Origin of the sequence: Mycobacterium triplex, from assembly GCF_000689255.1 — a bacterium.
In the GTDB taxonomy this organism is placed as follows: domain Bacteria; phylum Actinomycetota; class Actinomycetes; order Mycobacteriales; family Mycobacteriaceae; genus Mycobacterium; species Mycobacterium triplex.
This window is the reverse complement of sequence record NZ_HG964446.1, coordinates 5,208,688-5,259,738: the sequence shown is the minus strand read 5'-3', so window position 1 is coordinate 5,259,738 and position 51,051 is coordinate 5,208,688. Positions and strand designations below refer to the sequence as shown.

Annotated in this window: 45 protein-coding genes, 2 tRNA genes and 2 pseudogenes (1 of these 49 only partly in view); 23 read left to right on the top strand and 26 right to left on the bottom strand. The window is 67.1% G+C overall.

Translation table 11 applies throughout. The features are described from left to right. The 4 genes from arsC to BN973_RS24265 form a co-directional block, all read right to left on the bottom strand. Positions 1–269: arsenate reductase (glutaredoxin) (gene arsC / locus BN973_RS30760; protein ID WP_084163656.1), on the bottom strand; the 269-nt coding region annotated here is incomplete at its 3' end. Beyond that, complete coding sequence (locus BN973_RS24275) at positions 270–1,250, bottom strand: ribose-phosphate diphosphokinase (protein WP_036471249.1); 981 nt, start codon at positions 1,248–1,250, stop codon at positions 270–272. It abuts the gene before it with no gap. A gap of 103 nt (positions 1,251–1,353) precedes the next feature. Continuing rightward, entirely contained in the window at positions 1,354–2,829 is a 1,476-nt protein-coding gene (gene glmU / locus BN973_RS24270; protein ID WP_036471248.1) for a bifunctional UDP-N-acetylglucosamine diphosphorylase/glucosamine-1-phosphate N-acetyltransferase GlmU, read from the bottom strand. 99 nt (positions 2,830–2,928) lie between these two features. Next, positions 2,929–3,000, bottom strand: a tRNA-Gln gene (locus BN973_RS24265). Between the two features lie 171 nt (positions 3,001–3,171). Here BN973_RS24265 and BN973_RS24260 point away from each other — a divergent pair. Further along, positions 3,172–3,765, top strand: coding sequence for a TetR/AcrR family transcriptional regulator (locus tag BN973_RS24260; RefSeq protein WP_036472997.1), 594 nt, complete (start codon positions 3,172–3,174; stop codon positions 3,763–3,765). A 102-nt stretch (positions 3,766–3,867) separates the two neighbouring features. On the opposite strand, the gene lysA is transcribed toward BN973_RS24260, so the two are convergent. Next, on the bottom strand, positions 3,868–5,217 hold the full coding sequence (gene lysA / locus BN973_RS24255) for a diaminopimelate decarboxylase (protein WP_036471247.1): 1,350 nt from the start codon (positions 5,215–5,217) through the stop codon (positions 3,868–3,870). Positions 5,218–5,324: 107 nt separating this feature from the next. Between lysA and mfd the strand changes: the two are divergent. From mfd to BN973_RS24220, 7 genes and pseudogenes are all read left to right on the top strand, one after another. After that, a pseudogene (gene mfd / locus BN973_RS24250) lies at positions 5,325–9,009 on the top strand (transcription-repair coupling factor). Beyond that, positions 9,006–10,124, top strand: a complete 1,119-nt coding sequence (locus BN973_RS24245) for a nucleoside triphosphate pyrophosphohydrolase (RefSeq protein ID WP_084163531.1) — start codon at positions 9,006–9,008, stop codon at positions 10,122–10,124. The pseudogene mfd and the gene BN973_RS24245 overlap by 4 nt, the downstream one beginning before the upstream one ends. 269 nt (positions 10,125–10,393) lie before the next feature. Then, entirely contained in the window at positions 10,394–11,125 is a 732-nt protein-coding gene (locus BN973_RS24240; RefSeq protein WP_139830293.1) for a lytic transglycosylase domain-containing protein, read from the top strand. Between the two features lie 89 nt (positions 11,126–11,214). After that, positions 11,215–12,504: a phosphopyruvate hydratase gene (gene eno, locus BN973_RS24235; RefSeq protein ID WP_036471244.1), complete on the top strand. Its 1,290-nt coding sequence runs from the start codon at positions 11,215–11,217 to the stop codon at positions 12,502–12,504. 35 nt (positions 12,505–12,539) lie between these two features. Next, positions 12,540–13,235: an FtsB family cell division protein gene (locus BN973_RS24230; RefSeq protein WP_036471243.1), complete on the top strand. Its 696-nt coding sequence runs from the start codon at positions 12,540–12,542 to the stop codon at positions 13,233–13,235. After that, positions 13,228–13,719 carry a DUF501 domain-containing protein gene (locus BN973_RS24225; protein ID WP_036471242.1) on the top strand — a complete coding sequence of 164 codons (492 nt, stop codon included), beginning with the start codon at positions 13,228–13,230 and terminating at the stop codon, positions 13,717–13,719. Before BN973_RS24230 ends, BN973_RS24225 begins: the two co-directional genes overlap by 8 nt. Beyond that, positions 13,710–14,654, top strand: a complete 945-nt coding sequence (locus BN973_RS24220; protein ID WP_036471241.1) for a Ppx/GppA phosphatase family protein — start codon at positions 13,710–13,712, stop codon at positions 14,652–14,654. Before BN973_RS24225 ends, BN973_RS24220 begins: the two co-directional genes overlap by 10 nt. A gap of 150 nt (positions 14,655–14,804) precedes the next feature. On the opposite strand, the gene BN973_RS24215 is transcribed toward BN973_RS24220, so the two are convergent. The 12 genes from BN973_RS24215 to BN973_RS24160 form a co-directional block, all read right to left on the bottom strand. Next, positions 14,805–15,485: a response regulator gene (locus BN973_RS24215; RefSeq protein ID WP_036471240.1), complete on the bottom strand. Its 681-nt coding sequence runs from the start codon at positions 15,483–15,485 to the stop codon at positions 14,805–14,807. After that, positions 15,482–18,061, bottom strand: a complete 2,580-nt coding sequence (locus tag BN973_RS24210) for a sensor histidine kinase (protein WP_036471239.1) — start codon at positions 18,059–18,061, stop codon at positions 15,482–15,484. Before BN973_RS24210 ends, BN973_RS24215 begins: the two co-directional genes overlap by 4 nt. Positions 18,062–18,073: 12 nt before the next feature. Beyond that, a complete protein-coding gene (locus BN973_RS24205; protein ID WP_036471238.1) occupies positions 18,074–18,997 on the bottom strand; it encodes a potassium-transporting ATPase subunit C in 924 nt (307 codons plus the stop codon). A gap of 1 nt (position 18,998) precedes the next feature. Next, positions 18,999–21,149, bottom strand: a complete 2,151-nt coding sequence (gene kdpB, locus BN973_RS24200) for a potassium-transporting ATPase subunit KdpB (protein WP_036471237.1) — start codon at positions 21,147–21,149, stop codon at positions 18,999–19,001. After that, the gene (kdpA, locus tag BN973_RS24195) at positions 21,149–22,819 is read right to left on the bottom strand and encodes a potassium-transporting ATPase subunit KdpA (RefSeq protein WP_036471235.1); all 1,671 of its coding nucleotides are present in this window, start codon (positions 22,817–22,819) and stop codon (positions 21,149–21,151) included. The genes kdpB and kdpA overlap by 1 nt, the downstream gene beginning before the upstream one ends. Next, positions 22,819–22,908 carry a potassium-transporting ATPase subunit F gene (locus tag BN973_RS32125; RefSeq protein ID WP_084163530.1) on the bottom strand — a complete coding sequence of 30 codons (90 nt, stop codon included), beginning with the start codon at positions 22,906–22,908 and terminating at the stop codon, positions 22,819–22,821. Before BN973_RS32125 ends, kdpA begins: the two co-directional genes overlap by 1 nt. Positions 22,909–23,313: 405 nt before the next feature. Then, positions 23,314–24,822 carry a sensor histidine kinase gene (locus tag BN973_RS24185; protein ID WP_036471234.1) on the bottom strand — a complete coding sequence of 503 codons (1,509 nt, stop codon included), beginning with the start codon at positions 24,820–24,822 and terminating at the stop codon, positions 23,314–23,316. Beyond that, positions 24,819–25,583, bottom strand: coding sequence for a response regulator transcription factor (locus BN973_RS24180; RefSeq protein WP_036472994.1), 765 nt, complete (start codon positions 25,581–25,583; stop codon positions 24,819–24,821). The genes BN973_RS24185 and BN973_RS24180 overlap by 4 nt, the downstream gene beginning before the upstream one ends. Positions 25,584–25,802: 219 nt before the next feature. After that, entirely contained in the window at positions 25,803–26,087 is a 285-nt protein-coding gene (locus tag BN973_RS24175) for a WXG100 family type VII secretion target (protein ID WP_036469090.1), read from the bottom strand. Between the two features lie 52 nt (positions 26,088–26,139). Beyond that, positions 26,140–26,436, bottom strand: a complete 297-nt coding sequence (locus BN973_RS24170) for a WXG100 family type VII secretion target (protein ID WP_025735564.1) — start codon at positions 26,434–26,436, stop codon at positions 26,140–26,142. A 140-nt stretch (positions 26,437–26,576) separates the two neighbouring features. Next, positions 26,577–27,761: a PPE family protein, SVP subgroup gene (locus tag BN973_RS24165; RefSeq protein ID WP_036471233.1), complete on the bottom strand. Its 1,185-nt coding sequence runs from the start codon at positions 27,759–27,761 to the stop codon at positions 26,577–26,579. 51 nt (positions 27,762–27,812) lie between these two features. After that, the gene (locus BN973_RS24160) at positions 27,813–28,742 is read right to left on the bottom strand and encodes a PPE family protein, SVP subgroup (protein WP_036471232.1); all 930 of its coding nucleotides are present in this window, start codon (positions 28,740–28,742) and stop codon (positions 27,813–27,815) included. A 359-nt stretch (positions 28,743–29,101) separates the two neighbouring features. Between BN973_RS24160 and BN973_RS24155 the strand changes: the two genes are divergently transcribed. Continuing rightward, a tRNA-Leu gene (locus BN973_RS24155) sits at positions 29,102–29,175 on the top strand. 24 nt (positions 29,176–29,199) lie between these two features. Here the strand turns inward: BN973_RS24155 and BN973_RS24150 are convergent. The 4 genes from BN973_RS24150 to BN973_RS24135 form a co-directional block, all read right to left on the bottom strand. Further along, positions 29,200–29,763, bottom strand: a complete 564-nt coding sequence (locus tag BN973_RS24150) for a hypothetical protein (RefSeq protein ID WP_139830287.1) — start codon at positions 29,761–29,763, stop codon at positions 29,200–29,202. 119 nt (positions 29,764–29,882) lie between these two features. Further along, positions 29,883–30,866: a methyltransferase domain-containing protein gene (locus BN973_RS24145; RefSeq protein ID WP_051641468.1), complete on the bottom strand. Its 984-nt coding sequence runs from the start codon at positions 30,864–30,866 to the stop codon at positions 29,883–29,885. A gap of 65 nt (positions 30,867–30,931) precedes the next feature. Continuing rightward, positions 30,932–31,261 carry a DUF732 domain-containing protein gene (locus tag BN973_RS24140; RefSeq protein WP_051641467.1) on the bottom strand — a complete coding sequence of 110 codons (330 nt, stop codon included), beginning with the start codon at positions 31,259–31,261 and terminating at the stop codon, positions 30,932–30,934. Between the two features lie 142 nt (positions 31,262–31,403). After that, a complete protein-coding gene (locus BN973_RS24135) occupies positions 31,404–32,624 on the bottom strand; it encodes a class I SAM-dependent methyltransferase (protein WP_036471229.1) in 1,221 nt (406 codons plus the stop codon). A 106-nt stretch (positions 32,625–32,730) separates the two neighbouring features. Here BN973_RS24135 and BN973_RS24130 point away from each other — a divergent pair, with 106 nt between their 5' ends. The 11 genes from BN973_RS24130 to BN973_RS24080 all read left to right on the top strand — a co-directional run bounded on the left by BN973_RS24130 (position 32,731) and on the right by BN973_RS24080 (position 43,967). Beyond that, positions 32,731–33,525 carry a hypothetical protein gene (locus BN973_RS24130; protein ID WP_036471228.1) on the top strand — a complete coding sequence of 265 codons (795 nt, stop codon included), beginning with the start codon at positions 32,731–32,733 and terminating at the stop codon, positions 33,523–33,525. 63 nt (positions 33,526–33,588) lie between these two features. Further along, entirely contained in the window at positions 33,589–35,172 is a 1,584-nt protein-coding gene (locus BN973_RS24125) for an esterase-like activity of phytase family protein (RefSeq protein ID WP_036471226.1), read from the top strand. A gap of 102 nt (positions 35,173–35,274) precedes the next feature. After that, on the top strand, positions 35,275–36,030 hold the full coding sequence (locus BN973_RS24120; protein ID WP_036471225.1) for a dienelactone hydrolase family protein: 756 nt from the start codon (positions 35,275–35,277) through the stop codon (positions 36,028–36,030). 12 nt (positions 36,031–36,042) lie between these two features. Then, the gene (locus BN973_RS24115; protein WP_036471224.1) at positions 36,043–36,315 is read left to right on the top strand and encodes a DUF6295 family protein; all 273 of its coding nucleotides are present in this window, start codon (positions 36,043–36,045) and stop codon (positions 36,313–36,315) included. A 13-nt stretch (positions 36,316–36,328) separates the two neighbouring features. Beyond that, positions 36,329–37,087, top strand: coding sequence for a DUF427 domain-containing protein (locus tag BN973_RS24110; protein WP_139830296.1), 759 nt, complete (start codon positions 36,329–36,331; stop codon positions 37,085–37,087). Between the two features lie 387 nt (positions 37,088–37,474). Further along, on the top strand, positions 37,475–38,620 hold the full coding sequence (locus BN973_RS24105) for a YncE family protein (protein WP_139830288.1): 1,146 nt from the start codon (positions 37,475–37,477) through the stop codon (positions 38,618–38,620). Between the two features lie 134 nt (positions 38,621–38,754). Next, positions 38,755–40,386 (top strand): long-chain fatty acid--CoA ligase, encoded by a 1,632-nt coding sequence (locus BN973_RS24100; protein WP_036471222.1) that lies wholly within the window; start codon positions 38,755–38,757, stop codon positions 40,384–40,386. A gap of 24 nt (positions 40,387–40,410) precedes the next feature. After that, positions 40,411–40,884, top strand: a complete 474-nt coding sequence (locus BN973_RS24095; RefSeq protein ID WP_036471221.1) for an SRPBCC family protein — start codon at positions 40,411–40,413, stop codon at positions 40,882–40,884. 236 nt (positions 40,885–41,120) lie between these two features. Next, entirely contained in the window at positions 41,121–42,191 is a 1,071-nt protein-coding gene (locus BN973_RS24090) for an IS110 family RNA-guided transposase (protein ID WP_198048926.1), read from the top strand. Between the two features lie 14 nt (positions 42,192–42,205). Then, positions 42,206–43,096: a class II glutamine amidotransferase gene (locus BN973_RS24085; RefSeq protein ID WP_036471220.1), complete on the top strand. Its 891-nt coding sequence runs from the start codon at positions 42,206–42,208 to the stop codon at positions 43,094–43,096. Position 43,097: 1 nt separating this feature from the next. After that, the gene (locus BN973_RS24080; RefSeq protein WP_036471219.1) at positions 43,098–43,967 is read left to right on the top strand and encodes a patatin-like phospholipase family protein; all 870 of its coding nucleotides are present in this window, start codon (positions 43,098–43,100) and stop codon (positions 43,965–43,967) included. Here BN973_RS24080 and BN973_RS24075 read toward each other — a convergent pair whose 3' ends face one another. Both BN973_RS24075 and BN973_RS24070 read right to left on the bottom strand, forming a co-directional pair. Then, a complete protein-coding gene (locus BN973_RS24075; RefSeq protein WP_051641466.1) occupies positions 43,968–44,999 on the bottom strand; it encodes a patatin-like phospholipase family protein in 1,032 nt (343 codons plus the stop codon). A gap of 92 nt (positions 45,000–45,091) precedes the next feature. After that, the gene (locus BN973_RS24070; protein ID WP_232232140.1) at positions 45,092–45,535 is read right to left on the bottom strand and encodes a lipoprotein LpqV; all 444 of its coding nucleotides are present in this window, start codon (positions 45,533–45,535) and stop codon (positions 45,092–45,094) included. A gap of 112 nt (positions 45,536–45,647) precedes the next feature. Here BN973_RS24070 and BN973_RS24065 point away from each other — a divergent pair, with 112 nt between their 5' ends. Next, the gene (locus BN973_RS24065; protein WP_036471216.1) at positions 45,648–46,247 is read left to right on the top strand and encodes a cysteine dioxygenase; all 600 of its coding nucleotides are present in this window, start codon (positions 45,648–45,650) and stop codon (positions 46,245–46,247) included. Continuing rightward, the gene (locus tag BN973_RS24060) at positions 46,244–46,675 is read left to right on the top strand and encodes a rhodanese-like domain-containing protein (RefSeq protein WP_036471215.1); all 432 of its coding nucleotides are present in this window, start codon (positions 46,244–46,246) and stop codon (positions 46,673–46,675) included. Before BN973_RS24065 ends, BN973_RS24060 begins: the two co-directional genes overlap by 4 nt. Here BN973_RS24060 and BN973_RS24055 read toward each other — a convergent pair. The 3 genes and pseudogenes from BN973_RS24055 to BN973_RS24045 all read right to left on the bottom strand — a co-directional run bounded on the left by BN973_RS24055 (position 46,676) and on the right by BN973_RS24045 (position 50,312). Then, a pseudogene (locus tag BN973_RS24055) lies at positions 46,676–48,455 on the bottom strand (alpha/beta hydrolase). It lies immediately after the preceding gene. Positions 48,456–48,464: 9 nt separating this feature from the next. Further along, positions 48,465–49,250: an enoyl-CoA hydratase gene (locus BN973_RS24050; protein ID WP_036471214.1), complete on the bottom strand. Its 786-nt coding sequence runs from the start codon at positions 49,248–49,250 to the stop codon at positions 48,465–48,467. Between the two features lie 12 nt (positions 49,251–49,262). Continuing rightward, positions 49,263–50,312 carry an enoyl-CoA hydratase/isomerase family protein gene (locus BN973_RS24045; protein WP_232232139.1) on the bottom strand — a complete coding sequence of 350 codons (1,050 nt, stop codon included), beginning with the start codon at positions 50,310–50,312 and terminating at the stop codon, positions 49,263–49,265. 258 nt (positions 50,313–50,570) lie between these two features. Between BN973_RS24045 and BN973_RS24040 the strand changes: the two genes are divergently transcribed. Beyond that, positions 50,571–51,051, top strand: the 5' portion of a protein-coding gene (locus BN973_RS24040; RefSeq protein WP_036471213.1) for a Bax inhibitor-1/YccA family protein. 365 nt of this gene lie beyond the right edge of the window; only the first 481 of its 846 coding nucleotides appear in the window; it begins with the start codon at positions 50,571–50,573; its stop codon lies off the right edge, out of view.

The window sequence follows — 51,051 nt, the reverse complement described above, 5'->3', positions numbered from 1 at the left end:
ATCAGGATGGGATGTTCGGCCATCGCGTCGAGCAGCTGATCGTCCGTCGCGTCGGCCAGTCCCAGTTCGGTATACAAGGATTCGCGTTTACGCACCGCGGTGCGCACGTCGATGCCCGCGTCGCGAATCATCTTCACCAGCTCGGCGCGCGACGGTGGAGTCTTCAGGTACTCGACGATCTCTGGTTCAAAGCCGTTGTCCCGCAACAGGTCCAGCGTCTTGCGGGAGGTGCTGCACTTGGGGTTGTGGTAGATGACAGCGTCACCCATCTAGGCGTCTCCGTCGAATAGTCCTGTGACAGAACCATTTTCGAACACGGCGCGAATCGTGCTGGCCAGCAGCGGCGCGATCGACAACACGGTGAGCTGCGGGAAACGCTTCTCCTCGCCGATCGGCAGCGTGTTCGTGACGATGACCTCGCGGGCGCCACACGCGGCCAGCCGCTCGGCGGCCGGCTCCGAGAGCACGCCGTGGGTCGCCGCGACGATCACGTCGCTGGCGCCGTCCGCACGCAGCAGGTTCACGGCGCCGGCAATCGTGCCGCCGGTGTCGATCATGTCGTCGATCAGCACGCAGGTGCGGCCCTCGACCTCACCGACGACGCGGTTGGAGACGACCTGGTTGGGCACCTTCGGGTCGCGGGTCTTGTGGATGAACGCCAGCGGCACCCCACCCAGCGAGTCGGCCCACTTCTCGGCGATGCGCACCCTGCCGGAATCGGGGGAGACCACGACCATGTTGCCGTCGGGGTAGTTGTCCTTGATGTAGGTGGTCAGCAGGGTTTGGCCGCGCATGTGGTCGACCGGCCCGTCGAAGAATCCCTGGATCTGGTCGGTGTGCAGGTCCACGGTCACGATCCGGTCGGCCCCCGCGGTCTTGAGCAGGTCGGCGACCAGCCGGGCCGAGATCGGCTCGCGGCCGCGATGCTTCTTGTCCTGGCGGGCGTAGGGATAGAACGGCATGACGGCGGTGATCCGCTTGGCGCTGCCGCGCTTGAGCGCGTCGATCATGATCAGCTGTTCCATCAGCCAGTTGTTCACCGGCGCCGGATTGGATTGCAGGACGAAGGCGTCGCACCCGCGCACCGATTCGTGGAACCGCACGAAGATCTCGCCGTTGGCGAACTCGCGTGCCGTCTGCGCGGTGACGTGGACGTCGAGTTCCTTGGCGACCTGCTCGGCCAGCTCGGGGTGCGCCCGGCCGGAGAACAGCATCAGATTCTTGCGGTTATCGGTCCAATCGTGGCTCACCGTGCTGCCCCCGCCGTTCGGGATGGAAATTTGGAAAAGCCCATCGTACGTAGCGAATGGTACGGAAGGTTGGCCGGGTTGCCGGACACCAAATTCATGGTGTCTATTCGGATTCCGACGGCCCGCGGGCCGTCGTAGATTGCTGGGCGGCCTTGTCCGCGGCTTCCGCGGCGGCGCTGCCTGGACGTTTCCGTTGCACCCAGTTCTCGATGTTTCGTTGCGGGCCCGCGGAAACCGCCAGCGCGCCCGGCGGCACGTCGTCACGCAACACGGTGCCCGCCCCGGTGTAGGCGCCGTCCCCGACGGTGACCGGCGCCACGAACATGGTGTCCGAGCCGGTGCGCACGTGCGAGCCGACCGTGGTGCGCCGCTTGGTCGTGCCGTCGTAGTTGACGAAGACGCTGGAGGCGCCGATGTTGCTGTGCTCGCCGATGTCGGCGTCGCCGACGTAGGTCAGGTGTGGCACCTTGGTGCCGGTCCCGATGTTGGAGTTCTTCACCTCGACGAATGCGCCCAGCTTGCCGTCGGCGCCCAGCATCGTGCCCGGCCGCAGATAGGTGTACGGGCCGACCGTCGCGCCGCTGCCGATCGTCGCGGAGGCGCCGTGCGTCCGGATCACCGAGGCGCCGTCGGCGACGGTGACGTCCGTCAGCGTGGTGTCTGGGCCGACGACGCAGCCGCCACCGATCTGGGTGCGCCCCAGCAGCTGGGTCGCCGGGTGGATGACGGTGTCGCGGCCGATCGTCACGTCGACGTCGATCCAGGTGGTGGCCGGATCGATCACCGTCACCCCGGCCATCTGGTGGGCGGCGACGATGCGGCGGTTCAGCTCCGCGCCCAGCGCGGCGAGCTGGACGCGGTTGTTCACGCCGGCCACCAGCGCGCTGTCGTCGACGTGTCGGGCGCGCACGGGCCGACCGTCGCCGCGCAGGATGGCGATGACGTCGGTCAGGTAGAGCTCTTGCTGGGCGTTGTCGGAGCTCAGCCGGCCCAGCGCCGACCGCAACGCCGCCGCGTCGAAGGCGTAGACGCCGGCGTTCACCTCGCCGATCTTGCGCTGGGAGTCGGTCGCGTCGGCTTCCTCGACGATCGCCATCACCTCGTCGTCCTGGGTGCGCAGGATGCGGCCGTAGCCGAACGGATCGCGCAGCGTCGTGGTCAGCACCGTCGCCGCGGCCGACACCGCGTGGTGCGTCGCGATCAGGTCGGCAAGGGTGTCGGCGTCCAGCAGCGGGGTGTCGCCCGAGGTGATCACGACGACGCCGGCGTAATCCTCGGGCAGCGCGGACAGGCCGCAGAGCGCGGCGTGGCCGGTGCCCCGCGGACGGTCCTGCAGGGCGATGTCGATGGGACGGCCGAGGGTGGCGGCGAGGTCGGCGACGATCGGCGCGATGCGCTGGTGTTCATGGCCCAGCACCACGACCAGCCGCTGCGGTGCCACCTTGGCGATCGCGTGCAGCGAATGCGACAACATGCTGCGGCCGCCGAGGGTGTGCAGCACCTTCGGGGTGTCCGAGCGCATCCGGGTGCCGGGCCCGGCCGCCAACACCACGACCGCAGTGTCACCGCGAAACGACATCGACTCTCCTCGTGCTGTCTCCCACGTCGGGCGAACCGCCGAAGCGCCGCCACGCCGTCAAGACTGTCATTTCACCTGCACTGATGGCAAAACCCGAAGCTCCGTCGCCAGGACTCGAACCTGAACTATCTGAACCAAAATCAGAGGTGCTGCCGATTACACCACGACGGACTGCCGATCCCGGCCGGCGGCGGTCAGCCGCCAACCGCGCCACCAAGACTTTAGACGGTGTGGGGGCCGTTGGCGGTCCGCAGGGAAAGCCGGGCGATTTCACCAGGCCAAACCGATACCCTGAGGGACGTGGCAGCCCCGGATAAAGAAGTGCGCGCGCCACGCGCCCGGATGACCGGCAGCGAGCGCCGACACCAGCTGATCGGCATCGCGCGCTCGCTTTTCGCCGAACGCGGCTACGACGGCACCTCGATCGAGGAGATCGCGCAGCGCGCCAACGTGTCCAAACCGGTCGTCTACGAGCACTTCGGGGGCAAGGAGGGCCTGTACGCCGTCGTCGTCGACCGAGAGATGTCGGCGCTGCTGGACGGGATCACCTCGTCGCTGACCAACAACCGGTCCCGGGTGCGTGTCGAGCGGGTCGCGCTGGCGTTGCTCACCTACGTCGAGGAACGCACCGATGGCTTCCGGATCCTGATCCGCGACTCGCCCGCCGCGATCAGCACCGGCACCTACTCCAGCCTGCTCAACGACGCGGTCGGCCAGGTGTCCTCGATCCTGGCCGGCGACTTCGCCCGCCGCGGCCTGGACCCGGATCTGGCGCCGCTGTATGCCCAGGCGTTGGTGGGCTCGGTGTCGATGACCGCGCAGTGGTGGCTCGACACCCGCGAGCCCAAGAAGGAAGTCGTGGCCGCGCACCTGGTCAATCTGATGTGGAACGGCCTGACTCATCTGGAATCCGACCCCCGGCTGCAAGACGAGTAGGTCTGAGCTTCGCGAGCGTAACGGCACGCTGGTTTTCGGCCCGATTTTGCCGCGTGGCGTTACGCTCGGCGATCCAAATGGCCCCGCGCCGCGGGGCCAAATTCAACCGCAGTCGCGTGACATCAGGTCGGCGATCGTCTCGCGGCGAACCAGCTGGCGGACCCGTCCGTCCTTGACGGCTACCAGCGGCGGCCGGCACACCATGTTGTAGTTCGACGCCATGCTGTGGTGATACGAGCCGGTGCAGGCCACGGCCAGCAGGTCGCCCGGGTGCAGGTCCTCCGGCAGCTCGACATCGCGGGCGATCTCATCGCCGGCCTCGCAGTGCCGGCCGGCGACCGTAACCTTTTGCTTGAGCGCCACCGAATGGCGGTTGGCCAGCGCGACCGTGTACTGGGCGCCGTACAGCGACACCCGCGGGTTGTCGCTCATGCCGCCGTCGACCGCGACGAAGGTACGCCCACCCGGCTGCGTCTTGACCGAGCACACGCGATACAGCGTGACGCCGGCCCGGCCGCTGATCGCCCGACCCGGTTCCACCACGAGCGTCGGCCGCGGGAAGTGCTCGGCGGCGCAGGCCTCGTCCACCGCGTCTTCGATGACGACGGCCAGGTCGTCGATGTCGAGCTCGCGATCGCCCGGAATGTAGGGGATCGCATGGCCGCCGCCGAGGTTCAACTCGGTCAGGATGACGCCGTGCCGGGCGCGGATGTCGGCCATCGCGGCGATCATCCGTTGGATGGCCTCGCCGTACAGCGCGGGGTCGGTGACCTGCGAGCCGATGTGGCAGTGCAGCCCGACCAGGTCCAGGATCGGGTGCGCCAGCACCCGCATCACCGCGTCGGCGGCGTGGTCCTGCGCGAGGGTGAAGCCGAATTTCTGGTCGCTGATGCCGGTGGTGACCGCGCGGTGCCCGTGGATGTCGATGTCCGGGGTCACCCGGATGAGCACGGGCTGGCTCTTGCGAGCACAGCCCGCCAGGTACGCGATCTCGATGTTGGAATCCAGCACGACGCGCCCGACCCCGGCGTGTGCCGCCCGGTGCAACTCGTCGGGTGATTTCGCGTTGCCGTGCATGATGATCCGGGCCGGGTCCACCCCGCCGGCCAACGCGACGGCCAGCTCACCGGCCGAGCAGACGTCGACGCCCAGTCCTTCTTCGCGGGCCCACCGCGCCACCGCCGTAGTCAGCAGAGACTTTCCGGCGTAGACGATCTCAGAAACTCCGGGGCCGCGCAGCACCTTGCGGTAGCGGCGGGCGCGGAAGCGGAAGTCTGTTTCGTCGATCACATAGGTGGGGGTGTGGAACTCGTCGGCGATATCCGACAGCGCGACGCCGCCGACGCAGAGCCGGCCTTCCTCGTCGGAATGTGTAGTGACAGGCCAGATCGCGGGATCCAGCCGTCGGGGCGCCGCCCGACCAATGGAGGGCAGCATGTCAAGCAATGTCATGACTTCAAAGTGCGCCCGGCCAGGGGTCGATGGCGTGATCCTTACGATCCCTTGACGGCCCCAGGGGCAAAATTGACGAACTTCGGCGCACCTAGAATGGGTGCATCATGACCGCACCGGGGCCTGCTCGCCCAGAAACCCCGATCGCGGGGCTCATTGAATTAGCGCTGACGGCGCCCACTTTTCAGCAGCTGGCCGCGGATGCGGCCGCCGCGCCGGCCGAACTGCACCTGGTCGGTCCGGCCAGCGCGCGCCTGTTCGTGGCCAGTGCGCTGGCCCGGCGGGGCCCGCTGCTGGTGGTCACCGCCACCGGGCGCGAAGCCGACGACCTGAGTGCCGAACTGCGCGGCGTATTCGGCGACGCGGTAGCGGTTTTCCCGTCCTGGGAAACGCTGCCGCACGAACGTCTTTCGCCGGGCGTCGACACGGTCGGCACCCGGTTGATGGTGCTGCGCCGGCTGGCGCATCCTGACGACACCCGGTTGGGTCCGCCGCTGCGGGTGGTGGTGACCGCCGCGCGTTCGCTGCTGCAGCCGATGACGCCGCAGCTGGGCCTGGTGGAGCCGCTCACGTTGAGCGTCGGCGCGGAAGTCGAATTCGAGGCCGTGATCACCCGGCTGGTCGAACTGGCCTACACCCGCGTCGACATGGTCGGCCGGCGCGGCGAATTCGCCGTCCGCGGTGGCATTCTCGACATCTTCGCGCCCACCGCCGAACATCCGGTACGCATCGAGTTCTGGGGCGACGAGGTCAGCGAGATGCGGATGTTCGCCGTCGCCGATCAGCGGTCCATCCCGGACCTCGAGGTCGACACCCTCGTCGCGGTCGCCTGCCGTGAACTGCTGCTGACCGACGACGTGCGGGCGCGGGCCGCCGAACTGCTCGCCCGCCATCCCGTCCCCGAGGGCGCGATCACCGGCAGCGTCTCCGACATGCTGGCCAAGCTGGCCGAGGGCATCCCGGTCGACGGGATGGAGGCGCTGCAATCCGTGCTGCATCCCGCGGAAAACGGGGCCCACGCGCTGCTGACCGATCAGCTGGCCGCCGGCACCCCGGTGTTGCTGTGCGACCCGGAGAAGGTGCGCAGCCGCGCCGCCGACCTGATCAAAACCGGCCGTGAATTCCTCGAGGCGTCCTGGTCGGTCGCGGCGATGGGCACCTCAGCAGATCAGGCGCCGGTCGACGTCGAGGAGCTGGGCGGGTCGGGCTTCGCCGAGTTGGACGACGTGGCGGCCGCGGCGGCCGAAGCCGGTCACCCGTGGTGGACGCTGAGCCAGCTGTCCGACGAGGCGGCTGTCGAGCTGGACGTGCGGGCGGCGCCGTCGGCGCGCGGCCATCAACACGACATCGAGAGCATCTTCGCGATGCTGCGGGCACACGTTTCCACCGGCGGTTACGCCGTGATCGTGGCTCCCGGAACCGGTACCGCCCATCGCGTGGTCGAGCGGCTCGCCGAGTCCGACACCCCCGCCGCGATGCTGGACTCCGGCGCAGCGCCCCAAGGCCGGTGTCGTCGGGGTGCTCAAGGGGCCGCTGCACGACGGCATCGTGATCCCCGGCGCCAACCTGGTGGTGATCACCGAGACCGACCTGACCGGCAACCGCGCGACGTCGCCGGAAGGCAAGCGGCTGGCGGCCAAGCGTCGCAACACCGTCGACCCGCTGGCGCTGACCGCCGGCGACCTGGTGGTGCACGACCAGCACGGCATCGGGCGGTTCGTGGAGATGGTCGAGCGCACCGTCGGCGGCGCCCGGCGCGAATACCTGGTGCTGGAATACGCCTCGAGCAAGCGGGGGCAGGCGGCCGACAAGCTGTATGTCCCGATGGACTCGCTGGACCAGCTCTCCAGATATGTCGGCGGGCAGGCGCCGGCGCTGAGCAAGCTGGGCGGCAGCGACTGGTCGAATACCAAGACCAAGGCCCGCCGCGCGGTGCGCGAGATCGCCGGCGAGCTGGTGTCGCTGTACGCCAAGCGGCAGGCCAGCCCCGGACACGCGTTCGCGCCGGATACCCCCTGGCAGGCCGAGATGGAGGACGCGTTCGGTTTCACCGAGACCGTCGACCAGCTGACCGCGATCACCGAGGTCAAGTCCGACATGGAAAAGCCGATCCCGATGGACCGGGTGATCTGCGGCGACGTCGGCTACGGCAAGACCGAGATCGCGGTGCGGGCGGCGTTCAAGGCGGTGCAGGACGGCAAACAGGTCGCGGTGCTGGTGCCCACCACGCTGCTGGCCGACCAGCACCTGCAGACCTTCGGCGACCGGATGGCCGGGTTCCCGGTCACCGTCAAGGGGCTGTCCCGCTTCACCGACGCGGCCGAGTCCCGCGCCGTGATCGACGGCCTGGCCGACGGGTCGGTCGACGTCGTGATCGGCACGCACCGGCTGCTGCAGACCGGGGTCCGGTGGAAGGACCTGGGACTGGTCGTGGTCGACGAGGAGCAGCGCTTCGGCGTCGAGCACAAGGAGCACATCAAGAGCCTGCGCACCCACGTCGACGTGCTGACGATGAGCGCCACCCCGATCCCGCGCACCCTGGAGATGAGCCTGGCCGGGATCCGCGAGATGTCGACGATCCTGACCCCGCCCGAGGAGCGCTACCCGGTGCTCACCTACGTCGGCCCGCACGACGACAAGCAGGTGGCGGCCGCATTGAGGCGTGAGCTGCTGCGCGACGGGCAGGCCTTCTACGTGCACAACCGGGTCAGCTCCATCGACTCGGCCGCGGCGCGGTTGCGCGAGCTGGTGCCCGAGGCGCGCGTCGTCGTCGCGCACGGCCAGATGCCCGAGGAGCTGCTGGAACGCACCGTGCAGGGGTTCTGGAACCGCGAATACGACATCTTGGTGTGCACCACGATCATCGAGACGGGCCTGGACATCTCCAACGCGAACACGCTGATCGTGGAGCGCTCCGACACGTTCGGGCTGTCGCAGCTGCACCAACTGCGGGGCCGGGTGGGCCGCAGCCGCGAGCGCGGCTACGCCTACTTCCTCTATCCACCCCAGGTGCCGCTGACCGAGACGGCCTATGACCGGCTGGCGACCATCGCCCAGAACAACGAGCTGGGCGCCGGCATGGCGGTCGCGCTGAAGGACCTCGAGATCCGCGGCGCCGGCAACGTGCTGGGTGTCGAGCAGTCCGGGCACGTCGCCGGGGTCGGTTTCGACCTCTATGTGCGGTTGGTGGGTGAGGCCGTCGAGGCGTACCGGGCCGCCTTACAAGCAGCAGAAGACGGCCAAACCGTCACCACGCCCGAGCCCAAGGACGTGCGCATCGACCTGCCGGTCGACGCCCATCTGCCGCCGGACTACATCGCCAGCGACCGGCTCCGGCTGGAGGCCTATCGGCGCCTGGCCGCCGCGGCCGACGACGCGGCCGTCGACGCTGTCGTGGAGGAGCTCACCGACCGCTACGGGGCGCTGCCCGAACCGGCCGAGCGGCTGGTGGCCGTGGCGCGGTTGCGGTTGTTGTGCCGCGCGTCGGGCATCACCGAAGTGTCGGCCCCATCTGCGGCAACGGTGCGGCTGTCGCCGATAACGCTGCTAGATTCGGCCCAGGTGCGGCTCAAGCGGATGTATCCGGCCGCCGGCTACCGCGCCACGACGTCCACGGTGCAGGTTCCGATTCCACGCGCCGGCGGTGTGGGCGCGCCGCGGCTTCGCGATGTCGAGTTGGTGCAGATGGTGGCCAACTTGGTGACGGCCCTGCAGGGCAAACCGCAGCAGGAAATTGGTATAACGAGTGCGTCACCTGCACCGATGACAAGGGAGGAGCGACAAGCGCGATGATCGTCGTCTTGTTCGACCCCCGCCGTCCATCGCTGGTGCCACTCCAGGCGATCGAGCACCTGACCGGCGAGATCCAATACACCGAGGAGATGCCCGTCGCGGTGCCCTGGTCGCTGCCGTCCGCGCGGCCGGTCGACACCGGGGACCCCGAGTCCCCAGCAGCGCCCGTGTTGCTGTCGTCGGATCCCGACCACCCCGCGGTGACCGCGCGGTTGGCCGCCGGAGCCCGGTTGATCTCGGCGCCGGACACGCCGCGCGGCGAACGCCTCGTCGACGCCGTCGCGATGATGGACAAACTGCGCACCGCCGGGCCGTGGGAAAGCGAGCAAACGCACGACTCGCTGCGCCGGTTCTTGCTCGAGGAGACCTACGAGCTGCTGGACGCCGTCCGCAGTGGCAATGCCGAGGCGCTGTGCGAAGAACTCGGCGACGTCCTGCTGCAGGTGCTCTTCCACGCCCGCATCGCCGAGGAGGCGCCACAGTTCCCGTTCGACATCGACGACGTCGCCGCCACGCTGATGCGCAAGCTGGGTAATCGGGTGCCGGGAGTGCTTGCGGGCCAATCGATTTCACTCGAAGAGCAGCTGGCTCAGTGGGAAGAGCGTAAAGCCGCCGAGAAACCCCGCAATTCGGTGATGGACGACGTCCATACCGGTCAGCCGGCGCTGGCGCTGGCGCAGAAGGTGATTGCGCGCGCGCACGCGGCCGGGCTGCCTGCCGACCTGATGCCCACCGAGATCACCTCGATCTCGGTGTCGACCGAGGTCGACGCGGAAAGCTTCCTGCGCACAGCCGTTTTGGAGTTCGTGGACACGGTCCGCGCGGTGGAGAGATCGATCGCCGCGACCCGACGCGGGGACAGCGTGCCCGAAGAGTTCGACGTGGTTCCGCTGGGCGAGGTCACCGAGGCGGAGTGGCGCGAGCACTGGCCGTCCGACGTGGCCGTGGACATCGAGCCCGAGGAATCCGACGAGGCCGATGAGGCCGACGACTCCGACGACGACGTCGACTCGACCGGCGACGAGTCCGACGACGACGAGCGCGATGACGGTGCGACCGGCAAGGAGTCCAAGAAGTCGGGCAAAGGCACCAAGCGGGGCCGCGACCGCGGCTGACGCGGGTTGCGATCGCGTCGGCAAGTTTTCCGATCAGCGACCGCCGCGATGTTTGCCGTTTTACGTCGTTGCGACAGATAATGTGGCTTGTGAGTTGGTGAATCCCGGTGGTCGGCATCGTTCGCGCTTTGCTAGCCACGGTAAGTGGTAGCTAAGCGAGAAATTGTCTGAAACCGGGTCCGCGGGCTCGACGCGACCGGCCTCGGCGAAAGGTCATGGGACGATAATCATTGAGTGACGTTGGTGTAGGGGAAGTTAAGGGGAACATGGTGTCGCCGAGGCGTTGGTTGCGGGCGGCCGCCGTGATCGGCGCGACCGCGATGCTGCTGGCGTCCAGCTGTACCTGGCAGCTCAGCCTTTTCATCCCCGCCGGGGTGCCGCCTCCGTTCGGCGATCCCGTGCCGCCGGTGAACACTCATGCCAGCGGTCGGCCCGCGGACCAGTTGCGGGCCTGGGCGTTGCCCCGCGCCGCGGCGTTGGAGATCCCGGTCATCGCATTGGAGGCCTACGCGTACGCGGCCCGGGTCGCCGAGGTGGAAAACCCGAAGTGTCATATCGCCTGGACCACGCTGGCAGGCATCGGGCAAGTCGAGAGCCACCACGGCACCTATCGGGGCGCGACGCTGTCGCCGAATGGGGATGTGAGCCCACCCATCCGGGGCGTGCAGCTCGACGGCAGCGGGGGCAACCTGCGCATTGTCGACACCGCCGAAGACACCACGGACAGCCAGCCCGCGATAGCCCGGGCGATGGGGCCCATGCAATTCATTCCGGAGACGTGGCGGCTGTACGGGGTCGACGCCCACAACGACGGCCGTCTGAGCCCGGACAACATCGATGACGCGGCACTGGCGGCGGCGGGCTACTTATGTTGGCGCGGAAAGGATCTCGCGACTGCCCGGGGATGGGTCACCGCGCTGCGGGCCTACAACAACTCCGGCGTCTACGCGCGCGCCGTCCGTGACTGGGCGACCGCCTACGCGGCGGGTCACCCGCTGTAGAAGGATGAATTGCTGACCCAGGCTTTAGGCTGAAGGCCGGCCCGGGGCAGGCGTCAGCTACTAGGCAAGTCCGAGCAAGGAGGAACCCAGTGCCGATTATCGAGCAGGTCGGGGCCCGCGAGATCCTCGATTCCCGAGGTAACCCGACCGTCGAGGTCGAGATAGCCCTGATCGACGGAACCTTCGCCCGCGCGGCGGTGCCCTCCGGCGCGTCGACCGGGGAGCACGAGGCCGTCGAGCTACGCGACGGCGGCGAGCGCTACGGCGGCAAGGGCGTCGACAAGGCCGTGCAGGCCGTGCTCGACGAGATCGGCCCGGCCGTGATCGGGCTCAACGCCGACGACCAGCGATTGGTCGACCAGGCGCTGGTGGACCTGGACGGCACGCCGGACAAGTCGCGGCTGGGCGCCAACGCGATCCTGGGTGTGTCGCTGGCGGTCGCCAAGGCGGCCGCCGATTCGGCCGAGCTGCCACTGTTCCGCTACCTCGGCGGGCCGAACGCGCACATCCTGCCGGTGCCGATGATGAACATCCTCAACGGCGGCGCGCACGCCGACACCGGCGTGGACGTCCAGGAGTTCATGGTCGCGCCGATCGGTGCGCCGAGCTTCAAGGAGGCGCTGCGCTGGGGCGCCGAGGTGTACCACTCGCTGAAGTCGGTGCTGAAGAAGCAGGGCCTGAGCACCGGGCTGGGCGACGAGGGCGGTTTCGCGCCCGACGTCGCGGGCACCAAGGCGGCGCTCGACCTGATCCTGTCGGCGATCGAAGCGACGGGTTTCAAGGCGGGGTCCGACGTCGCCCTGGCACTCGATGTGGCCGCGACCGAATTCTTCACCGACGGAAAGGGTTACAGCTTCGAGAAGGAGATCCGCAGCGCCGAGCAGATGTCCGAGTTCTACGCCGGCCTGCTGGACACCTACCCACTGGTCTCCATCGAGGATCCGCTTTCCGAGGACGACTGGGAGGGTTGGGTGGCGCTGACGACGGCCATCGGTGATCGCATCCAGCTGGTCGGCGACGACCTGTTCGTGACCAACCCCGAGCGCCTCGAAGAAGGCATCGAACGCGGCGCCGGCAACGCGCTGCTGGTCAAGGTGAACCAAATCGGCACGCTGACCGAGACGCTCGACGCCGTCGCCCTGGCTCACCACAGCGGGTACCGCACGATGATGAGCCACCGCAGCGGCGAGACCGAGGACACCACGATCGCCGACCTGGCGGTCGCAGTCGGCAGCGGACAGATCAAGACCGGCGCGCCCGCCCGCAGCGAGCGGGTCGCCAAATACAACCAGCTGCTGCGCATCGAGGAAGCCCTCGGCGACGCGGCGCGCTACGCCGGCGATCTCGCCTTCCCGCGCTACGCACTGGATGTGAAATAGCTTGACAGTCAACGAAAAACGCGGCTAGGCGTCCGATGCCCGACGCAAAACGGCCCGATCCGAAGCGCCGCTCCCCGGCACCGCGCCCGGGGAAGGCCGGCGATTCGGTCCGGCGGGGTCGGGCCGCCAAGCCGTCGTCGAAGCCGTCGTCGCGCACCTCGAAACTCGCGCAGAACGCCGCCGCTGCCAAGTCGACGGCCGAGCACATCGTCGAGCCGATCAAGCGCCAGATCGCCGAGTCCGTCGAGCAACGCTCCGAGCAGCGGCTGGGTTTCACCGCCCGGCGGGCGGCGGTGCTGGCCGTGGTGGTGTGCGTGCTGACGTTGACGATCGCGGGCCCGGTGCGCACGTATTTCGCGCAGCGCACCGAGATGGCTCAGCTGACGGCCAGTGAGGCCGCGCTGCGTCGTCAGATCGCCGACCTCGAGCAGAAGAAGGTCAAGCTCGCCGACCCGGCCTACATCGCGGCGCAGGCCCGCGAACGTCTCGGGTTCGTGATGCCGGGCGACACGCCGTTCCAGGTCCAGCTTCCGGCGGCCGCGGCGGCGTCCCCGCAGCCGGGCGCCGAGGCGGCGAAGCCGTCGAGCAACGCGCCGTGGTACTCGTCGCTGTGGCACACCATCGCCGACGCCCCGCACCTGCCGCCGGCCAGCGCGCCGGCGGCCCCGCCGGTCGGGCCCGGGCAGCCCGCGCCGCCGGAATCATCGAAGCCCGCGACTCCCGGTGGTTGAGCGTGCCGACTTCGAAGCGGTGGCACGCCAGCTCGGTCGCGAGCCCCGCGGTGTGCTGGAGATCGCCTACCGATGCCCCAACGGCGAGCCCGGCGTGGTGAAGACCGCACCGAAACTTCCTGACGGAACTCCATTTCCGACGTTGTACTACCTGACGCATCCGGCGCTGACCGCGGCCGCGAGCAGACTGGAGACGACGGGACTGATGCGGGAGATGACCGAGCGGCTGGCCACCGACACCGAGTTGGCCGCCGCCTATCGGCGGGCGCACGAGTCGTATCTGGCCGAGCGCGACGCGATCGAGCCGCTCGGGACCACGTTCTCCGGCGGCGGCATGCCGGACCGGGTCAAATGCCTGCACGTGCTGATCGCGCATGCGCTGGCCAAGGGGCCCGGGGTCAATCCGTTTGGCGACGAGGCGTTGGCGCTGCTCGCCGCCGACCCCGCGATGGCTCCGATTTTGGATGGTGAGGTGTGGCGCTGAGAGCCGCCGGTGTCGACTGCGGCACCAACTCGATTCGGTTGCTGGTCGCCGACGTTGACGGTGGGAAGCTGCGCGATGTGCACCGCGAGACGCGGATCGTGCGCTTGGGCCAGGGCGTCGACGCCACCGGCCAGTTCGCGCCGGAGGCGATCGAGCGGGCCCGGGTCGCGTTGGTCGACTACGCGGACCTGATGAAAACCCATCGCGTGCAGCGGGTTCGGATGGTTGCCACCTCCGCGGCCCGCGATGTGAGCAACCGTGCCGACTTCTTTGCGATGACGGCCGAGGTGCTAGGCGGTGTGCTGCCCGGCGCGGTCGCCGAGGTGATCACCGGAGCCGAAGAGGCCGAGCTGTCGTTTCGCGGCGCGGTGGGCGAATTAGACAGCACCCGTGGACCATTCGTCGTCGTCGACTTGGGCGGCGGCTCGACGGAGATCGTGTTGGGCGCCGACGAGGTGGTGGCGAGCTACTCGGCCGACATCGGGTGCGTGCGGTTGACCGAACGCTGCTTGCACTCCGACCCGCCGACGGGCGCGGAAGTGAACGCGGCGCGGCAGTTCGTGCGCGAGCGACTCGAGCCCGCATTGCGGGCCGTGCCCGTCGAGCAGGCGAGGACCTGGGTCGGACTGGCCGGCACGATGACCACGCTGTCGGCGTTGGCGCACAATATGACGACGTATGACGCTGCTGCCATTCACCTTTCGCGCGTGGTCGGCGAGGACCTGGTGTCGGTGTGCGAGCGGCTGATCGGCATGACCCGATCCCAGCGTGCGGCGCTGCCGCCGATGCACGAGGGCCGCGCCGACGTGATCGCGGGCGGCGCGATCGTGGTGCAAGAGCTGGCGCGCGAATTGCGCGCCCGCGCCGATATCGACGAGCTGACCGTCAGCGAACACGACATCCTCGACGGCATCGTGCTGTCGATCGCGCTCTAGCGCCCGCGCTCCCGGCCGGGTGTGCGCTGACGGTTTCGAGTGTGCAGTGGTGGTTTTCAGTGTGCGGTCGCGGCGGCCGCCGCCGGCGTGTCGACGCCCAGGCCGCGCACCCAAAGCCGTGAGCGCACATCCGCGACCCGGGAAGCACACTCAGGCCTCGAAGCGGTAGCCCATGCCCGATTCGGTCAGCAGGTGTTTGGGATGCGACGGGTCGTCTTCGAGTTTGCGCCTCAGCTGTGCGAGATACACACGCAGGTAATGGGTTTCGGTGGCGTACGCCGGGCCCCACACCTCCTTGAGTAATTCCTCGCGGCCGACCAGCTTGCCGCGATTGCGCACCAGCACCTCGAGCATGCCCCATTCGGTCGGGGTGAGGTGTATCTCGGCGCCGTTCTTGGTGACCTTCTTGGCGGCCAGGTCGACGGTGAACGCGTCGGTCTCGACCACCGGCTCGTCCAGCTCCGAGGCCGCGGCATTGCGGCGCACCGCGGCCCGCAGCCGGGCCAGAAATTCGTCCATCCCAAACGGTTTGGTGACGTAGTCGTCGGCGCCGGCGTCCAGCGCCTCGACCTTGTCGGAGGAATCGGTGCGCGCGGACAACACGATCACCGGCGCCGTCAGCCACCCGCGAAGCCCGGCGAGCACCTCGATACCCGAGATGTCGGGCAGGCCGAGGTCGAGGATCACCACGTCGGGTCTGTGTTCGGCCGCGGCGCGCAGGGCGCCGGCGCCGGTCGCCGCGGTGACGACCTCGTAGCCGCGCACCGACAAGTTGATGCGCAGCGCACGCAGAATGTGCGGCTCGTCATCGATCACCAAGACCCGGGTCATTGGATACCAATCGGTTGCGGCGGTGCCGCCAATTCTACGACGACGGTGAGTCCGCCCCCAGGAGTGTCGCCGGCCGCGATGCTGCCCCCCATGGCTTCCACGAAGCCGCGGGCCACCGACATGCCCAGTCCCACACCGGTGGTGTTGTCGTGATCGCCCAGCCGCTGGAACGCCTCGAAGATCTGATCCTCGGTGCCGTGCGGGATTCCGGGGCCTTCGTCGATCACATTGATCAGGACCCGGTCGCCCACTCGCCCCGCATTGACCCGAACCACGCAGTTGGGTGCGTAGCGCAGCGCGTTGTCGATCAGGTTGGCAAGCACCCGTTCCAGTAGTCCGGCGTCGGCCATCGCGACGGCGTCACCGACGTCTACCTTGACCCGGTCGATCGCGGATCGGTAGAAGCCGGTGGCGCCCTTGCCGATACTGACCAGTGCGCGCTGCACCGTCTCCTCGAGATACACCGGGAGTAGATCCGGGCGGACCACCCCGGCGGCCAGCCGCGAGGAATCGAGCAGGTTGCCCACCAGAGCGGTCAGCTGATCGATCGACTCCTCGATGGTGGCCAGCAGTTCGGCGGTGTCCTCGGGGGAGAACGCGACGTCCTCGGCACGCAAACTGGAAGCCGCGACCTTCGCCGCCGCCAGCGGCGTGCGCAGGTCATGGCTGACCGCCGAGAGCAGCGAGCGCCGTAGCTCGTCGGCTCGCACGATGGCCTCGGTGCGGCCGGCTTCCTCGGCCAGCTCGCCCTGACGGATCAGGCCCGCGGCCTGCTTGGCCACCGCGGTCAGCACCCGGCGATCCCGGGCGGAGAGTTTGCGGCCGGCCATCAACATCCAGAACTCGTCGTCACCGACCTCGATCGCGGTGTCGGCGGAATCGACGGCCACACAAGGGTCTTTGCCCACGCAGGCGACGATGTAGCTCTTCTTGCCCGCGGCGCGATCTTCTTCGGAAGGCTCGCGCAGCATGCTCACCGCGCGCTGCGAGTAGGTTTCGCGTACCCGTTCGAGCAGCGTTTCGAGGTCGGCGCCGCGCAGCACCGAACCCGCGAACAGCGTCAGCAGTTCGGCCTCTTGAGCCGCCAGCCGGGCTTCGCGCGTGCGTTTGGCGGCGAAGTCGACCAGCACCGCGACCGCGACCGCGATCAGCAACAGCACCAATTCGGTGACGGCGCTGTTGGGTTCGGCGATCGTGAAGCTGTGCCGCGGAGCGATCAGGTAATAGTTCAGCAGCAGCCCGGACAACACCGCCGAAAGAGCCGCCGGGGCAACACCTCCCAGCAAGCCCACCAGCAGCACCCCGACGAAGAACAGCGCGCTCTCCCCGCCGGTGTCCAGATAGGGGTCCAGCACCGTCACCGTGACGGCGCAGATCAAAGACGGCACGATGATCGCGGCCAGCCAGGACGCGACGCGCCGCTCGCGCGGTGCGAACGACGCGATGTGGAACCCCCGCTTGGACTCCTCGTGCGTGACGATGTGCACGTCGATCTTGCCCGACTGCTGCACGACCGTCGTACCGATGCCTTCCTCGAAAATGCGCGCCCATCGGGACCGTCGCGAGCTGCCCATCACCAACTGGGTGGCATTCATCTCGCGGGCGAAATCCAGTAGCGCCGTTGGCACGTCGTCACCGACCACGGTGTGCACCGACGCGTCCAGGCTGTTGGCCAGTTCGCGGATCTTGTTCATCCGGGTCTCCGACAGGCCGGCCAGCCCGTCGCCCCGTATCACATGCACGACCATCAACTCGGCGCTGGACTTCGACGCGATCCGCGAGCCCCGTCGCACCAGCGTCTCCGATTCGGGCCCGCCGGTGACCGCCACCACGACGCGCTCACGCGCCTCCCACATGTCGGTAATCTTGTTCTCGGCGCGGTATTTCGCCAGGGCGGTGTCCACCTGGTCGGCCAGCCACAGCAGTGCCAATTCCCTTAGCGCAGTGAGATTTCCGCGGCGGAAGTAGTTCGACAGCGCCGCATCGATGCGTTCCGGAGTGTAGACGTTGCCATGAGACAGCCTGCGCCGCAGCGCTTCCGGCGTGATGTCGATGAGCTCGACCTGCGACGCCGCCCGCACGATCGAATCCGGAATTGTCTCCTGCTGCTCGATACCGGTGATTTGAGCGACGACGTCGTTAAGGCTCTCCAGATGCTGGATGTTGACGGTGGATATCACGGCGATACCGGCGTCGAGCAGCTCTTCGACGTCCTGCCATCTCTTGTGATTCTTGCTGCCCGGCGTGTTGGTGTGAGCCAGCTCGTCGACGAGGACCACCTGCGGATGCCGGGCCAACACGGCCGGCACGTCGAGTTCGGGGAAACTGCCACCGCGATATTCGATAAAGCGAGGTGGGATGATTTCGATGCCCTCAAGCATCCCAGCGGTTTTCGCGCGTCCATGCGTCTCCACCACCGCCGCCACCAGATCGGTGCCGCGCTCCAGGCGCCGGTGGGCTTCTCCGAGCATCGCGTATGTCTTGCCGACACCCGGTGCCGCACCCAGGTAAATGCGTAGCTCACCGCGCTTGGGATGGTGGTCGCCGAGGCTGACGTCGCTCACGTCAACCATCATCCCCCTCCGGTGTTAGCTCGATACCGGATATTGGCGGTCGAGTTGCAGATTGAGCTGCAGCACGTTGATCGTGGGCTCGCCGAAAAACCCCAAGGTGCGGCCGTCGCGGTACCGGGCGAGCACCGCCCGAATCTGATCGGGGCTGACGTGACGCGCCTTGGCCACGCGCGAAATCTGGATATCGGCGTAGGCCGGCGAGATATTCGGGTCCAACCCGCTGCCGCTGGCGGTGACCGCATCGGCGGGCACGGCCGGGTTGGCGGGTGTCGCCCCGCGGATGGGCACGATCTGGCCGAGCGAATAATCCTCGCCGTACTTGGCGCACTCGACCCGAACGCCCTCGTAGAGGTCTAGGAAGGGCTGCCTGGTCGTCGCGCAGGGCTCGTTGACGCTGACCACCTGGGTCGGGTGGATGACGTTTCCGCGGGCGTCGCGGGAACCGATCACCGAGAGCACCGCGCCCACGCCGCCACCGGTGCAGAACGGACGCGAACCGTCCACACCCTCCAGCTGTCCCACGGCGGCGCTGCGCGTGCACACCTGCGTCAGCAGGCTGGGCTTGAACCCGGCGTCGGAGGCGCCGGCGCCCGAGGCGAGCTTGGCCGGATCGGCGGGCGTGTCGACGATGCTTTCGGGCCCGAGGTTGCTCGCGCTCGACGACAGCGGGTCGTAACCGGTGCCGGCCGCCGACGGGCGGCTCTGGAAGTATTGCCGCAGCGGGTTGCCGCCGGGGTCGGTGAACAGCTGACCGATCAGCTTGCTGCCGACCGGTTTGCCGTTGGCGGTCAGAATCGATCCTTCGGCCTTGTCGTGCAAGCCCGGCAGCTGCGCGACCAGCCAGATGAAGACCGGGTAGGCCAGGCCCGTGATGACGGTCAGCACCAGTAGCGCACGCAACGCCGCCCAGTGCACGCGGACGAAATTCGAAAACTTCATGTCAGGACATCCCTGGGACGAATTGGACGATCAGGTCGATGAGTTTGATCCCGATGAATGGGGCAATGATGCCGCCAAGCCCGTACATATAGAGATTGCGGCTCAACAGTTTTGACGCACTGCTCGGGGTGTAGCGAACGCCGCGCAGCGACAACGGGATCAGCATCACGATGACGATCGCGTTGAATATCACCGCGGACAGGATCGCCGACTGCGGGCTGTGTAACCGCATCACGTTGATCAGATCCAGCCCGGGGAACAGTGCCACGAACATTGCCGGGATGATCGCGAAGTACTTCGCGATGTCGTTGGCGATCGAGAAGGTGGTCAGCGCTCCGCGGGTGATCAGCAGCTGCTTGCCGATCTCGACGATCTCGATGAGTTTGGTTGGGTCCGAGTCGAGATCGACCATGTTGCCGGCCTCTTTGGCGGCAGACGTCCCGGTGTTCATCGCCACACCCACGTCGGCCTGGGCCAGAGCCGGCGCGTCGTTGGTGCCGTCACCGGTCATCGCCACCAGTTTGCCGCCCGCTTGCTCGCGTTTGATCAGCGCGAGCTTGTCCTCCGGCGTGGCTTCGGCAAGGAAGTCGTCGACACCGGCCTCGTCGGCAATCGCCTTGGCGGTCAACGGGTTGTCACCGGTGATCATCACCGTCCGGATGCCCATCTTCCGCATCTCGTCGAAGCGCTCACGCATGCCTTGCTTGACCACATCCTTGAGGTGGATGACGCCGAGCACGGCCGCCTCACCGTCGCGGACCTCGCCGACGACCAGTGGGGTGCCGCCGCTGGCGGAGATACCGTCGACGATCTCGCCGAGTTGGTGCGATACCTTGCCACCCTGGCCGCGCACCCAATCCGCGACCGAATTGGCCGCCCCCTTGCGTAGCAGATGGCCGTCCACGTCGACACCGGACATCCTTGTCGTAGCCGAGAATTCGACCCAATGGGCAGTTGCGAGCTCGCCGGGCGTGCGCGCGCGCAGCCCGAAATGTTGCTTGGCGAACACGACGACCGAGCGGCCTTCCGGTGTCTCGTCGGCCAGGCTGGACAGCTGCGCGGCATCGGCCAGCTGCTCATTGGTGACCCCGTCGAGCGGGATGAAGGCGGCAGCTTGCCGGTTGCCCAGTGTGATGGTGCCCGTCTTGTCCAGCAGCAGTGTGTTCACGTCGCCGGCGGCTTCCACCGCGCGCCCCGACATCGCCAGCACGTTGCGCTGCACGAGCCGGTCCATGCCGGCGATGCCGATCGCGGACAGCAGTGCACCGATCGTCGTCGGGATGAGGCAGACCAGCAGTGCCACCATCACGATTCCGGTGACGCCATTTGTGTTGAGCGCCTCGGTGTTTGGCACACCGGGGTTGTTCATCTTGGAGTAGATCGCGAGCGGCTGCAGGGTGGCGACGGCGAAGACGAAGATGATCGTCAACGCGGCCAGCAGGATGTTGAGCGCGATCTCGTTGGGGGTTTTCTGCCGGTTGGCGCCTTCGACGAGCGCGATCATCCGGTCGATGAAGCTTTCTCCGGGCTTTTGGGTGATTTGCACGACGATCCGGTCGCTGAGCACGGTGGTCCCGCCGGTGACCGCCGAGCGGTCGCCGCCGGACTCACGGATCACGGGCGCCGATTCGCCGGTGATCGCCGATTCATCCACCGACGCAATGCCTTCCACCACATCGCCGTCACCGGGTATCACCTGACCGGCCTCGACCACGACGATGTCGCCTTGTTGCAGCAGCGGCGCGGCGACTTCCTCCTCGACCGGGGTGGCTCCGGGTGCCCAGTCCTTCAGCCGGCGCGCCATCGTGGAGGTTTTCGCCTTGCGCAGGGTTTCGGCCTGTGCTTTACCGCGGCCTTCGGCCACCGCCTCCGCGAGGTTGGCGAACAGCACCGTCAGCCAGAGCCAGACCACGGTCAGCCACGCGAACCAGGTCGGGCTGACGATCGCCAGCAGGGTGCTCCACGCGGCGCCGATTTCGACGATGAACATCACCGGGTTGCGCCACAGCGTGCGTGGGTCGAGTTTGCGCAACGCGTCCGGCGTTGACTTCCATAGCATCTTCGGGTCGAGCAAACCGCCCTGCACCCGTTTCTTGCCGACGGGGGTCACGGCCAGCGGTTCGGCCGCCGCATCGTGGGTGGTCACGGTCATCAGTGGATTCCTTCGGCGAGAGGCCCGAGCGCGAGCATGGGCAGGAAGGTCAGGGCGACGAGAATCAGCGTCACGCCGGCGACCATTCCGACGAACTGTGGCCGGTGGGTGGGCAGGGTTCCTGCCGATTCCGGCGTGGCGCCTTGCTTGGCCAGCGAGCCGGCCAGGGCCAGCACCAGCACGATGGGCAGGAATCGGCCGAAGACCATCGCCAGTCCGAGCGCGGTGTTGTACCAGTCGGTGTTGACGCTGATGCCGGCGAAGGCCGATCCGTTGTTGTTGGCGGCGGAGGTGAACGCGTACAAGACTTCCGAGAGCCCATGCGGGCCGGTGTTCAACATCCCGGCGCGTTCGCCCGGCAGCGCCATCGCAATCGCGGTGCCGGTCAACACGATCAGCGGTGTGACGAGGAAATAGCTTGCCGCCAGCTTGATTTCGCGTGGGTTGATCTTCTTGCCGAGGTATTCCGGCGTCCGTCCGACCATCAGCCCCGCGACGAAGACGGTGATCACCGCCAGGATCAGCATCCCGTACAGGCCGGAGCCGGTGCCACCGGGCGCTACCTCACCGAGCTGCATGTTGAACATCGTGATCATCCCGCCGAGGCTGGTGTAGGAGTCGTGGAACGAGTCGACCGCGCCGGTAGAGGTCAGCGTCGTCGCGTCGGCGAACACCGCGGAGTCGGCGATGCCGAACCGTTGCTCGACACCTTCCATCGCCGCGCCGGTCGCGATCGGCACGGTGCCGTGATGCTGCAACTGGAACCACAACATGAACGTCACGCTGATCAGGGCCAGCGACGCCATCACCGAGGCGATCGCGTAGCCCTGTTTCTTGCTTCCCACCATCCGCCCGAACGTGCGCGGCATCGAAAAGCTGATCACCGTCAGCAGGAAGATCTCCAGCCAGTTCGTCCACGCGTTCGGGTTTTCGAACGGATGCGACGAGTTGGCGTTGTAGAAGCCACCGCCGTTGGTGCCGAGCTCCTTGATGACCTCCTGGCTGGCCACCGGGCCGCCGGTGATCCGCTGTTGGACACCGCCGAGAGTGTCGACCACCTGGTCGTGGAGGTGGAAGTTCTGGATCGCCCCGCCGGCGACCAGCACGATCGCGCTGAGCACCGCGATCGGCAGCAGGATGCGCAGCGTGCCGCGCACCAGGTCTACCCAGAAATTGCCCAGATCGCCGGTGCGTCGGCGGGCGAACCCACGCACCAGGGCGACCGCCACTGCCATGCCGACGGCGGCCGATACGAAGTTCTGCACCGCCAGCCCGGCCATCTGCACCAGGTGGCCCTGCGTGGATTCGCCCGAGTAGGCCTGCCAGTTGGTGTTGGTGACGAAGCTGACCGCGGTGTTCCACGCCAGCGCCGGGGTCATCGGAGTGGCCGGATCGTGCAGATGCAACGGCAACTTGCCCTGTACGAGCTGGAACACGAACAGAAAGAGAATGCTGATCGACGAGAACGCCAACACGCTTCGGGCGTAGGCGCCCCACGTCTGCTCGGAGCGCGCGTCGACACCGATCAGCCGGTAGATCACGCGCTCGACGGAGGAGTCTTTTTCCGCGGTGTAGACCCGATACATGTAGTCGCCCAACGGCACATGCACCGCGGCCAGTGCCGCGACAAGAAGAATGAGGAAAATGATTCCCGCGGATGTCGTGCTCACTAGAACCTCTCCGGGAACAACAGGGCACACCCCAGAAACAGGGCGAGAACGATGGAAAGTACTAAACCGACGATGTTTTCGTAGCTCACAGCCGCTCGACCAACTTCTGCACCGTGCCCAGCACCGCAAACACCGCCACCGTGAGCACGATGAATACCAACACGCCCATCCTGTCCCCGTTCCGCGTGATCGCGTGCATAGAAAAGGACCTCATCGAGTCAGCCACACCGCAGTCCTCGGAGGCAAGGTCAGCTTGAACGTAAGTGGGGCCGGTCCGAAAGGGCCTTTGGTTGACGCTTTCCTAACGGCGTGGGAATGCACCTTTACGTTTCCTTTACGCCCCTTTGTTCGAGCATCACCGTCGTCCCATGAGCGTGTGCTGAACGCCGGTAACGGCCGCGAATCCCGCTCTGTGATTGATCGTCACCGGCACGTTGATGCCGGACAACGCGCAAACACACAGGCGCACAACGACACTCGCCCCCCGCCTCGGGCTAACGCGTGCCCGGACCGTCGATCAACGGCAGTCGGACCCGGAAGACCGTTCGGCCGTTGGCGGATTCGGCACTGACGGAGCCATGATGGGCCTTGACGATCGAGCTGACGATGGCCAGGCCCAGTCCGATGCCCGTGCCGTCGGACCGGGAGGTGTTCGCGCGCACGAACCGCTCGAACAGCCGCGGGAGCAGGTCGGCGTCGATGCCGGGACCGTCATCGGCCACGGTCAGCTCCGCGTGCGGTGCGTCGGGATCGCTGTGGTGGCACGTGATTGCGGTGGTGACCGTGACGCCGGGGGGTGTGTGCAGGCGGGCATTGCTGTGCAGATTGCTCACGGCTTGATGCAGCCGAGCATGGTCCCCGCGGACCCAGACCGGTTCCTCGGGCAGGTCTTTGAGCCAACGGTGGGAGGGCGCCGCGGCCGCGGCGTCGTTCACCGCGTTGATGACCAGCTCGGCCAGGTCGACGTCTTCGTTCTGCAGGTCCTCACCTTCGCCCAGGCGCGAGAGCAGCAGCAGCTCCTCGACGAGCAAGGCCATCCGCCGCGCCTCGGATTCGATGCGTGCCAGTGCGTACTCGGTGGTCGGCGGTAACGCCGAACTGTCCTGACGGGTCAGCTCGGCATAGCCCTGAATCGCCGCCAGCGGTGTCCTGAGCTCGTGGCTGGCGTCGGTCAGGAATTGCCGCATGCGCATGTCGGAATCGACGCGATGCGCCAGCGCGCTATCGACGTTGTCCAGCAACCGATTCAGCGTGTGGCCGACGATCCCGACCTCGTTGTCGGGGTCGGTGTCTTCCTGGCGGACCCGGACGCTGATCCGGTGGTCGTCGCCGGTCAGTGGCATCACGGCCACTTCCGCGGCGGTCGCGGCGACGCGGCGTAGCGGGCGAAGTGTGTAGCCGACCACCCAGACCGTGAGCGCGGCGGTGATCGCCAGCGCGGCCGCGATCAGCAGGCTGGTGGTGATGTATTTGCGGGCCATGATCTGGTCGGCCAGCTTTACCGACATCCCGACGATCAGCAGGTCGGATCCTTCGCGTCGGCTGTCGACGCGGTAGGCGCCCAGGCTGCCCAGCCGTACGGTGCGCGGTGGCGCGTCGGCCCAGGACAGCGATTCGATCGACTGAATGACGTCCGGCGGGGCGGGTTTTGGTTGGTCCTCGGAGAACACCGCGGAGCCGATGACGGTGCCGTTGTGCACCACGGCGATCAGGTTGCCCGGTGTTTGTCCGGTGAATTCCAGCATCGCCTGGTCCACCGGTGGGGTGCGGCGGTGCGCCGAGGTGTGCTCGCCGTTGCGATATCGGCTGTAGGAGTTGCTCAACGCATCCAGGGATTCGGCGACATCGGCATCGCTGATCGCGGTGACGTAGCCACGCAGGCTGAGCACCGAGACCACGCCGACGGACACCAAAACCACTGTGACAACGCCTAATACACCTATCAGCAATTGACGGCGCAGCGAGCGGGGCAACCAGGAAGGAGTATTGCGCCGGCCCGTCATTCCAGCGGCCGCAGCATGTATCCGACACCTCGCACGGTGTGGATCATCGGCTCCCGGCCCGAGTCGATCTTCTTTCGCAGATACGAGATGTAGAGGTCGACAATGCTGGTGCGCCCGGCGAAGTCGTAGTTCCAGACGCGGTCCAAGATTTCGGTGCGGCTCAGCGCGCGACGCGGATTGCGCATCAGGAAACGCAGCAATTCGAACTCGGTCGACGACAGCGATATCGGGGCGCCGTCGCGGGTGACTTCGCGGCTGGCGGTGTCCAGCCGAAGGTCGCCGACCTTGAGCGCTTCGGCGGCCGGCGGTGACAGCTGGCTGGACCGGCGCAGCAACCCGCGAAGACGTGCGACCAGTTCCTCGAGGCTGAACGGCTTGGTCATGTAGTCGTCGGCGCCGGCGGTGAGCCCGGTGACGCGGTCCATGACCGAATCGCGGGCGGTCAAAAACAGGGTGGGGGTGTAGGCGTCCGATTCGCGGATCCGCTGCAGAATGCGCAGGCCATCCATGTCGGGAAGCATGATGTCGAGAACGAGCACGTCCGGTGTCACCCGGTCGAATTTGGCCAGCGCCTCGCGGCCGTTGTGGGCGATCTCCACCACCCAGCCCTCGTAGTGCAGGGCCATCTTGACCAGGTTGGTCAGGGCCGGCTCGTCGTCCACCAGCAAAACCCGGATCGGTGAGCCGTCAGCACGATAGATTCTGGGCAGCTGTCCCAGGATGGCTTGACGCGGGCGCTGGCTACCCGCGTATCCCGACATTGCGGCGGTCATGTTCTGAAAATTCTCGCAAAGCGCATATGCGCTTGTCACGGAGTTCATAGACTTCTCAAATCTTACGAACTCCCGAATCCGGTGCCGCGTGGGCAAGATTGCGATTATCGTTGTGCCCCAACAGATTTCAAACAACAGGGCCGCGTGCCGCACAAACAAAGGGGCCGCACACCGAATTGGTGTGCGGCCCCGGTTGAAACGAGGGTGTTAGGCCCAGCTGGACCCGACGGCGCTGTCGGTGCTGGCCATGTTGTTGCCCGCGGTCTGCACCTTCTGCCCGTGCTGGTTGGCCTGCTCGTAGATCACCTGGAAGTTGCGCCCCAACTGGGTGATGAACTCCTGGCAGGCAACCGAACCGGCGCCACCCCAGAAGTCACCGGCGGCCAGCACATCGCGCACGATGGCCTGGTGCTCGGCCTCCAACGAAGCGGCCTGCGCGCGGATCAACGCGCCGTGCGCGTCGACATCTCCGAACTGGTAATTGATCGACATTGTCTATGTCCTCCTGAATTGAAAGTTTTTTGGAAACCAGTGGTTTTCGCGGTTAGTGGCTGAGGGCCTGCTGCGAGGCCTGCTCTTGCGTCTCGTAGTTGTTGGCGTCACGGATGAGTCCGTCACGCACGCCGTGGAGCATGTTGACAATGTTGTTGAACGCCTGGTTCATCTGACCCATGGTGTCGTACGAGGTCGCCTGGGCCTGACCACTCCAGCCCGCACCGGCGATGTTCATCGACGACGCCCACATCTTGCGAGCCTCATCCGACACCGTCTGCGCGTGCATCTCAAAACGGCCCGCCATCGCACGCATCGCGTGCGGGTCGGTCATAAAACGTGTTGCCATGTTGCCTTTCTCCTTTTTTCGGGTGCTGCCTTCGGTAGCTGGAAGTCTGAGCGCGACGGTAGCCGCGCAGCGGATAGATTACGGCGTAGCGGTTAACTGCCAGCCTCGAACGAGTGACATGTGACTCCCTTTTCGGGGCGTCACACCACGACCTGCTTTGGCATGACGATCGGCTTGAAGCCGTACCGCGGCCCGGCGTAAGCGCCGGCGCCCTTGGCTCCGGCCACCATTCCCGGCATGCCGGGCGCACCCATGACGCCGGGTTCCTCGGCGGCGGCGGTCCAGCCCGAACCCTCGAGCGGAGCGGTCGCTGCCGCCGACTCGGTCGCCGGGGCAGCGTTCGCCGCCCAACTGGCCGGCACCGAGAGACGGCTTACGGTTGACGCCCCACCGAGGCTCGCCGTCGCCGCGCTGCCCAAGCCACCCGCACCCGCCATCGGAGACACCGAGCTCACCACGGCACCTTCGATGATGCCGCCCGCACCGGCGGGCACCACTTCACTGACCGCGGCTGCTGGCACTGCGGCACCGGCGAAGACGTGGCCCAGCGACACCGCGGTCGGGATGGTGATCATGCTGAACCAGGCCGCGGTGTTGACGGCGCCGTTGATGGCGTTCAGCACCGATGGGGTACCGAGGAAACCGTCGATCGACTGCAGAATGTTGTTGCTGTTTACCGGATTGGTGATGCCCAACGAGTCGAGCAATGACTGCACGTCCGAGCTGAAATCCAACGCCTGCAGGTCCGCCAGCGGCTGCATCGCGTCGTCGGCCGCGAGCAGGGCCGGGCCGGCCGGGTCCGTGGTCGAGGCCAGCGGTGTCACCGGCTGCAACATGCCCGACGCCGCATCCGCGGCGGCCTGATACGCGCTCATCGCGGTGGCGTCTTGTACCCACATTTCGTTGTACTCGACCTCCAATTCCATCAGCTGCGGGAGGCTGAACGGGACCGCCGCGAGCGCGGCCGCAAACTCCGCGCGATTGGTGAAGACCAGCGCCGGATTCACCACCGCCGCGTGCGCCGCCTCGAAAGCGGCCGCCGACGATGCGGCAGCGGAACTTGCCTGCTCGAGCGCGGCCGCCGTGTCGGTCAGGTACGTCACGATCGGCTGTGCCGCGGTCGCGGCCGCAGCCGACCCGCCCCCCGTCCACTGCTCGGTGGTCAGCAACGAGATGATCGATTCCCACGAGCTCGCCGTGGTGCCTACCTCCGCGGCCAGGTTGGCGTACGCGGTCGCGGCGGCCATGAACGGCGCCGAGCCCGGACCGGTCCACACGAGCGTCGAGGTGATCTCGGGGGGCAGTGCTGCAAAGTCCATAACCATTTTGTGTATCCCGCTCCTATAGGTCGAATGAGAGTTAGGTCTGTGCCGCGGCTAGACCGCGGTCGACTTCGGCATGACGATCGGCTTGACGCCGTAGCGTGGCGCGCCGAAGCCGCTGGATGCGCGCCCGGCACCGGTGACCATGCCGGGCATGCCGGCGATCGGTGTGCCCGTGCCGGTCTGCGGCGCGGCGGCGGTCCAGCCCACGGTGTGCAGCGGAGTGGCGGTGGTGCCCACCACCGGGGTGACCTGACTGCCGACCCAGCTCGGCGGCACCGACAGGTTGCCGACCAGGGTGCCCTGGCCGATGCCCGCGACCACCGGCATCGCCCCACCCATGCCGCCCATGCCGGCCGGCATGGGGGTCGTCGAGGCGGCGAGGTCCGCGGCGCCGGCGGCGGCGGCGGCTTCACCGATCGTGTCGCTACCGGCGGGAAGCAGACCACCACCGGCCATACCCACCAGGTTCGAGGCGGCCGACGCCCAGTTGCCGGCACCGATGTTCAAGATGTTGGCCGAGTTGCTGGACAGGCCGAACATCCCGCCGAGCATCGCCGAGTTGGTGTAGTTGCCGGTGCCGCCGAGCAGGTACTGGAGCCAGTCGAGGCCGGTGGTGCCGGGGCCGGCCGCCTGGACCTGTGAAACCGGATCCGACAGGAGGCTGAATTGGTCGGCGTCCGAAAGGAGTGCCGATGCCGCGTTGTTGGCTTCGGTGTCGCTGTAGCTGTTGGAGCTGGCGCCCAGGTTGGTCGTATACGTTTCCAGCTGGGTCTGTGCGTCGGTGGCGGTCGTCTGGTACGTGGTGCCGAACGCGGAGAAGATCGCCGCCTGCTGGAGCGACACCGCGTCGGCGCCGGCCGGAGCGACGACCGTGGTTGCTGCCGCCGCGCCGGCGTTTTGCGCCGCCAGATTGGCATTGATCGCTTCCAGCTGCCCCTGCGCGGCAAGCAACTCTTCAGTCACTGTTGTCAGGAATGACATCCATTGCTCCTCTAGTGTTCGAGCCATGTCGAGCCAAAGAACTGGATCGACCCTGTGTGGTGGCGTACGAGCCCCTGTGTACTGGCGTAAGGCTAATTTCCCCACTGACCAAGTTCCCGATCGAAAGGGCGAGGATGACGGGCGTTTACGGCCTCTTAACGCCGACGCCCGCAGTTTTAACAAGGTCCTGCCGGCCGACATGGCGGTGTCACTTGATGGGTGGGGCCGCGTGGCCGTAAGTCTGGCGGGACGCGCATCGTACGCGAAGAGAGGCCGGCACGCACGCGCGGATTTCGGCCGAATTCGGGTGGGACGCGGTGCCCCGCGACCGGGCCGGGCGCGCTAGATTCGCCGCCGGGGCCCCCATAGCCCAATTGGCAGAGGCAGCGGACTTAAAATCCGCCCAGTGTCGGTTCGAGTCCGACTGGGGGCACGGAAATACTGTGAACCGCGATGACTAGCAGGGGTAGAACCAGCCCTCGGACAGCCGCCACGACACCCGGTGCCAATCGCTGAACCAGGACACGTAGTCGTGGTCCCTGACCGGGTAGTACACCATGTGCTGGTTCCACCCGCACTCGGTCGTGAAGTCCCGACTCGGGAACCCCCACGAGAAGATCGGGCCGCTGTCTCGATTGAGGAAGTACAACCCGTGCGGGACGCCGAGCGGCTCACCAGACGGCCAGCCTCGCCCCGTGCGCCAGCCCCGCGACGTCACCAGATAGGTGAACGCAATGAACAACCACTGTGCCCCGTCGTGCGGGTCGGTCATCTTGGTCACCGTCGTGGACATGCCGCTCAACGACGCCAGCACGGTGTCGTCCGTAGCCAGGATGTCGCGATCACGCATCTTGATCGTTTTCGTCGTCGCGTGGCGGGCCGGGTGGTGTTCGATACCGAGGAGGTCGGTGATGTCGGTGCCGACCTTGAAGTTGTCGTGGACCATCTCATCGCGCAGGGTCTCCGTGACGTCGACTCCGGCGCTGCGGCGGAAGTAGGAAACGGTCGATTCGGTAGTCATCATGGCCTCCAATTCGAAACGACCGCCCGTGGCGAGCGGTTGAGGCCAAGTCAACGCCCCGCGATCGGGGGCCGCTAGCGTAGTCGACTACCCGCCAAAGGCGCGGCGGCCGGTGTTCGTCAGGGTCGATCGTGGGCGGCGATCTCGGACATCGCACCTTGGTAGTAGCCGATGATGTCGGCCTCGGTGATCGAGACTTCGCTGCGGCGGCCGAGGAAGAACACGCTACTGGCACCGTCGATCGTGTGCCTGGGGTCGAGCATGCGGTCCATCCAGCTGAGCCAGAAGAAACAGATCACCGCGAGCCGGCCGACTCGGCGGGACCGGGTGAGGGCCCGGACGAAATAGTCGATCGACCAACGCAAAGCGGTGCCCGCACCGGCCACGCTGCCGGAGTCGATGCGTTCGAACCTGCGGAACAAGTAGCGCTGCCCGCTATCGGTGAAACGGGTCAAGTCGTAGGGTCCTTCGCAGATCTGCTGGATGAACGGCGAGTCGGCGTAGACGATTCCGCGGGGACGTAGCACCCGGTGGATCTCCTCGGCCACCACCGTCGGCTCCAGCACGTACTGCAGCACCGCCTGGATGATCACGCCATCGATGGAGCCGTCGGCCAGCGGGATCGCGTGGCCGTCGCCGACGAATTGCACGGTCGGGCTGGCGTAGATGTCGAAGGAGATGAGATCGACATCCGGGTCGCCGTAGAGCTCCGCCAAGCCATCACCCTGAGAGCCGCCCCCGATCACCAGAATCCGGGGCCGTCGCCCGGCCGTGACGGCATCGGCCCGCAGCAGCTCCAGCATCCGGGCGACGCTGGCCGCGGCGGTGTCGTTCGCGGGGTGCATCAGCGAAGCCAGCACCCGGTGCAGCCCCCCTCGGGGCACCTCCGAAGCGCCCTGGGAAGCGCGCAACCGGTCGGCGTCGACCACGCTGTGCTCGAAATCGATGAGGGCGGGTATCCCGGCGACGACCGGGAACGGCTCCTCGGAGTACGGACAGGACGAATTGGTGCATCGCCAGGCACCGGCTTCGCAGCGCACCGCGTCGGTGCAGCGTGGACAGATGATGAGATTTTCGCGGACCATCGTGTCCAGGGCGAGCACGATTCACCTTAGCCCGCGGCCGTCCGGTGAGGGCGATATCGCTGCCGTGATGGCCGGGGCAACCCCTACATTTTGCTGCGGTTCTGCGGGCAGTAGGCCGCGACCGCCGCACCGACGATGCTGCCCGCGCCCATGTTGCTCACCCCGAGCGCCTTCTTCACGTCGTCGACGGTCTGGGCCATCGTGTCCCCGGCGTCAAAGTCCTGACACACCGCATGTCCGGCATTGATCATCATCTGGTCCTGGCCGTTGGGCCAGCTCAGCCCACGCTGCTGCAGCGTGCGCAGGTACGTGTCATCCGCCCCGTCGGCATTGGCGATCGGAGCGGCGCCGATGGCAACAAGGCCGGTCGCCACGGCAGCGATCGGGCCCGCCAACCATGCCGTGTTCTTCATTCGTCGACCCCCTTGATGTGAACCGTGCAGAACCAGAATCCTAACTTTGTCTTGACATTATTTCTCGGTAACGCATGTGGCAGCACCAGCCGGTTGCGGCTTCCTCCATCCTGAGCCGCCAGATACGGCTCAGCGCAAGCTATTACGCACCATGCCCACTCGCGCCGATCGCCATCGAAAGGAAGTCCAGACGCCACAGCTCCTGAAAAAGCTTGCGCGCGAAGTCCTTCGCCGCACCGGCGCCGCCGCCACCGCGCGCTGTGACGGCGGCGGCGATCTCGCGAATGCTGCGACGGCCGTCGACGAGTTGTGCGAATGGCAGCTGATCCGGGCCCAGCCGCACCCGATAACCGGGCCCCAACAGGTCGGCATCCGACAACAGGCAGGCGGTGCGCGACATCGGGACGTAGTCCAGCGCCTGGTCCGTCGCGAAGTCGATGGTGTACTGCTCTTTGGGACGGTCCGGGCGACACGCCATGAAGAAGTGTGTCGCATTCGTCGTCTGCAGCCGTTCCATCACCGACCACAGTTCGGCGTCCGGCAATTTCGCCAAATTATCTCCGAATTTGCTTGCCGGAGTGAAGAATTCGTGGGGATAGTACGGCGCCTTGTGGAACCATCCCTGGAAGGTGAGCCCGGCCGAGGCGACCAGATCGAGACAGTCGGCAACGGTGTAGCTGCGCTGGCGACCGTGCAGGAACGTGTCGACGAGCGCTCCGTCGGTCTGCAGATCGCGGGCGACCGCCAGGTAACCGCGGATGGGATGGTCGGCGGGCAGTGCGGCGATGATGTCCTTGACCACCCGCACCGACGCGTCGTCCTGGGAAAGCCCCAAGTCACGAAATACCGACTCGAGCAGTTCGACCCCGATCCGGCCGTATTTGGCGTAGAGCATGATCCCCATCGCGCCGTCACGGCGCAGGCAGCCGGCCAGCGCCGTCATCCCGGTCAGCGGATCGGCCAGGTGATGCAGCACGCCGGTGGACACGATCAGGTCGAAGTCGCGCCCCAGCGTCGACACCTCTTCGATCGGAAGCAGGTGCAATTCCAGGTTGTCCAGGCTGTGCTTGTTTTTCAGATACCGCTGATGGTCCAGTGCCGATCGGCTGACGTCGATCGCCACCACCTTGGCGGCGCGGTTGGTGAACGCGAATACCGACGCCTGGTTGGCCCCGCACCCCGCGATCAGGATGTCCAGGTCGGGCCGGTAGCCGCGGTCCGGCCACAACACCCGGTGCGCCCGGTAGGGGTCGAACCACTCCCAGTTGTTCTTCGAGTAGGCCTCGAGGTCGTCAATGGGGGGCGGGTACTGCCACCGATCGTATTGCCGGGAGACCACGTCGTTGCGCGGATCGTCGTTCACTACACAGGCAATGTAATGGGTTTGCCGGGCCCCCGCTGGATGCCGAGCGACGCCGACGCGGCGGTGCCCGCGGTGTAATAGTCGGCGACTCCTACACTGGCCCACCGTGGGCATGCTCTTTGGATTTGCGCCGTGGCTTATCTACTGGGTGCTGGTCGGCAACGTCCCCTTCAAAACCGCGGTGGTGGTCGCGCTGGTGATCGCCATCGCCGCGGTTGCGATCGGGCGCGCACTGGGTAAGCCGGGCGGCACCCTGGAGATCGGGGCGGTAGCCACGTTCGCGGTGCTGACGGTTCTGACCTTCACGCTCAGCGAGAGCTTCATGCACCGGTGGATACAGCCGCTCAGCAGCGGTGGGATCTTCCTGGTAGCCCTGATCGGGCAGCTGGTCGGCAAATCGTTCGTGCGCGAGTTCGCCGCGGCCGAGCAACCTCCCGACGTCGTCAAAACAGAACTGTTCGACCGGATCACCGACGTCTTGTCCTGGATCTGGATCGCCGCGTTCGCCGGCATGACGGTGTCGTCGGCGATTCCGCCGGTGCTGGAGCAGTTCGGGGGACAAGCGGCCACGATCCTCGACACGAAGACGCCGCTGCTGTTCGTCTGCTACTGGGTCATCCCCTACTCGTTGCTGGGGCTGGCGGCGCTCGCATCGCGGTACGTCCCGGAGCGGATGCTGGTCGGGATCGACGACCTGGAACGGGAAACCTCGTTCGTCGCCTACGACGAAGCGACGATCGACGAGCTGTATTTCCTCGCCCAGGAGCACGCGAATCGCGAGGTCGGCCCGGGTAAAGAGGCGTACAACGTGCGGGTCGGCGGGATGGGAACACCGCTGACCGGCGACGAATCGCGCAAGTCGTGGCCCTCGACCTACAAAGTGCGTGACAAGAAGCGTTGAACCGTGACGTCTGCTCGCGCGACATTGCGCGGCGCGACAACTTCCACTCGTTAGGTCGGTTCCATGGCATCCAAGAGGATCTGGCCCGTCGCTGCCGCCACCGTGCTCATCGCGGTGGCGGCCTGCTCGTCGGACCATTCCGGATCACGCGCTAAGCCGGAGTTGAAGACGGGCGCCGGTCAGGCGTTGACCATCACCCCGGCGCAGATGCTCGTGGCGACCGATGGGGATACGCCGGTGGCCTACGCCAAGCCCGAGCACGGCACCATCGCCTACGGCGCCGACGGCGCGATGATCTACACCCCCGACGCCGGGTTCACCGGCACCGATCAGCTGCACCTCACCTCAACCGAGAGCGTCAAGCTCTATGCCGAGAACCTGCCGCCGCTGGCAACCATCGGCGGCGTCGCCGTCCAGGCCAATGCGCACGGTTCGGCGATCGCCCCGGTACCGGGCAGCTCCGACGAGATTTACGGGCTGACCGACCGCGGCCCCAACGTTGCGGGGCGCACACCGAATGAAATCGTCCTTCCCGTACCCGATTTCCACCCGCAGATAGCCAAACTGAAGCTCACCGACGGCGTGGCGTCGGTGGAGCAGATCATCACGCTGGCGGGCAAGGACGGGGCGCCGTTGGTCGGGCTGTCCCACCCGCAGGCCACCAGCGGCGAGGTGACGGTCGACATCAACGGCAAGCCGCTGCCGCCGTCGGATCGTGGCCTCGACGGCGAGGGCCTGGTCGCGTTGCCCGACGGAACCTTCTGGGTCGCCGACGAATACGGCCCGTTCATCGTCCATTTCGACGCCAATGGCAAAGAGCTGGAACGCCTTTCACCGTTCGACGGAACGCTGCCGAAGGAGCTGTCGCTGCGTGGTCCGAACCACGGCCTGGAGGGCCTGACCGTCACCCCCGACGGCACGACGCTGGTGGCCATCATGCAGTCGGCGCTGCAGACCCCGGGGCTGGCCGGCCCGTCGACGTCGGTTCCGATCACCCGCATCGTGACGATCAAACTCGGCAACCGCAGCGACGTGCACGAGTACCTCTACCCGTTGGCCAACCCCGAGCAGACCAAGGTCGCGGTCTCGGAAATCACCGCGGTCACGGCCACCACCTTTCTGATCGACGAGCTGGACAGCGAGCCGCAGCCCAAGGGCAACAAGAAGATCTATCTGGCCGACATCTCCACAGCCACCGATGTCGGCCCCCGCGCGAACCTGGCCGGGTCGAGCTACCAGGCCGACCGCGGCGGGCTGCTGATCAACGGTGTTCCGATCGAGACCTTCGTCGGCATCGGCGGGGTCGACGCGGCCACCGAAAAACTGGGCAACGCCGGGATCACGGTGGCCGGCAAGAAACTCAAACTCGATCTCACCGATCTGCTGCGTTCGCTGTCGGCCGCCGGCAGCTTCTTCGGCCACGCCAAGATCGAAGGCATCGTCACCCCGGACGGCGGCAAGACGATAATGATCGCCAACGACAGCGATTTCGGGTTGCAAGGCCTGGCTTCGACCACACCGCCGTTCGCGCTCAAGCCCAAGATGCTGCCCAACGGCGCCCAGGACAGCGGCGAGATTTTGACCGTCGACCTCAGGAAGCTGCCCCCCACCATGGAGGCGGAGACGATCCCGATCAAGGTCGGCTGAGCCACCCGCGCAAGTTCGGATACGTTGGTTTCCGGCGGGCGCACCACCGGACGAGCCGCACGCGCACCGCAGCCAATTGCGGCCCAGCAAGGAGCATCCCGTATGAATGCGGTCAGCCCAGATGCCATTCGCGCGGAGACCGTCACCATCACCGGCCACGGCGGCGACGAGATCGAGGCCTATCGCGCCAGTCCGCTCGCCGAAGGATCGCGCGGCGGAATCGTCTGGATCCATCACATGCCCGGCTACGACCGGGAGACCAAGGAGTTCGTTCGCCGGCTTGCCGTCAGCGGCTACCACACCGTGGCGCCGAATCTGTACTCCCGCGAGGCGCCCGGCGCGGCCCCCGACGACGCGGCGGCGACGGTACGGGCGGCCGGCGGAGTGCCCGACGAGCGGCTGGTCGGCGATGTCGCGGGCGCGATCGAGCACCTGCGCTCGCTGCCCGGCGCGAACGGCAAGTTCGGCGTGATCGGACACTGCTCGGGCGGGCGGCACGCTTTCCTGGCGGCGTGCTCGCTGCAGTTGGACGCCGCGGTGGACTGCTACGGCGCATTCGTCGTGGAGGATCGGCCCGACGGCATGCCCAAGGCGATGCAACCGATCCTGCACCTGGCGCCGCGGCTCAGCTGCCCACTGCTCGGGTTGTTCGGGATCGACGACAAGTTTCCGGCCCCACCCGCGGTGGCCACGCTGGACGCCGAGCTGACCAAGCTGGACAAACCGCACGAGTTCCACTCCTACCAGGGCGCGGGCCACTCCTTCTTCTCCGTCGACCGGCCGGCGTACCGGGCGGAGGCCGCCGTCGACGGCTGGCGCCGCATCGACGAATTCTTCGCCACCTACCTGAAAGGCTAGGTCTACCAAGCCATGTGCACCTATCTGACCGAACACGTGCGGATCGACGGCAGCGGCAAGGGCGCCCAGGGGTGGTTCGGCGCCGACCGCGCCACGGTCTATGTCGACCATCCCGTCCACGCGCCCTACGGCCACACCGTCAACATCGACGTCCTCAATCCGGGGCTCGGACCGTCGGCGCGGGTCGCGCTGGAGCTCACCGAGGAAAGTGCGCTGGCGCTGGCCGACGCCATCCGCACAGCGATTTCGAATGCGCCGGCCGGTCTGGCGTCCAAGGACCAGTAGGTGACCCATGACGATCGAGCCTGACTACCCGCAGATGGCCGCCGCGCGGGGCCGCATCGAACCGGTACCGCGGCGGGTCCGGGGCTTTTTGGGCGACGAGCTGGTCTTCGATACGACCGCGGCGCGCTATGTGTGGGAAATCCCTTACTACCCGGCGTATTACGTGCCGCTGGTTGATGTGCGCGCAGGGTTCCTGCGCGACGAGAACCATGCGCAAAAGGTGCAGTTCGGGCCGTCGCGGCTGCATTCGGTGGAGGGGGCCGGCCAGACGCACCCGTCGGCTGCCCGGGTTTTCGACGCCGACAGCCCCGTCGCGGGCATGGTGCGTTTCGAATGGGATGCGTTGCGCTGGTTCGAAGAAGACGAGCCGATCTACGTCCACCCGCGCAATCCGTACTCGCGGGTCGACGCGCTTCGCTCGCACCGGCACGTCCGGGTCGAGTTGGACGGTATTGTGTTGGCCGACACCCGATCCCCGGTACTGCTGTTCGAAACCGGTTTGCCGACAAGGTATTACATCGACCCCACCGACGTTTCGTTCGCGCATCTGGAGCCCAGCCCGACGCAGACGCAATGCCCGTACAAGGGAGTAACCTCCGGCTACTGGTCGGTGCGCGTCGGCGACACCGTGCACGCCGACCTCGCCTGGACCTATCACTTCCCGCTGCCGGCGGTCAGCCAGATCGCGGGGCTGGTGGCGTTCTACAACGAGAAGCTCGACCTCGCCGTCGACGGTGTCGGTCTGGCCCGGCCGACGACCCAGTTCAGCTAATTCAACCCGCGACATACCGAGGGCCGGCAAATGTGACATTTCCCTCTTTTGGCCGCTGAAGCTAATAAATTCTTACCCCGTTATGGACCAACTGCCCGCTGTCGTGTTAGCTGTCAAGTACATATCCGCATTTAGCGATGCGCTGGATCGTTAGCCATTTGGTGACCGTGTATATACTTGGCGACTATCATCTGAGCGGATCCTGAGGCCGCGCAGTGATTTAGCCGACAGCGCCCATTTCACGGATTTTCGGCCGAAATTCGGCCAGTAGCATTTGTGCAGACCAGCGCATTTTTTTGGCGCTGAAATGCGGTTATCCGCCGTCGGTGTCGCTTCACCACTGGCGCATGCGGATGGCCGACATCAACGAACGAAGGCGGTGCGAACGTGAGCGAAACCAACGGCCGGGAGGCCGCCGGCGAGAGCGTCGAGATCGACGCGACACCGATGGCCGCGACGGCAGTCGAGATCGCCGTCGACAACGGCCCGATCAGCGGCATTGCGACCAGTCCGGACGGGCGCCGACTGGTGGCGACCCACTACGGAACCGACAGCGTCTCGATCATCGACACCGACACCTTTCGCGTCGTCGACACGATCGACGGCGTCGACGAGCCGTTCGCCATCGCGACCGGCGGCTCGGGAACGGGCCGGGCGTACGTGAGCACGGTGTCGACGGCCTATGACTCGATCCGGGTCATCGACGTGTCCACGAATGTGGTGGTCGCGACGCATCCGCTGGCGCTGTCCGTCAGTGATCTGGCGGTGGATGCGGCCGGGCGGCAGGTGTACGCCGGCCGTAACGGCACCGGGGTGGCCGACCTCGCCGCGCTGGACACCACGACCGGAAAGATCCACGCGATCACCGTCGCCGAGGCCGCCGCCACCGAATGCGTGCGCGTCAGCCCCGACGGCTCCCGGGCGTACGTGGGTGTCAACGGGCCCACCGGCGGCCGGCTCGTCGTGATCGGCACCAAAGCGCAATCCGAGGAGGCCGCGGGCCGGGCGAGCTGGCGCAAGAAGCGCGGCGCCGGCGAACGGACCGCGCTGCGGGTGATCGACACCGTGGAGATCGGCTTGCCCGTGCGTGACGTCGCGCTGAGCCGAAACGGTGCGATCGCCTACGTGGCGAGTTGGGCCCCCGAGGTGGGCGTCGTGGTCGACGTGATCGACACCCGGACCAACAAGATCATCAACACGCGCAAGGTCGGGGAGATCGGCGGCTTTCTCACCGGGATGACGCTGTCCGCCGACGGCGATCGCGCCTACCTGGTCAGCGACGACAACGTCACCGTGCTGTGCACGCTGACCCACGACGTCATCGCCACCCTCGGGGCGGGTATGCAGCCGTCGTGCGCGGTGGAAAGCCCGGATGGCAAGCGCCTCTACATTGCCGGCTACTGCGGCGCGGTGAGCGTCACGCCGATCGCGCCGGCCGCCCCGCCGGCCATCGAAAGCGCCGCCGACCGGGAACTGTTGAGCGCCGGCTGGCTGGTGCCCGACCTGGTGGCGCACGAACCCGTGCTCGCCTGACGTTCTGCCCCGGTTCGGCCGCGGTACAACACGCTTTGTCAGGGGAACCCGGTTCCCGTGCGATGGCGTGGCGATACCATTCGCCCGACCGACCATGAGGCGGCGCTGCGCCGAGACGGTAAGGCGGTAGATCGATGCAAAGCACGATGCAGGACTTTCCGCTGACCATCACCGCGATCATGCGGCACGGCTGCGGCGTTCATGGGGCCCGAACGGTCGCGACCGCCACGGGTGACGGCTACCGGCACACCACCTACCGCGAATTGGGCCGGCAGGCCGCCCAACTGGCACACGCGTTGCGCGGCCTGGGCGTGACCGGCGACCAGCGCGTCGCGACGTTCATGTGGAACAACGCCGAGCACCTCACGGCGTACCTCGCCGCCCCGTCGATGGGTGCGGTGCTGCACACCCTCAACATCCGGCTCTTTCCCGAGCAGATCTCCTACATCGCCAACGAAGCCGAAGACCGGGTCGTGCTGGTGGACATGTCACTGGCCAAGCTGGTCGCCCCGATACTGCCCGAGCTCGAAACCGTGCACACCGTGATCGCGGTCGGCGACGGTGACACGGCGGCGCTGCAGGAGTCGGGCAAGACGGTGCTGCGCTACGCGGAGTTGATCGAGGGCGAGTCGACCGAATTCGACTGGCCGGACCTCGACGAGAGATCGGCCGCTGCGATGTGCTACACGAGTGGCACCACCGGCAACCCCAAAGGTGTTGTCTACAGCCATCGTTCGAGCTTTTTGCACACCATGGCCGCGTGCAGCACCAACGGGATCGGGGTGGGGGCCTGCGACCGGGTGCTGCCCATTGTGCCGATGTTCCACGCCAACGCGTGGGGGCTGCCGTACGCGGCCCTGATGGCGGGCGCCGACCTGGTGCTGCCCGATTGCCACCTGGACGCGCGATCGGTGATCGACATGATCGAGAAGCTGCGACCCACCCTGGCCGGCGCGGTGCCGACCATCTGGAACGACGTGATGCATCACCTGGAAAAAGAGCCCGACCACGACATCTCGTCGCTGCGGCTGGTGGCCTGCGGCGGCTCGGCCGTCCCGGTGTCGATGATGCGCACCTTCGAAGACAAGTACAACGTCCAGATCCGGCAGTTGTGGGGCATGACCGAAACGTCGCCGCTGGCCACGCTGGCCTGGCCGCCGGTCGGAACCCCGGAGGAACGGCACTGGGCCATCCGCGGGACCCAGGGCCAGCCGATCTGCGGCGTCCAGATGCGCATCGTCGCCGACGACGGCACCGTGCTGCCCAACGACGGCAAGGCCGTGGGCGAGGTCGAAGTTCGTGGCCCGTGGATCACCGGCTCCTATTACCTCGGGCGGGACGACTCCAAATTCGATTCCGGCTGGCTGCGTACCGGCGATGTCGGCCGCATCGACGCCGACGGCTTCGTCACCCTCACCGACCGCGCCAAGGACGTGATCAAGTCGGGCGGGGAGTGGATCTCCTCGGTCGAGTTGGAGAACTGCCTGATCGGCCATCCGGACGTGCTCGAGGCCGCCGTCGTCGGGGTTCCCGACGAACGGTGGCAGGAACGCCCGCTGGCCGTCGTCGTCCTCAACGAAGGCGCGTCGGTCAGCGCCGGCGAGTTGCGAACGTTCTTGTCGGACAAGGTCGTTCGTTGGTGGCTACCCGAGCGGTGGGCCTTCGCCGACGAGATCCCGCGCACCAGCGTCGGCAAGTACGACAAGAAGGCCATCCGGGCCCGGCACGCGGACCACGGATACGACGTCACCGAGGTGCGCGACTGAGGCTCGCTGAAAGGGATTGATTCCATGGCACATTCGCGCGTCTTCGAAGAGTCGCTGGTCATATCGGTTCCGGCCGAACAGGCCTTTCACCGCATTCTGCCGGCGCCGCTCACGGAGATCTTCAGCCGCCGGCACGGGGTGTTCCCTCCGATCGAGGAGGTGCGCGACCAGACCGGCGCGTGGGATGCCGCGGGCCAGACCCGCACCGTGGTGATGGCCGGCGGTGGCAGCACCCGCGAGGAGCTCACCAGCGTCGACCCGCCGCGTTCGTTCGGTTACCGGCTCGACGACGTCACCGGGCCGATGGCCTTGCTCGTCGACCATGTGCTGGGGGAGTGGACCTTCGCCCCGGCCGCCGGAGGTACCGAGGTCACCTGGCGCTGGGACATCCACCCGCGCTCGGCGCTGACCGCACTGGCACTTCCGGTGTTCGGCCGGATGTGGAAGGGCTACGCGCGCCAGGCGCTGCGCGACCTGTCGGGCATGCTGACGCGCTGAGGCCGCAACCGGATTCGGTACCGTCGAGCTCAGTGTCAGGGTGAGGTTGCCGCTTGTTGCGGTGGTTGGATCCTGATCACCTGGTGTCTGGCTCGTAGCGTCGCTGCCGCCCTCGGGTTGGCGTTCATGGGTTTTGTCGGCATCAGGTGTGAAGGACCGGCCGGCGTGACTTGATAGGAGCGTGGCGTCGCCCCCACTGAGATGTGTCCGCCGACCGGCCCAACCGTCACCTCACAGTGAAGGAGGCAACCTCCATGGTTGTTGTTGGAGCCGATGTACACAAGCGCACGCATACGTTCGTCGCCGTGGACGAGGTGGGCCGCAAAGTCGGCGAGAAGGTCGTTGCAGCCACGACTTCAGGTCATCGCCAGGTGGTGCGATGGGCTCGCAGTCAGTTCGGGGTCGAGCTGGTGTGGGCGATCGAGGATTGCCGACACTTGTCAGCCCGCCTCGAGCGCGACCTGTTATCCGCCGATCAGAAGGTGGTGCGAGTTCCATCGAAGTTGATGGCTCAGAGCCGGGCCTCGGCGCGTACCCGAGGCAAGTCTGATCCGATCGATGCGTTGGCCGTCGCGCGAGCTTACCTGCGTGAGCCCGATCTTCCGGTGGCCTCCCACGACGAGGTGTCGCGGGAGCTGAAGCTGCTGGTGGACCGCCGTGAAGACCTTGTGGGGCAACGTACTTCGACGATCAACCGGTTGTTGTGGCGCGTGCACGAACTTGATCCGGGCCGAGCACCGAAACCGGCGTCGCTGGATCTGAGCAAGCACCGCAGGTTGCTCGGTGACTGGTTGGCTACCCAGCGTGGTCTGGTCGCCGAGCTGGCCCGCGAGGAGTTGGCCGACATCACCCGACTCACCGAAGCCATCAATGCCTTGACCAAACGTATCGGCGAGCGCGTCCGTGCGATCGCTCCGGCGCTTTTGGCGATGCCCGGCTGTGGCGAGCTGACCGCGGCCAAGATCATCGGTGAAACCGCCGGGGTCACCCGCTTCAAAAGCGAGGCCGCCTTCGCCCGCCACACCGGGGTAGCCCCGATCCCGGTCTGGTCGGGAAATACCGCCGGCCGCGTGCGCATGACTCGCTCGGGCAACCGTCAACTCAACGCCGCTCTGCACCGTATCGCGGTCACTCAAATCCGCCTCGACGGCCTTGGTCGGGCCTACTACCGAGGCCGGCTCGCCGCTGGTGACTCCAGGCCCGAGGCCCTGCGCTGCCTCAAACGCCGCCTGGCCCGTGTCGTGTTCCACCACCTCCACACCGACCACCACAACCGAATCCAGCCTTGCCAACCGGCAGCGGCTTGACATAGGAGAAACCCATGTGTCGACTCTTCGGCCTGCACGCCGGGACGCACGCTTGCACCGCGACCTTCTGGCTGCTGGACGCACCGGACAGTCTGGCCGAGCAGAGCCGGCGCAATCCGGACGGCACCGGCCTGGGTGTCTTCGAGGCGAACGGCGAACCGCGGCTGTACAAGGAGCCGATAGCGGCGTGGCAGGACGCCGAGTTCGCCACCGAAGCACACCGCAAGACCGGTACGACGTTCATCGCCCATGTGCGCTATGCGACGACCGGATCGCTCGACATCCGCAACACCCACCCGTTTTTGCAGGACGGCCGGATCTTCGCGCACAACGGTGTGCTCGAGGGACTTCCGGTTCTCGACGAGCGGCTGCGCGAGGTCGGCGCCGACGACCTGGTGTTGGGGCAGACCGATTCGGAGCGGGTGTTCGCGCTGATGACCGCCTCGATCCGCGCCGCCGGCGGCGACATCTCCGCCGGCATCACCGCCGCGATGACCTGGCTCGCGGACAACGTGCCGATCTACGCGGTCAACGTGTTGCTGTGCACGGCCACCGACATGTGGGCGCTGCGCTACCCGGCGACTCACCAGCTCTGCCTGCTGGACCGCCGCGACGAGTCCGCGGCAACACCCGACCCGGAATTCGACTTGCGCACCAAGCGGATTCACGCGCAGTCCGACCTGCTGTGCACCCGGCCGTCGGTGGTGCTGGCCACCGAGCCGATGGACGACGACCCGCGCTGGCGCCTATTGCACCCCGGCGAGCTGGTGCACGTCGACGGCTCGCTGCAGATCCACCGGACGATGATCCTGCCCGACCCGCCGAAGCACCTGCTGCGCCGGGAGGATCTGAGCGTGCCGGTCGAAGACGCGCAGCACGCGCTGCCCAACACCCGGAAGTTGTGACATGACCACCAAACGTGCCCTGGTGCTGGCCGGCGGAGGAATAGCCGGAATCGCTTGGGAGACAGGTATTCTGCAGGGCATCGCCGACGAGTCGCCGGCGGCGGCGCGGCTGCTGCTGGATTCGGAGGTGCTGGTCGGCACGTCGGCGGGTTCGGCGGTCGCCGCCCAGATCGGCAGCGGTGCCACACTGGAGGCGTTGTTCGAGCGCCAAGTCGGCGAGGAGTCGGGCGAAATCGACTCCGGCGTCGACGTCGAGACCATCACCGAGCTGTTCCTGACCGCGCTGGCCGAGCCGTACGCCGACTCGCTGGACAGAACGCGCCAGCAGATGCAGCGGATCGGGGCGGTGGCGCTGGGCGCCAAGACCGTTCCCGAGCCGGTCCGCCGCCGGGTGATCGCGCAACGTCTGCCGTCGCACGACTGGCCGCGCCGCGCGCTGCGCATCACCGCGATCGACACGGCCACCGGCGAATTGGTGGTCTTCGACTCCGAATCGCAGGTGGAGCTCGTCGATGCGGTGGCGGCCAGTTGCGCGGTGCCGGGAGCGTGGCCGCCGGTGACGATCGACGGCCGGCGATACATGGACGGTGGGATCGCCAGCTCGGTGAACCTCGATGCCGCCCGCGACTGCGACGCGGCGGTGGTGCTGGTGCCCTCGGCGCCCGACGCCCCGGCGCCGTTCAGCGACGGGCCGGCCGCCGAGATCGAGGCGTTCGCCGGCACGGCATTCGGGGTATTCGCCGATGCCGACTCGTTGAAAGCGTTCGGGCCCAACCTGTTAGACCCGCGCTGTCGCGTCAGCTCGGCGGCTGCGGGACGGGAACAGGGCCGCCGCGAAGCCGCCGCCGTGGCCCGGTTCCTGGGCGTCTGATCAGCCGTCGATCGCGGGCGGTTCATCGGCCGTGCGCTCGAGCGCATCGAGAGCCTGATCGGCCAGCAGCCGGCCGACGTCGATCACCTCTGCTGCGCGGTGGAAATCCAGGCTCCGGCACGTCGAACGCGGTACCTCGATCAACAGGTCGGGTGGGTAGGCCGACAGCGTGTGGCGGGTGAGCGCCGACTGAGCGATGTCGAAGGCCCGGTACATCACCTCGAAGCTGCCCAGCTTCGGAACCCCGGGCGCCTCGACGAACTCGTCGGCGTCGTCCTCGCCGGACTCGTCCGGATCGGTGTCCGCGCCGAAGCGGCTCAACACGGCGCGCGCGGTGGGCCGGTCGAGCAGCGACCGCACGGCCGACGTGTCCAGCAGCGCGGTAGTGCTGCGCACCATGCGGTTCAGCAACTCGACGGTGGCGCCGGGCTCGGGCTCGCGTTTCGCGATCACCTCGCTACCGCTGACGCCCACGGCGATGGTCAGGTCGGCATTGACCGCCGCGAGCGGGGCCATCGGCAGCGGATCCAGGATCCCGCCGTCGGCGAGCAGCCGCCCACCGACTTCGTGCGGAGGGATCACCCCCGGAATCGCGATGGATGCCCGGATCGCCTGGTCGAGCGGACCGTGCTGAAACCACACCGACTTACCGGCCAGCAGGTCGGTCGCCACCGCGGTGTAGGGGATCGGCAGCTCCTCGATTGTCACCGGGCCGAGGATGTCGCGCACCGCCTCGAGGATCTTTTCCGCCCGCATCACCCCCGCCGCGCTGATCGACGGGTCGAGCAGCCGCAGGATGGTGCGTTGCGTCAGCGACTTCGCCCAGTCGGCGAACTCGGCCAGCCGCCCGGCGGCCTGCAGTCCGCCGATCATCGCGCCCATCGACGATCCGGTGATCCCCACGATCTCGAAGCCGCGCTCCTGCAGCGCCTCGATCACCCCGATGTGGGCGTAGCCCCGGGCGCCACCGCTCCCGAGTGCCACGGCGACCCGGGGACGTGGTGATCGACGCGCGACGGCTTCGCCAGACACCCCTACATTTTGCGTGTCGGATCCGGCCCTCGCCGGGTCGGGGCGGCACTTTTTTCAACCGTGATCGCAATTGCGCAGGAGTTCGAAGGACGCTAGCCGCATTCGTCGTTGGCGGCCGCTCGCGCGGCGGTGATCACCGCCGCCTGCCGCGCCGGCGTCAGGTCCACCCACCTGGTGTTCCAGCTGCCCGCGGTGGCTGTCGGCGAGGTTTGGATCATCGCCAGATACGGCTCGAACTGGGATTCCCCGGTGTTGGGCCGGGCCTCCATCCACACCTTTGCGGCATGACAGGCCTGGTAGTACTCCTCTTCGGTCGATTCCGCGGGGACATCGACCCTGGTTGTCACCCCGGCCGGGGACAGACCGACGGCCCCCGCCGGCGCCGAGGTGGCGCCCTGCGGGCCGGCCGACAGTTGCGGGGGCGACGACGTGACCTTGCCGGCGGGGGCGCCATCCGACGAGCACCCCGCCAGTCCGATCGAACCCGCCACGACGAGTGCGCCCCACAGCAGGGGGCGATGACTGTACGACCGCACCGCCTCAATCTATGCAACACTGGCGGCCGTGATGGAGCGCTTCGGATTTTGCGAGTGTTGTCGGCCTTAACGCGCCCTCCTCGCCCAATCCGATCCGTTGTGGAGTTCTCCCATGTCTGTGTCCGTCGCCCGTTCCGCCGCGTTGCGCCCACCGATCGTCGCGCCGCCCTCCGCCGGGCCCACCCGGCTGCGGGTTCCCGACCTGCTGCACGCCACCGATCAGGCCGCCGACGATGTGCTCAGCGGCCGCTGCGACCACCTGCTGCCCGCGGGCGGCGTGCCGGACTCGCAGCGCTGGTTCACCCGCATCCACGGCGACGACGAACTCGACGTCTGGCTGATCAGCTGGGTTCCGGGGCACGCCACCGAATTGCACGATCACGGCGGGTCGCTGGGCGCGCTGACCGTGGTGTCCGGATCGCTCAACGAATTCCGTTGGGACGGAAGGAGCTTGCGGCGGCGCCGGCTCGATGCCGGTGATCAGGCCGGCTTCCCGCTGGGCTGGGTACACGACGTGGTCTGGGCGCCCCGGCCGGTGGCGCGCCCGCTGGCGGGGACCGTCACCCCGATCAAGGCGCCGGTGGCGCCGACGCTGAGCGTGCACGCGTATTCGCCGCCGCTGAGCGCGATGTCGTACTACGAGGTCACCGCGGGCAGCAGGTTGCGCCGCCGGCGCACCGAACTGACCGATCAACCGGAGGGGACGCAATGAGCCGTATCGACGTGGTGTTGAGATCCGCGCGGCGCCGCTTTCGCCGGCTCGCAGCCGCCGAGGTGCCCGACGCGCTGCGCCGCGGGGCGGTGCTCGTCGATATCCGGCCGCAAGCGCAGCGTTTCCGCGAGGGGGAGGTGCCGGGGGCGTTGGTGATCGAACGCAACGTCCTGGAATGGCGGTGCGACCCGACCAGTGACGCCCGCCTGCCGGAGGCCGTCGGCGACGACGTCGAGTGGGTGATCGTGTGTTCGGAGGGCTACACCTCCAGCTTGGCCGCGGCCGCGCTGCTCGACATCGGGCTGCACCGGGCCACCGACGTCATCGGCGGCTACCACGCGCTCGCCGGCGCCGGAGTGCTCGCCGAATTGGCCGGGGATCCGCAAGTGCTGACCAATGCCGGGGCGCCCGCCCGCCGCTGGCTCTAGCTAATCGTTGGCGTGCAACAACGGTCGCAGCCGCTCGGTCTTCGCCGGCGTCCACCCCGGCGGTGACAACACCGCCGCCCAGCCGTTCGCGACGTCGGCGACGTAGCGGTGGCCGTGCCCGTCGGGCACATCCACGGCAACCGCCATGTCCGCGGACACTTGCAGGAAAAGTCACCACCGGGATCCAACGCGTTTCCGGCAGCACGTCGTAGCCCCGCCGTTCGCGAAGCCAATCCGGCTCGCTGAACAGCAGATCCGGTGTCCACCAGGCGATCGGGTCGGAGGCGTGCTGCAGATACACCACCCGCGGGCCGCCCCACGGGTCCTTGGGGCGGTCCAGATTGCTTGGGCGCGCGACGAATCGGACGTTGTGACCGTCGTTGTAGATGGGCAACCACTCCGGTGAACCGGCGTCTCGGGTGGCGGTCAGATCCGTCCAGATCGTGTTGTTGAACGTCGGCCCGCTGAACAGGGCGCCGTCGGTGCGGGCCAACACGTTGTTGAGGCTCATGAACGGTGCCTCACCGCCGAACGAGCCCAGGCTCTCGCCGAACACCACGAGCTTGGGGCGTTGTCCCTCGGGCAGTTGCCGGATCAGCCTGTCGACGGCCTCGAACAGTGCCTGGCCGGCGTGGCGGGCGTTCTCCTTGTCCACCAGAAAGGAGAGCCAGCTCGGCAGGAACGAGTACTGCATGCTGACGATGGCGGTGTCGCCGTTGTACATGTACTCCAGCGCCGAGGCTTCGGCTTCGTTGATCCAGCCGGTCCCGGTAGTCGTTGCGACCGCGACGATTTCGCGCTGTAAGCCGCCTTCGCGCTGCAGTTCGCGCGCCGCCAGCTCGGCGGCCGCGGTGATGCCGTCGGCGGAATTCAGACCGGCGTAGGCACGAATCGGCTCGGCGGCCGGGGCTCCGTTGAACTTGGTCAGCGCTTCGACGGTCGGGCCGCCGCTGACGAAGATGCGGCCCTGGTGGCCCAACGATTCCCACGACACCAGCGACTGCGGACCACCGGATCGCAGCGGGCTTTTCGGCGTGGCGATCGCGGGATTCATTTCGTTGTTGGTCGTGGCGAAGGTGTTGTTCATGGTGCGCATCGCGAACTTGAGCACGACGCCGTTGAGCACGGTGATCGTCAATACCACGAGCAGCAGCACCACGATGGTCACCGAGAGGCGAAACGGTGCGATCCGGTCCAGTTGTCCCACAAGGAAACTGACCAGCATCCGGATCGCTTGGCCGATTTCGACCACGGTGAACAGCACGATGACGGACAGGACCGCGGCCGTCGGGTAGTCGTACCACTTCAGGTGCGCGATCCCCATCAGGTCGCGCACGTCGTCCTGCCAGACGTGGAACCAGATCGCCATCAGCACCTGGACCACCAGGGCGACCGGGATCAATACCTTCCAGGCCCAGCGCGGCGGCGGCGGGCTGTAGTTCTTGGTGCGCATGTATCGGACCAGCCAGACCGAAAAGACGCCCAGCCCATAGCCGATGGCACCGGAGAACCCGCTGACCAACGCCTGGAAAATCGCGCCGCGCGGCAGCAGCGACGGCGTCATCGAGAACCAGATGAAGATCAGACCGACCGTGGTGCCGGTGAAGGTGTAATGACGAACCCAAAATGGCTTGGTCGCGATGTCCACCAGCCCGGTCGCGTCGGGGTTTTCTTGGTCTGTGTCGGGTTTGGTGGCGAGGTCCGCCTGCGGGCCCGCGAGTTGGGCTGCGCCGGCGGCTGATTGGTCGTCGGTGCCGGTCACAGAACCTGGCTCGCTCATGGGGGCATCTTAGCGATGCGTGAAGTTGGGATCTCGCTTCTCGACGAATGCCGCCATTCCCTCGGACTGATCATGGGTCGCGAAAGTCGAATGGAACAACCGTCGTTCGTAGAGCAGCCCCTCGGCCAGGCTCGATTCGAAGGCGCGGTTGACGGCTTCTTTGGCCATTCGGGACGCTGAAAGCGACATTTGCGAAATGGTGGTGGCGACGGCCTTGGCCTCGGTGAGCAGATCGTCGGCCGGCACCACCCGCGAAACCAGCCCGCTGCGTTCGGCCTCGTCGGCGCCGATGGTGCGACCGGTCAGGATCAGGTCCATCGCCTTGGCCTTTCCGATGGCGCGCGTGAGACGCTGCGAACCGCCCATGCCCGGCAGCACACCGAGTTTGATCTCGGGCTGGCCGAACTTCGCGGTGTCCGCGGCGATCAGCAGATCGCACATCATCGCCAGCTCGCAGCCACCGCCCAGTGCGTATCCGGCCACCGCGGCGATGGTCGGGGTGCGGACGGCGGCCAACTTGCCCCAGGTGGCGAAGAAGTCGGAGCCGAACGCGTCGGCGAAGCTCAGCCCGGCCATCTCCTTGATGTCGGCACCCGCCGCGAACGCCTTGCCGCCCGCGCCGGTGATGATGATCGCCCCGATACCCGAATCGTTATCGAATTCGGTTGCCGCGCTGGTGACTTCGTTCATCACCTGGCTGTTGAGCGCGTTGAGCGCCTGCGGCCGGTTCAGCGTGATGATCCCGACCCGCTCGTCGCGCTCGACGAGGATGGTTTCGTACGTTGTCTCGCTCACCCCATCGCCTTTCTAGAATCTCAGGTCGTCGTCGACCGGCGCGAAATACGCGTCGATGTCGGCCGCGGAGACCCCGGCCAAGGTCGGCGGCGACCACTTCGGATTGCGATCTTTGTCGATGATCTGCGCGCGAATGCCTTCCACCAGGTCGTGGGAGCGCGCAGAGGCCGACGATACTCGATAGTCTTGAACCAGAACGTCTTCCAGCGTTTCCATCTTCGCCGCCCGGCGCACCGCCTCCAGCGTCACCGACACTGCGATGGGGGATCGGGTGGCGATCAGGTCGGCGGCGGCGTGCGCTGGTTCGGCGTCATGGGTGCGCAGGGCCGCGATGATGTCCGCCACGGTGTCGCCGGCGAAGCATTCGTCGATCCAATCTCGTTGCGCAACAAGCTCACTGGACGGCGGCTCGACGGCGTGTGCGGCCAGCGCACTGTCGACGTCGCCCGACACGACGGCCGCGGTGAACGCCTCGAGTTGGTCGTGGCCGATGTAGTGGTCGGCGAATCCCAGCGCGATGGCGTCCGCGCCGTCGAACGGCGCGCCGGTCATGCCGGCGTATAAGCCGAGCGCGCCCGGCGCCCGGGACAGCAGAAACGCGCCGCCGACGTCGGGGATGAAGCCGATGCCGACCTCTGGCATTGCGATCTTGGACTTTTCGGTCACCACCCGGACGCTGCCGTGCGCGCTGACGCCGACACCGCCGCCCATCACGATGCCGTCCATCAACGACACGTAGGGCTTGGGGAAGCGGCCGATCTGGCCGTTGAGCAGATACTCGTCGCGCCAGAATTTGCGTACCTCGACGCCGTCCTTGCGGGCGCTGTGGTAGACCGCGACCACGTCGCCGCCGGCGCACAACCCGCGCTCGCCGGCGCCGGACAGCACCACCGCGCGCACCGAATCGTCGTTTTCCCACCGCGTGAGCAGCGGGCCCAGCACGTCGACCATCGTCTGGTTCAGCGAGTTGATGGCCTTGGGGCGGTTGAGCGTGATCAGGCCGACGCCATTGTCGACACGGGTCAAAATCTCGTCGGATTTGTCGGTCGCGCCTTCGGTCACGCGCCAGCCTTTCATCGATTTCCGGGTCGGCATCTGTGCCCAGGGTGTCGCGGCGATGACTTCTGGGCCTTGACCAGCAATCTAGATCGTGACAACCGAGGCGATGCCCGCGGGTAAGGATTATGTTTGAGCCGACGACAGTCACCGAGCCCGGATATACCCTGAAATAACCAGTTCCGCTGGGAACCTGGAAAGGCGGCTGTTCGTTGAGCAAGTGTTCGCACAGCTCGAGCCACAGTCTTAGGAGAGGATCCGACGGTGCGGGAGACCAGTAACCCGGTATTTCGTTCGCTGCCCAAGCAGGGCGGCGGATACGCGCAATTCGGCACTGGCGCGGCCCAGATGCAGCAGGGGTACTACCAAGCTGACCCCTACCAGGCTCCATACCAGGAGGCCAAGGCCACCCGTCCGGTGACCATCGACGACGTCGTCACCAAGACCGGCATCACGCTGGGCGTGCTGACCGTCTCGGCGATCGTCTCCTACTTCCTGGTGGCCAACAATCTCGCGCTGGCGATGCCGCTGACCCTGATCGGGGCGCTCGGCGGTTTCGTGCTGGTGATGATCGCGACGTTCGGCCGCAAGCAGGACAACCCGGGGATCGTGCTGAGCTACGCCGTCCTCGAGGGCCTGTTCCTGGGCGCGGTCTCGTTCGTCTTCGCCAACTTCCAAGTGTCGAACGTCAACGCCGGCGCGCTGATCGGTGAGGCGGTCCTGGGCACCTTCGGGGTGTTCTTCG

Excerpts from the sequence above, each read along its gene's own strand:
- glmU (WP_036471248.1), bottom strand. The coding sequence starts at position 2,829 with ATGTCGTTTCGCGGTGACACTGCGGTCGTGGTGTTGGCGGCCGGGCCC.
- BN973_RS24260 (WP_036472997.1), top strand. The coding sequence starts at position 3,172 with ATGACCGGCAGCGAGCGCCGACACCAGCTGATCGGCATCGCGCGCTCG.
- lysA (WP_036471247.1), bottom strand. The coding sequence starts at position 5,217 with ATGACATTGCTTGACATGCTGCCCTCCATTGGTCGGGCGGCGCCCCGA.
- BN973_RS24245 (WP_084163531.1), top strand. The coding sequence starts at position 9,006 with ATGATCGTCGTCTTGTTCGACCCCCGCCGTCCATCGCTGGTGCCACTC.
- BN973_RS24230 (WP_036471243.1), top strand. The coding sequence starts at position 12,540 with ATGCCCGACGCAAAACGGCCCGATCCGAAGCGCCGCTCCCCGGCACCG.
- BN973_RS24215 (WP_036471240.1), bottom strand. The coding sequence starts at position 15,485 with ATGACCCGGGTCTTGGTGATCGATGACGAGCCGCACATTCTGCGTGCG.
- BN973_RS24210 (WP_036471239.1), bottom strand. The coding sequence starts at position 18,061 with ATGATGGTTGACGTGAGCGACGTCAGCCTCGGCGACCACCATCCCAAG.
- BN973_RS24205 (WP_036471238.1), bottom strand. The coding sequence starts at position 18,997 with ATGAAGTTTTCGAATTTCGTCCGCGTGCACTGGGCGGCGTTGCGTGCG.
- kdpB (WP_036471237.1), bottom strand. The coding sequence starts at position 21,149 with ATGACCGTGACCACCCACGATGCGGCGGCCGAACCGCTGGCCGTGACC.
- BN973_RS24185 (WP_036471234.1), bottom strand. The coding sequence starts at position 24,822 with ATGACGGGCCGGCGCAATACTCCTTCCTGGTTGCCCCGCTCGCTGCGC.
- BN973_RS24180 (WP_036472994.1), bottom strand. The coding sequence starts at position 25,583 with ATGTCGGGATACGCGGGTAGCCAGCGCCCGCGTCAAGCCATCCTGGGA.
- BN973_RS24175 (WP_036469090.1), bottom strand. The coding sequence starts at position 26,087 with ATGTCGATCAATTACCAGTTCGGAGATGTCGACGCGCACGGCGCGTTG.
- BN973_RS24170 (WP_025735564.1), bottom strand. The coding sequence starts at position 26,436 with ATGGCAACACGTTTTATGACCGACCCGCACGCGATGCGTGCGATGGCG.
- BN973_RS24165 (WP_036471233.1), bottom strand. The coding sequence starts at position 27,761 with ATGGTTATGGACTTTGCAGCACTGCCCCCCGAGATCACCTCGACGCTC.
- BN973_RS24160 (WP_036471232.1), bottom strand. The coding sequence starts at position 28,742 with ATGTCATTCCTGACAACAGTGACTGAAGAGTTGCTTGCCGCGCAGGGG.
- BN973_RS24150 (WP_139830287.1), bottom strand. The coding sequence starts at position 29,763 with ATGACTACCGAATCGACCGTTTCCTACTTCCGCCGCAGCGCCGGAGTC.
- BN973_RS24140 (WP_051641467.1), bottom strand. The coding sequence starts at position 31,261 with ATGAAGAACACGGCATGGTTGGCGGGCCCGATCGCTGCCGTGGCGACC.
- BN973_RS24125 (WP_036471226.1), top strand. The coding sequence starts at position 33,589 with ATGGCATCCAAGAGGATCTGGCCCGTCGCTGCCGCCACCGTGCTCATC.
- BN973_RS24120 (WP_036471225.1), top strand. The coding sequence starts at position 35,275 with ATGAATGCGGTCAGCCCAGATGCCATTCGCGCGGAGACCGTCACCATC.
- BN973_RS24115 (WP_036471224.1), top strand. The coding sequence starts at position 36,043 with ATGTGCACCTATCTGACCGAACACGTGCGGATCGACGGCAGCGGCAAG.
- BN973_RS24100 (WP_036471222.1), top strand. The coding sequence starts at position 38,755 with ATGCAAAGCACGATGCAGGACTTTCCGCTGACCATCACCGCGATCATG.
- BN973_RS24095 (WP_036471221.1), top strand. The coding sequence starts at position 40,411 with ATGGCACATTCGCGCGTCTTCGAAGAGTCGCTGGTCATATCGGTTCCG.
- BN973_RS24085 (WP_036471220.1), top strand. The coding sequence starts at position 42,206 with ATGTGTCGACTCTTCGGCCTGCACGCCGGGACGCACGCTTGCACCGCG.
- BN973_RS24080 (WP_036471219.1), top strand. The coding sequence starts at position 43,098 with ATGACCACCAAACGTGCCCTGGTGCTGGCCGGCGGAGGAATAGCCGGA.
- BN973_RS24065 (WP_036471216.1), top strand. The coding sequence starts at position 45,648 with ATGTCTGTGTCCGTCGCCCGTTCCGCCGCGTTGCGCCCACCGATCGTC.
- BN973_RS24060 (WP_036471215.1), top strand. The coding sequence starts at position 46,244 with ATGAGCCGTATCGACGTGGTGTTGAGATCCGCGCGGCGCCGCTTTCGC.